Annotated in this window: 53 protein-coding genes (1 of these 53 cut by a window edge); 28 read left to right on the top strand and 25 right to left on the bottom strand. The window is 52.7% G+C overall.

What is annotated here, in order from left to right; all coding sequences use genetic code 11:
• Positions 1-463, bottom strand: the beginning of a protein-coding gene (locus ACR0NE_RS15160) for a ShlB/FhaC/HecB family hemolysin secretion/activation protein (RefSeq protein WP_170597177.1). It extends 1,082 nt beyond the left edge of the window; only the first 463 of its 1,545 coding nucleotides appear in the window; the start codon lies at positions 461-463; its stop codon lies beyond the left edge, outside the window.
• A gap of 124 nt (positions 464-587) precedes the next feature.
• The gene (locus tag ACR0NE_RS15155; RefSeq protein WP_170424639.1) at positions 588-887 is read right to left on the bottom strand and encodes a hypothetical protein; all 300 of its coding nucleotides are present in this window, start codon (positions 885-887) and stop codon (positions 588-590) included.
• Between the two features lie 569 nt (positions 888-1,456).
• Between ACR0NE_RS15155 and ACR0NE_RS15150 the strand changes: the two genes are divergently transcribed.
• The 4 genes from ACR0NE_RS15150 to ACR0NE_RS15135 all read left to right on the top strand — a co-directional run bounded on the left by ACR0NE_RS15150 (position 1,457) and on the right by ACR0NE_RS15135 (position 7,153).
• Positions 1,457-1,972 carry a DUF805 domain-containing protein gene (locus ACR0NE_RS15150; protein WP_170395437.1) on the top strand — a complete coding sequence of 172 codons (516 nt, stop codon included), beginning with the start codon at positions 1,457-1,459 and terminating at the stop codon, positions 1,970-1,972.
• A gap of 74 nt (positions 1,973-2,046) precedes the next feature.
• Positions 2,047-2,817 (top strand): hypothetical protein, encoded by a 771-nt coding sequence (locus ACR0NE_RS15145; protein ID WP_170395439.1) that lies wholly within the window; start codon positions 2,047-2,049, stop codon positions 2,815-2,817.
• 1,311 nt (positions 2,818-4,128) lie between these two features.
• Positions 4,129-6,018 (top strand): SLC13 family permease, encoded by a 1,890-nt coding sequence (locus tag ACR0NE_RS15140; RefSeq protein ID WP_170597178.1) that lies wholly within the window; start codon positions 4,129-4,131, stop codon positions 6,016-6,018.
• A gap of 229 nt (positions 6,019-6,247) precedes the next feature.
• Entirely contained in the window at positions 6,248-7,153 is a 906-nt protein-coding gene (locus ACR0NE_RS15135; RefSeq protein ID WP_170597179.1) for a haloalkane dehalogenase, read from the top strand.
• Between the two features lie 32 nt (positions 7,154-7,185).
• On the opposite strand, the gene ACR0NE_RS15130 is transcribed toward ACR0NE_RS15135, so the two are convergent.
• On the bottom strand, positions 7,186-8,073 hold the full coding sequence (locus tag ACR0NE_RS15130) for a LysR family transcriptional regulator (protein WP_170597180.1): 888 nt from the start codon (positions 8,071-8,073) through the stop codon (positions 7,186-7,188).
• 104 nt (positions 8,074-8,177) lie between these two features.
• Between ACR0NE_RS15130 and ACR0NE_RS15125 the strand changes: the two genes are divergently transcribed.
• The 8 genes from ACR0NE_RS15125 (at position 8,178) to ACR0NE_RS15090 (ending at position 13,473) form a co-directional block, all read left to right on the top strand.
• Positions 8,178-8,468 (top strand): putative quinol monooxygenase, encoded by a 291-nt coding sequence (locus tag ACR0NE_RS15125; protein WP_170408604.1) that lies wholly within the window; start codon positions 8,178-8,180, stop codon positions 8,466-8,468.
• A 26-nt stretch (positions 8,469-8,494) separates the two neighbouring features.
• Positions 8,495-9,508, top strand: coding sequence for a zinc-binding alcohol dehydrogenase family protein (locus ACR0NE_RS15120; protein ID WP_170597181.1), 1,014 nt, complete (start codon positions 8,495-8,497; stop codon positions 9,506-9,508).
• A complete protein-coding gene (locus ACR0NE_RS15115) occupies positions 9,509-9,889 on the top strand; it encodes a VOC family protein (protein WP_170597182.1) in 381 nt (126 codons plus the stop codon).
• Positions 9,890-10,033: 144 nt separating this feature from the next.
• Entirely contained in the window at positions 10,034-10,417 is a 384-nt protein-coding gene (locus tag ACR0NE_RS15110) for a nuclear transport factor 2 family protein (protein WP_170597183.1), read from the top strand.
• Positions 10,418-10,553: 136 nt separating this feature from the next.
• The gene (locus ACR0NE_RS15105) at positions 10,554-11,057 is read left to right on the top strand and encodes an aggregation factor core (RefSeq protein ID WP_170597184.1); all 504 of its coding nucleotides are present in this window, start codon (positions 10,554-10,556) and stop codon (positions 11,055-11,057) included.
• A 25-nt stretch (positions 11,058-11,082) separates the two neighbouring features.
• A complete protein-coding gene (locus ACR0NE_RS15100; protein ID WP_480454220.1) occupies positions 11,083-11,523 on the top strand; it encodes a TspO/MBR family protein in 441 nt (146 codons plus the stop codon).
• A 65-nt stretch (positions 11,524-11,588) separates the two neighbouring features.
• Complete coding sequence (locus ACR0NE_RS15095; RefSeq protein ID WP_480459819.1) at positions 11,589-12,089, top strand: CIA30 family protein; 501 nt, start codon at positions 11,589-11,591, stop codon at positions 12,087-12,089.
• 211 nt (positions 12,090-12,300) lie between these two features.
• Positions 12,301-13,473, top strand: a complete 1,173-nt coding sequence (locus ACR0NE_RS15090; protein WP_170597186.1) for an adenylate/guanylate cyclase domain-containing protein — start codon at positions 12,301-12,303, stop codon at positions 13,471-13,473.
• Positions 13,474-13,824: 351 nt separating this feature from the next.
• On the opposite strand, the gene ACR0NE_RS15085 is transcribed toward ACR0NE_RS15090, so the two are convergent.
• Positions 13,825-15,357, bottom strand: coding sequence for a phospholipase D family protein (locus tag ACR0NE_RS15085; RefSeq protein WP_170597187.1), 1,533 nt, complete (start codon positions 15,355-15,357; stop codon positions 13,825-13,827).
• 243 nt (positions 15,358-15,600) lie between these two features.
• On the opposite strand from ACR0NE_RS15085, the gene ACR0NE_RS15080 reads away from it, so the two are divergent.
• Entirely contained in the window at positions 15,601-16,461 is an 861-nt protein-coding gene (locus ACR0NE_RS15080; RefSeq protein WP_480780089.1) for a hypothetical protein, read from the top strand.
• A gap of 37 nt (positions 16,462-16,498) precedes the next feature.
• Here the strand turns inward: ACR0NE_RS15080 and ACR0NE_RS15075 are convergent, their stop codons facing one another.
• The 5 genes from ACR0NE_RS15075 to ACR0NE_RS15055 all read right to left on the bottom strand — a co-directional run bounded on the left by ACR0NE_RS15075 (position 16,499) and on the right by ACR0NE_RS15055 (position 21,044).
• Complete coding sequence (locus tag ACR0NE_RS15075) at positions 16,499-16,948, bottom strand: MarR family transcriptional regulator (protein WP_170395468.1); 450 nt, start codon at positions 16,946-16,948, stop codon at positions 16,499-16,501.
• Positions 16,938-18,038: an Acg family FMN-binding oxidoreductase gene (locus tag ACR0NE_RS15070; protein ID WP_170597188.1), complete on the bottom strand. Its 1,101-nt coding sequence runs from the start codon at positions 18,036-18,038 to the stop codon at positions 16,938-16,940. The genes ACR0NE_RS15075 and ACR0NE_RS15070 overlap by 11 nt, the downstream gene beginning before the upstream one ends.
• A 215-nt stretch (positions 18,039-18,253) precedes the next feature.
• A complete protein-coding gene (locus tag ACR0NE_RS15065) occupies positions 18,254-18,931 on the bottom strand; it encodes a GntR family transcriptional regulator (RefSeq protein ID WP_170395106.1) in 678 nt (225 codons plus the stop codon).
• The gene (locus tag ACR0NE_RS15060; protein WP_170597189.1) at positions 18,928-19,959 is read right to left on the bottom strand and encodes a Gfo/Idh/MocA family protein; all 1,032 of its coding nucleotides are present in this window, start codon (positions 19,957-19,959) and stop codon (positions 18,928-18,930) included. The genes ACR0NE_RS15065 and ACR0NE_RS15060 overlap by 4 nt, the downstream gene beginning before the upstream one ends.
• A complete protein-coding gene (locus ACR0NE_RS15055; protein WP_170597190.1) occupies positions 19,956-21,044 on the bottom strand; it encodes an isocitrate/isopropylmalate family dehydrogenase in 1,089 nt (362 codons plus the stop codon). The genes ACR0NE_RS15060 and ACR0NE_RS15055 overlap by 4 nt, the downstream gene beginning before the upstream one ends.
• A 135-nt stretch (positions 21,045-21,179) precedes the next feature.
• Between ACR0NE_RS15055 and ACR0NE_RS15050 the strand changes: the two genes are divergently transcribed.
• The 8 genes from ACR0NE_RS15050 to ACR0NE_RS15015 all read left to right on the top strand — a co-directional run bounded on the left by ACR0NE_RS15050 (position 21,180) and on the right by ACR0NE_RS15015 (position 29,288).
• Complete coding sequence (locus tag ACR0NE_RS15050) at positions 21,180-22,187, top strand: tripartite tricarboxylate transporter substrate binding protein (protein ID WP_170597191.1); 1,008 nt, start codon at positions 21,180-21,182, stop codon at positions 22,185-22,187.
• A gap of 56 nt (positions 22,188-22,243) precedes the next feature.
• Positions 22,244-22,993: a hypothetical protein gene (locus ACR0NE_RS15045; RefSeq protein ID WP_480459823.1), complete on the top strand. Its 750-nt coding sequence runs from the start codon at positions 22,244-22,246 to the stop codon at positions 22,991-22,993.
• A gap of 4 nt (positions 22,994-22,997) precedes the next feature.
• On the top strand, positions 22,998-24,509 hold the full coding sequence (locus ACR0NE_RS15040) for a tripartite tricarboxylate transporter permease (protein ID WP_170597192.1): 1,512 nt from the start codon (positions 22,998-23,000) through the stop codon (positions 24,507-24,509).
• A complete protein-coding gene (locus ACR0NE_RS15035; RefSeq protein ID WP_170408438.1) occupies positions 24,509-24,796 on the top strand; it encodes a putative quinol monooxygenase in 288 nt (95 codons plus the stop codon). Before ACR0NE_RS15040 ends, ACR0NE_RS15035 begins: the two co-directional genes overlap by 1 nt.
• Complete coding sequence (locus tag ACR0NE_RS15030; protein ID WP_170408437.1) at positions 24,793-25,593, top strand: N-acyl homoserine lactonase family protein; 801 nt, start codon at positions 24,793-24,795, stop codon at positions 25,591-25,593. The genes ACR0NE_RS15035 and ACR0NE_RS15030 overlap by 4 nt, the downstream gene beginning before the upstream one ends.
• Positions 25,587-26,864 carry a 3-oxo-tetronate kinase gene (gene otnK / locus ACR0NE_RS15025; RefSeq protein ID WP_170597193.1) on the top strand — a complete coding sequence of 426 codons (1,278 nt, stop codon included), beginning with the start codon at positions 25,587-25,589 and terminating at the stop codon, positions 26,862-26,864. Before ACR0NE_RS15030 ends, otnK begins: the two co-directional genes overlap by 7 nt.
• Positions 26,861-27,502: a 3-oxo-tetronate 4-phosphate decarboxylase gene (gene otnC, locus ACR0NE_RS15020; RefSeq protein WP_170597194.1), complete on the top strand. Its 642-nt coding sequence runs from the start codon at positions 26,861-26,863 to the stop codon at positions 27,500-27,502. Before otnK ends, otnC begins: the two co-directional genes overlap by 4 nt.
• A gap of 754 nt (positions 27,503-28,256) precedes the next feature.
• Entirely contained in the window at positions 28,257-29,288 is a 1,032-nt protein-coding gene (locus ACR0NE_RS15015) for a GlxA family transcriptional regulator (protein WP_170597195.1), read from the top strand.
• On the opposite strand, the gene ACR0NE_RS15010 is transcribed toward ACR0NE_RS15015, so the two are convergent.
• Genes ACR0NE_RS15010 through ACR0NE_RS14980 form a run of 7 tightly spaced genes read right to left on the bottom strand, consistent with a single transcriptional unit; the run spans position 29,266 to position 36,743 of the window.
• Positions 29,266-30,198 carry a 3-hydroxyacyl-CoA dehydrogenase NAD-binding domain-containing protein gene (locus ACR0NE_RS15010; RefSeq protein ID WP_170597196.1) on the bottom strand — a complete coding sequence of 311 codons (933 nt, stop codon included), beginning with the start codon at positions 30,196-30,198 and terminating at the stop codon, positions 29,266-29,268. The genes ACR0NE_RS15015 and ACR0NE_RS15010 overlap by 23 nt on opposite strands.
• Positions 30,198-30,938: an SDR family oxidoreductase gene (locus ACR0NE_RS15005; RefSeq protein WP_170597197.1), complete on the bottom strand. Its 741-nt coding sequence runs from the start codon at positions 30,936-30,938 to the stop codon at positions 30,198-30,200. Before ACR0NE_RS15005 ends, ACR0NE_RS15010 begins: the two co-directional genes overlap by 1 nt.
• On the bottom strand, positions 30,938-32,356 hold the full coding sequence (locus ACR0NE_RS15000) for a gamma-aminobutyraldehyde dehydrogenase (protein ID WP_170597198.1): 1,419 nt from the start codon (positions 32,354-32,356) through the stop codon (positions 30,938-30,940). Before ACR0NE_RS15000 ends, ACR0NE_RS15005 begins: the two co-directional genes overlap by 1 nt.
• Positions 32,357-32,366: 10 nt before the next feature.
• The gene (gene kce / locus ACR0NE_RS14995; RefSeq protein ID WP_170597199.1) at positions 32,367-33,299 is read right to left on the bottom strand and encodes a 3,5-dioxohexanoate:acetyl-CoA acetone transferase; all 933 of its coding nucleotides are present in this window, start codon (positions 33,297-33,299) and stop codon (positions 32,367-32,369) included.
• The gene (locus tag ACR0NE_RS14990; RefSeq protein WP_480444236.1) at positions 33,299-34,066 is read right to left on the bottom strand and encodes an SDR family NAD(P)-dependent oxidoreductase; all 768 of its coding nucleotides are present in this window, start codon (positions 34,064-34,066) and stop codon (positions 33,299-33,301) included. The genes kce and ACR0NE_RS14990 overlap by 1 nt, the downstream gene beginning before the upstream one ends.
• A gap of 32 nt (positions 34,067-34,098) precedes the next feature.
• Entirely contained in the window at positions 34,099-35,625 is a 1,527-nt protein-coding gene (betC, locus tag ACR0NE_RS14985) for a choline-sulfatase (RefSeq protein WP_170597200.1), read from the bottom strand.
• Positions 35,622-36,743, bottom strand: a complete 1,122-nt coding sequence (locus tag ACR0NE_RS14980; RefSeq protein ID WP_170597201.1) for a ring-hydroxylating oxygenase subunit alpha — start codon at positions 36,741-36,743, stop codon at positions 35,622-35,624. Before ACR0NE_RS14980 ends, betC begins: the two co-directional genes overlap by 4 nt.
• A gap of 666 nt (positions 36,744-37,409) precedes the next feature.
• Between ACR0NE_RS14980 and ACR0NE_RS14975 the strand changes: the two genes are divergently transcribed.
• The 3 genes from ACR0NE_RS14975 (at position 37,410) to ACR0NE_RS14965 (ending at position 40,340) form a co-directional block, all read left to right on the top strand.
• Positions 37,410-37,772 (top strand): hypothetical protein, encoded by a 363-nt coding sequence (locus ACR0NE_RS14975; RefSeq protein ID WP_170597202.1) that lies wholly within the window; start codon positions 37,410-37,412, stop codon positions 37,770-37,772.
• Positions 37,773-39,076: 1,304 nt separating this feature from the next.
• The gene (locus ACR0NE_RS14970) at positions 39,077-39,289 is read left to right on the top strand and encodes a hypothetical protein (protein WP_170395513.1); all 213 of its coding nucleotides are present in this window, start codon (positions 39,077-39,079) and stop codon (positions 39,287-39,289) included.
• A gap of 241 nt (positions 39,290-39,530) precedes the next feature.
• Positions 39,531-40,340, top strand: a complete 810-nt coding sequence (locus ACR0NE_RS14965; RefSeq protein ID WP_170597203.1) for a hypothetical protein — start codon at positions 39,531-39,533, stop codon at positions 40,338-40,340.
• A 341-nt stretch (positions 40,341-40,681) separates the two neighbouring features.
• Here ACR0NE_RS14965 and ACR0NE_RS14960 read toward each other — a convergent pair whose 3' ends face one another.
• From ACR0NE_RS14960 to ACR0NE_RS14945, 4 genes are all read right to left on the bottom strand, one after another.
• The gene (locus tag ACR0NE_RS14960; RefSeq protein ID WP_480459827.1) at positions 40,682-41,629 is read right to left on the bottom strand and encodes a DMT family transporter; all 948 of its coding nucleotides are present in this window, start codon (positions 41,627-41,629) and stop codon (positions 40,682-40,684) included.
• A 427-nt stretch (positions 41,630-42,056) separates the two neighbouring features.
• Positions 42,057-43,421: an alpha/beta fold hydrolase gene (locus ACR0NE_RS14955; protein ID WP_170597204.1), complete on the bottom strand. Its 1,365-nt coding sequence runs from the start codon at positions 43,419-43,421 to the stop codon at positions 42,057-42,059.
• A 479-nt stretch (positions 43,422-43,900) separates the two neighbouring features.
• The gene (locus tag ACR0NE_RS14950; protein WP_170392859.1) at positions 43,901-44,440 is read right to left on the bottom strand and encodes a luciferase domain-containing protein; all 540 of its coding nucleotides are present in this window, start codon (positions 44,438-44,440) and stop codon (positions 43,901-43,903) included.
• A gap of 65 nt (positions 44,441-44,505) precedes the next feature.
• A complete protein-coding gene (locus tag ACR0NE_RS14945) occupies positions 44,506-45,096 on the bottom strand; it encodes a YceI family protein (protein ID WP_170597205.1) in 591 nt (196 codons plus the stop codon).
• Between the two features lie 124 nt (positions 45,097-45,220).
• On the opposite strand from ACR0NE_RS14945, the gene ACR0NE_RS14940 reads away from it, so the two are divergent.
• Positions 45,221-45,802, top strand: a complete 582-nt coding sequence (locus ACR0NE_RS14940; protein ID WP_170408611.1) for a TetR/AcrR family transcriptional regulator — start codon at positions 45,221-45,223, stop codon at positions 45,800-45,802.
• Between the two features lie 195 nt (positions 45,803-45,997).
• Here ACR0NE_RS14940 and ACR0NE_RS14935 read toward each other — a convergent pair whose 3' ends face one another.
• Entirely contained in the window at positions 45,998-46,579 is a 582-nt protein-coding gene (locus ACR0NE_RS14935; protein ID WP_480600839.1) for a TetR/AcrR family transcriptional regulator, read from the bottom strand.
• Between the two features lie 86 nt (positions 46,580-46,665).
• On the opposite strand from ACR0NE_RS14935, the gene ACR0NE_RS14930 reads away from it, so the two are divergent.
• Positions 46,666-47,139, top strand: coding sequence for a cupin domain-containing protein (locus tag ACR0NE_RS14930; RefSeq protein WP_480459832.1), 474 nt, complete (start codon positions 46,666-46,668; stop codon positions 47,137-47,139).
• A gap of 261 nt (positions 47,140-47,400) precedes the next feature.
• Here the strand turns inward: ACR0NE_RS14930 and ACR0NE_RS14925 are convergent, their stop codons facing one another.
• Complete coding sequence (locus ACR0NE_RS14925; protein WP_170597208.1) at positions 47,401-48,042, bottom strand: TetR/AcrR family transcriptional regulator; 642 nt, start codon at positions 48,040-48,042, stop codon at positions 47,401-47,403.
• Positions 48,043-48,213: 171 nt separating this feature from the next.
• Between ACR0NE_RS14925 and ACR0NE_RS14920 the strand changes: the two genes are divergently transcribed.
• Positions 48,214-49,290 (top strand): efflux RND transporter periplasmic adaptor subunit, encoded by a 1,077-nt coding sequence (locus tag ACR0NE_RS14920; protein ID WP_170597209.1) that lies wholly within the window; start codon positions 48,214-48,216, stop codon positions 49,288-49,290.
• Between the two features lie 12 nt (positions 49,291-49,302).
• On the top strand, positions 49,303-52,446 hold the full coding sequence (locus ACR0NE_RS14915; protein ID WP_170597210.1) for an efflux RND transporter permease subunit: 3,144 nt from the start codon (positions 49,303-49,305) through the stop codon (positions 52,444-52,446).
• A gap of 278 nt (positions 52,447-52,724) precedes the next feature.
• Here ACR0NE_RS14915 and ACR0NE_RS14910 read toward each other — a convergent pair whose 3' ends face one another.
• The 3 genes from ACR0NE_RS14910 to ACR0NE_RS14900 all read right to left on the bottom strand — a co-directional run bounded on the left by ACR0NE_RS14910 (position 52,725) and on the right by ACR0NE_RS14900 (position 56,726).
• On the bottom strand, positions 52,725-53,624 hold the full coding sequence (locus tag ACR0NE_RS14910; RefSeq protein WP_480459834.1) for a hypothetical protein: 900 nt from the start codon (positions 53,622-53,624) through the stop codon (positions 52,725-52,727).
• Positions 53,625-53,793: 169 nt separating this feature from the next.
• Positions 53,794-55,407, bottom strand: coding sequence for a mechanosensitive ion channel domain-containing protein (locus ACR0NE_RS14905; RefSeq protein ID WP_170597211.1), 1,614 nt, complete (start codon positions 55,405-55,407; stop codon positions 53,794-53,796).
• On the bottom strand, positions 55,404-56,726 hold the full coding sequence (locus ACR0NE_RS14900; RefSeq protein WP_170567857.1) for a mechanosensitive ion channel family protein: 1,323 nt from the start codon (positions 56,724-56,726) through the stop codon (positions 55,404-55,406). The genes ACR0NE_RS14905 and ACR0NE_RS14900 overlap by 4 nt, the downstream gene beginning before the upstream one ends.
• Positions 56,727-57,378: the final 652 nt, after the last annotated feature.

Genomic DNA, 57,378 nt, shown 5'->3' with positions numbered 1-57,378 from the left:
CGGTCGACAATTCCAAGTCAGGTATGTCCTCGGCCAGCATCACTGCCCGCTCAAATCGTTTCAGCGTTATGGGATAGGAGGTGGTGAGGGGCTGAAAAATCTTCTCTAGTGATTGGAATGTACGCGTATCTACACCTTCAATTTCGATGGTTTGAATGCGCCCTTCATTAACAATTATGCTCTGCCCATCAGGACCGGGCCAGGCCTCAGCCAAAAAATAACCGTCTTCTCGGTAGATCTGAGTGATCGTTGATGCGACGTCCACCGCTGTGATGCGCCCTGACCGATTGAAGGCCAATTGACCGGCAAAAGTTAACAGCTCATCCGTATCATACACCGTTACGCCGTTGACCGAGTGCCGTGATGCTATGTCCCAGGTTTGTGCAATGCTGTATTTTGGAACCGAAACAATGGCCACAAAAGTGCAAATGATCGCAATTACAACTGAGTTGGTTACGGGCATTTTCTACAACCTTTGCATGATTGAGAATGTTAGAGCCTAATCCTATTACGAGGTTTGAATGTCTGAGCTTGCCGTTATTCAAATTTGATCACGACTGGTGCTTTCGAGATACACAGCAAACAGACTACAATGCGCCTTCGTCGCCCAGGAACTCGATACCAGCGGTCGCGCCATCACTGTAGGCAATGCAATTCCAAGGAGCACGATCCTCGCCAACACCGACAGTGACTTGTGTTCCAGCCTCGCTAAACGCGGATGAGAGCACAACGACTTGCGAATTGTTCGTCGTCTTGGCTACATCTCGCAAACATGCTTGCTGAGCCGGTGTGAGCTCGGCGGACGCACTGGATGTACTCGTGTCGTCACAGGCCGCAAGCATTGCGAAACAAGTTGCGCCTGAAATCATCACCATCTTGTTGGTCATTTTCTTCTCCCTCTGGGTCCGTTGAAATTAGTGAAATTGGATGCGTTTATTTGAAGCTCTCGCGTCTGCGCAGCCAATAGAACTTACCTCGATCCTTTGACTATCTTTCCCAAAACTTGCCGCGTGGGGCTTGCTCGGCGGAACAACATTTCGTTGACCATCGGGGCCGCCAACAACGTGTGAAGGCCGAATGACGACACTGGCGAAAGCTAGAACAAACTCTGGAAAGAGGGGGAGTACGTTAAGCTTCAGCATCGCGTCCTCCCAATGCTTGATCTTTGTTTGAGGGCCTCCGACCGCCAGCACTCACTCCAGCAGTCGGAAGGGCCCGACAAATCGGGCGACAGCGACATCAACGGAGGTAAAATGAAAGTTATGTCGAATTCGCATGTTTGAATCTATTTTTTCATAAATCAACATTTTTTCCGCGCGTAAATTTCTCTACGCTCTCGTACGATAGGCCTCTGCATTCAAACAAAAAGGTAAGTGAGAGCATCCATACAGGCGAGTTTGTTCTTCTAGGTGGCGAAACGTTTTGAGGCCGCACAGAGATTAAGAAAGGAATGAAAATGGGATTTATTGAGGCCGTTAAAACGTGTTTTTCAAAATACTTCCAGTTCTCCGGCCGGGCTATACGTTCGGAATACTGGTGGTTCTTCTTGTTTGTGGTTCTCGTGAGTGCTGCTTTGGCTGTGCTGGATACGATCCTATTCGGGACTAACCCCGAGACAGGGCAAGGATCTCGGGTTCTGTCCTCTGTTTTTCAACTGGCTGTTCTCATACCTATGCTGGCCGCCGGTTGGCGAAGGCTGCATGATACAGGACGACCTGGCTGGTATTTGCTGCTGCCGATGGCGCTCAGCATTACAACGCTTTTTGTTATGCTGGGTGGCGTGGCGTTCTTTTCGGTATTGGAGCAAGGGACCGAGAACCCTGACGCATTACGAGGACCCGCGGCAGTCCTGGGCGTGACCGGTATTGTTGTTGTCTCAATTCTTCAATTGGTTCTGTCCATTCTGATGATCTGGTGGTTGACGCGCCCTTCGGAAGAAGGCGCAAACGAATACGGCGAACCTGTTTCCTGACCTGGTTGCCGGGGCAATTGGCCGGAATCTCAGGCTGAATGACAGTGCGAACCGTAACACCATGGAGAGAGAAAATGAGTTTCAAAACGATTTCCACTGGGACGCTAATGATGGTTATGGCGACCACTGCATCAGCGGAGTGGTCGTTCAACTCTGGGCCTATTCCCAATGCATTTATTCAAACCGGAAACATGACGCTGGAACTTCAGTGTAACCGTATTCGCTTTGCTCCGGCTGGATATGAGGACAGCCAGGACATTACGGACAAGCAGGGGCTTTCCATTCGTTTCTTGAAGAACGGAGCCACCGAAGTTGGAGCATTTCAGGTTGGCGCAGAAAACGCTGCCGTACAGATCGTTGATAACTATCCCGTCGAGGTCAGTTTCAATAGTCAAGAGGACTATGGTTTTGTACTGGGCCAGCTTGCGGCCAATGCATCGGTTAACCTGTCGATGATTGATCAAGATGTCAGCTACGGAATCTTTGACTTGAAAGGTTCCAGCGCGGCAATTCGGTCCCTTCGTTCCGCCTGCGATTCAGATCCTAGCCAGCGGTCCTCCTACGAACCCCCCGAAGGCATCGTATATTGTGGTGGCGGAGCGATAGAGCGCGTGATCGAACCCGTAATTTTGGACAACTCGGGGGAAGAGTGGGACGCGCGAGTAACAGTCAACGGCGAGTCGATCAGAGCCATGACTGCTTACAGTTACTTCGGAAATTCTGAGCCGCCAGCCGGATTTGTCGTGGCCCTGCTTGGGGAGGACAGGTCCGAGTTTCTGATTTTTAACGAAGGCTCGGCAAACTGGCTGGAATATGGGGACTACCGATATGATCAGTGCAATTGATACCTTGTGCCAACCAGCTTTCCAAATAGCGCGTCAGATGAAGTGTTTGGTCGCCGGGATTGTGCTTGCTTCGGGCCTTGTTTGGACCTCACCAGATGTCGCGGCTGATGTATCGCGCCTTACGCCCGGTTTGCAGGCGAAGGTTGATCTGGCGGCACGAGCCTGTGCGGAATTCAACGACGCTCAATTTGACTTAGATTGGGGTGCGGTTGAGAAGGTCGATCTCGACGGAGACCTACAACGCGATTGGGTTCTGAATGAGTCCGGTCTTGCGTGTTCAAGCGCCGCCTCTCTTTTTTGCGAAACGGGGAGTGCATGTCGCACTTCCTGGTAGAAGAGGAGGCTCATTCCTTGCTCAATCAAGGCTGGACTGTTGCTGATTTTGGGCGTCAACGCGTTGTCCTCGCAAACGTCCATGGATCCAATTGCGACGGAATAAATCCCACGTCATGCGTCAGCGCCAGTGCTTGGGATGGCCAAGCAAACACTTGGCGCTCGTCTGCTAGTTATTGGGAGTAAGTTGCATTTGGGCATCGCAGATAAACCTGAGAGCCTGTTTGTTCAACGAGTTCTATGTAGCATGCAAACTTATGGGCAAATCGTGCAGACTTATGCGCAAATACCGCGCAGAGTTATGGGCGAACTTCCAAGATTTTTTTAATGAAATCAATGTCGGCATTGCAGCGTTATGAGCGCACCTACAGCGGTTTGTAGGGGCGCGAATAGCTTTGCATTTCGTCTAAAGAATTGCGTATTTGGACCAAAGCCTTGGGTGCAACAGCCACCCATTGAATTTGGCATCCAAAGATAATTCTGCACAGTGCAAATTTTAGTTGGATTCATGCCATGATCATGGCTCACGTGAAGCTTGAAGTCTGCCGCTTCCAGCTCAATGCAGCCTTTCGCGGTGCGACCCGCAACAGTATTCCGCAGTAGAGAAGATCAGGATCGTGCTGGACGGCCTAAAAGGCGAGGACAGCAATGCAGAGCTGAGCCGTCGTGAGGGCATCGCGCAGAGCGTTCCCTACTTGGCAAGTATAATTGACTGGATATGAATGATAACGATACGGAAAATCCATTTGTGTGTATTTTAGAAAGTGTGAAAGTTCATTTCGCATTGTGATGCTTAGTTAGGCTTATGAATTTGTCATCTACCTCTCTTTGGGTTGGCAGAATCCAGGTTTCAGCAGATACCGCGCCCGAAAAAGCGAGCCGCGTAAGCAAGCCCAATGTCTATTGGCCTTATCTGCCGCGCAGAGTTGGTCCTTCGTATTTGCTGGTAGTCAGGTAACGTTGGTTTGGGAGTAAGATATGGAATTACCAACACTAACGTACGAAATGATAGCCGTGCTGAGTCTATTGTCTTTTACGGTCTTACTTTTTGTTACCGAAATCATACGGATTGATGTCGCAGCGATTCTCGTAATGGTGCTGCTTGGTGCGCTGAGCTATCTCCCTGGGCTAGGTAATCTTGCAGATGTATCCAAGCTCTTTGAAGGTTTTTCTTCGAACGCTGTGATGTCCATCATCGCAGTTATGGTAATTGGGGCTGGGCTTGATAAGACCGGACTTATGTCAAAGGTTGCGGCCTTGATCCTCAAGAATGGTGGCACGACTGAGGCCCGGATTATCCCAATTATATCAACAACGGTTGGTGTCATCAGCTCTTTCATGCAGAACGTCGGAGCTGCTGCGCTTTTCCTTCCTGTTGTCAGCCGCATCTCAGCACGTACAGAAATCCCGATGAGTAGATTGCTGATGCCTATGGGGTTTTGCGCGATACTCGGTGGTACGATTACATTGGTCGGGTCATCGCCCCTGATCCTGTTGAATGACCTGATTGTTTCAGCAAACTCATCCCTTCCGGCTGACCAACAAATGGAGACATTTGGGTTGTTTTCCGTCACGCCTATCGGTGTGATGCTCGTGCTGACAGGGGTGCTTTACTTTGTACTATTTGGTCGTTGGGTCCTCCCAGCGCAGCGGGAGCGTGGGGAAGACGCAAGCTCAGCCCGGTCCATGCAGACCTATGTCGAAAACACCTATGGGCTTAGGGCCGATATGTTCGAGATACGTGTTCCTGAAGGTTCGATCATCATCGGGCAAACGCTCGCAGATCTAATGGTCGCCCATAACATGTACATTCTTGGCACATCTTATCGCGGCCACAAGGTCATCGCGCCGATGGCTGATACCAAGATCGAAGCCCCGGCGCGGCTTGCAGTACTTGGCCTGCGTCGGGTGGTTGAGCAACAGTTCGCTGAGCCTTACGGATTAGAGATCCTACCCCAACTAGATGTCTTTGCGGATGATTTCGCCGCGACGCAGTCTGGGGTGGCCGAGGTTGTTATTCCGCCCGGTTCTTCAGTGATCGGCCAAACTCCGATTGATCTGCGCCTCCGTCAGACACATGGTTTGTCTCTGCTGGCCATTCAGCGCGGCGAAGAAACACTGAGCCATGTAGAAACCGAAGATCATTCAGCAACGCATATCGGACAAGTCCCTTTGCAGGCCGGTGATACGTGTGTGGTGCACGTGCAGTGGGATCGTCTGACACGACTGAAGTCAGACAGGGATTTCGTCGTTGTCACCTCGGACTTTCCCCAGGAAGAGTTGCGGCCGCACAAGGTCGGCTGGGCGCTTGCCTTCTTCCTAATAGCGTTGAGCCTAATTCTGTTTTCAGATCTGCGCTTGTCGTTGTGCCTATTAATTGGCGCTGTTGGCATGGTGTTGAGCAGGGTGCTCTCGATTGACGAAGCCTACGAGTCGATTAGTTGGAGTACAGTTTTTCTACTCGCTTCACTGATCCCGTTGGGCCAGGCAGTCCAGAGCACCGGCACTGCGGATTGGATTGCCGCGCATGTGTTGGCCCTCCTGAAGGGTTGGCCGATCTGGTCGTTGCAAGCAGGTATAGCCGTTTTGGCAACGGCATTCACCCTGGTCATGTCCAACGTAGGTGCGACCGTCCTGCTGGTGCCGTTGGCGGTTTCTATTGCGGTATCGGCGGGTGGTAACCCGGCTGTATTCGCCCTCACAGTAGCAATTTCAACGTCCAACTCATTTTTGATCCCAACACACCAGGTGAACGCGTTGATCATGGGCCCAGCAGGCTACCGGGTGGTGGATTTCGTTCGCTCCGGTGGAATTATGACTCTCCTTTTCTTGGTTGTCTCAATGACCGGGCTTGCGATTTTCTTCTGAGCCGCCTCTCGGCGATCCGTACAGAAGAACTCGCAATATAAGGTTTTTGAGACCAAATTTTTGGGCGCGGATTCAAAACGTCTGCAAAAAGGGCCTCCTCCGCGAGGGACCGAAGTAATGTGTCCAACTCAACCAAACCTGAAGTCGGTATACGCTGGAACTGGACCGTTCTTGTTTTATCGATCACTGTTATTGGACCAAGACCGTCGGCATTTTTGGAGAGTTCACGATGAAGTTCCTTCGTACACCGGACCATCGGTTTGACGGGCTGCCAGATTTCAACTTTGGCCCGAACTATCTTGATGTGGATGACACCGAGGGAAGTCTTCTCCGACTGCATTATTTGGACGAGGGACCGGCTCATGCATCACCAGTATTGTTGATGCATGGAGAGCCAACCTGGTGCTTCCTTTACCGGCGCATGATTCCGTTATTCAAGGACGCTGGCCATCGAGTTCTGGCTCCTGATTTGATTGGGTTTGGAAGGTCGGATAAACCAACAGAGCGATCCGACTACACCTACCAACGCCATGTAGACTGGATGTCCGAGTGGTTGCGGAAGGTTGACCTGACGGGCATCACGTTGGTTTGCCAGGACTGGGGTGGTCTAATAGGCTTGCGGTTGGTTGCGAGTATGCCCGAGCGGTTCTCGCGCGTAGTTGTGGCAAACACGGCCTTGCCCACCGGTGACGCACCCTTGGGTGATGCATTTCTTTCATGGCGGGAATACTCACAATCCGTACCCGCATTTAATTCGGGACGCATCGTATTCGGCGGCACGACATCTAAAATTTCAGAAGAAGAGGTCGCAGCCTACAACGCACCATTCCCGGATGCGCGCTATCTGGCAGGCGCTCGCGAGTTTCCAGTGTTGGTGCCCGACACACCTGATAATCCAGCTTCTGAAGCCAACCGAGCCGCATGGGAAACCCTCAAGACCCTCAACACCCCGTTTCTGACTGTTTTTGGAGAAGACGACAGGGTTATGGCGGGCGTAGACAAACTGTTCCAAAAGTCGGTCCCTGGGGCAGTTGGTCAAAATCATATCCTTGTGCCTAGAGCGGGGCATTTCATCCAAGAAGATGCTGGCACTGAGCTAGCACATGCAACTTTGAAATTCATTGAGCAGACATAGCAGCTATCAGATTAGTGTCTTCCCCTGCGGCCTCAACTCACACCAAATTTGCGACGCAAATGCTCAGCTAAGGCTGTTATGCGACGTGGTTGGGCCCGGCTCGGTGGAAACATCATTTGCAAAGGTTTCGGCGGTGGGAGGAAGTCGCGCAAGACAGAAACAAGTCTGCCAGATCGAACATCGTCGCCCACATCCAGCTCGGACTTCAATACGACCCCATGGCCTGCAATCGCCCAATCGCGGATGAGTGAACCATCATTGACTATTCGATTTCCCTTTACCGAAACGCGCTGGGCATTTGGTCCTGATCCAAACTCCCAAACGTTGTCGATCATGTCGCCAAACCTCATGATCAAGCAGTTGTGGTTTAATAGATCTTCTGGTTTTTCAGGCGTTCCAAATGAGGCCAGGTAACTTGGGGACGCACAAACGAAACGTTGGTAGCTTCCCAGATTTCGCAACCTGAGCGAGCTGTCTGTGATGTTGCCGAAGCGAACGGCGAGGTCAAAACCCTGGCCTACGAGGTCGACATAACCGTCCGAGAGGGACAGTTCGATTGAGACGGCAGGGTTCTTTTCGGTGAATTCGGCAATAACCTCGGAAACAAAGCTCCGTCCCAAGTCAATGGGCGCGCTTATGCGAATTGGACCAGACAGAGTTTCGGCGCCGTGCCGAACAAGTGTGTCCAGGTCCGCAACCTCACTGAGAACGTTTCTTGCTCCATTAGCGAGTGTCCGGCCTTCTTCGGTCAGGCTAATGGAACGGGTGGTGCGGTTGAACAAAACCACGCCGTAATGTGCCTCCAGAGCCGCGAGCCGTTCGGACACTGTCGTACTCGACAACCCTGTCTCGCGCGCCGCGGCCACCAGACTGCCTTTCTCGGCTATGGTCAGAAACAAGCGAAGATTGTCTAAAAGCATTAAACGGAATTTCCGGATTATATGTTCGATCTTGCCCTGTTTATCCCGAAGGAGCTGCGGCGTAAATCTTGCGCATCGCTCAATAACACAAGGGATCTATTCCAATGGCCAAGCTGACAATCGTCGCCAACATCAAAGCCAACCCTGACAAAATTGACCTCGTAAAGGCCGAGCTGATCAAGCTCATCGACATAACCCGAGCCGAAGAGGGTTGCATCAACTATGACCTGCACCAGGACAACGACAACCCGGCTCATTTCGTGTTCTACGAAAATTGGGAAAGCCGAGAGCTTTGGCAAACCCACATGGGTGCTCAGCACCTTGCGGCTTACCTGGAAGCAACAGAAGGCGCCGTTGCAGAATTCGCCCTAAATGAGATGACAGTCATCGGTTGATAAAGAACCGGACAAAGGAGCACGTTATGAAAGCCGTGGGATACCTTAAGACAGGGTCGATTGATCGGGCGGACGCCTTAATCGACTTCGAGGCCGATAAACCGACGCCGAAAGGGCACGACTTGTTGGTGAAGGTGCAGGCCGTGTCAGTGAACCCAGTCGATACGAAAATTCGTCAAAAACGTGCTCCTGTAGGTCCAGCACCAGATATTCTGGGGTGGGACGCAGTAGGGATCGTCGAAGCAGTTGGCGAAGCGGTTGAGACTTTCAGTCTGGGAGATACAGTTTGGTACGCCGGGGCAATAAACCGGTCGGGAACCAATGCCGAGTTTCATCTGGTGGATGAACGTATCGTCGGGTCAGCGCCAAAGTCCATACCTGCAAAAGCAGCTGCGGCGATGCCGCTAACGACGCTTACTGCTTTTGAGATGCTGTTCGACCGCTTGCGGGTCCAAGATGCCGTTTCCGGCGGAACCAATACGTTGCTGGTTATTGGTGGCGCAGGCGGTGTAGGGTCAATCACCATTCAATTAGCACGGGCCCTCACTGACATGACATTGATAGCGACGGCGTCCCGACCCGAGACACAAGACTGGGTTCGAGAGTTAGGTGCACACCAAGTCATCAACCACGCGGAACCTTTTGGCTCACAACTCAAGGCTCTCGGTATCGACAGCGTGGATTTCATCTATTCAACAAACCAGTCCCAGCTGTATGCTTCCCAAGCTGGAGAGGTGATGACACCTCAAGGTCGCTTTGGGTTGATCGATGATCCTGAAACCTTCGACATCGCGCCGTTCAAACCCAAATCGATCTCATTGCATTGGGAGTTCATGTACACTCGGTCGCTTTTTGGGACTGAAGATATGAACCGTCAAAGCGAAATCCTGAATCAGGTCGGCGGTTTGATAGACAATGGAAAGATCAGATCCACAGCAACCGATACACTTGGTAGGATCAATGCTGCAAACTTAAAGAAAGCGCATGCTATCCTTGAAAGCGGTAAGGCCAAAGGAAAACTCGTGCTTGAGGGTTTTTAGATGAGAATTGAGCGGCTGGATCATGTGAATATTGTGACGACTAGGTTGCCTGAGATGGTTACTTGGTATGAAAATGTCCTGGGTTTGAAACCCGGGGCCCGCCCCGTTTTTCCGTTTCCCGGAGCATGGTTGTATACGGGTGATGACGCCGTGGTTCATCTTGTGGGTCACGAAGGAACACCTAACGTTGGCTCCGAAGTGAAGCTCAAGCTCGAGCATTTTGCGCTCTCAGCCACGGGGTTGAGCGCATTCGAAGAAAAACTGATCTCGAGTCAGATCCAGTATCGCAAAACTGAAGTCCCTGGGACTCGGATGGTCCAAATCCACGTGGCCGATCCTGATGGGAATCATATTCATATTGACTTCGATGACACCGAGTAATTGGCCAACTCTCGAAATAGTCGGAGCACAAAATCAAGCTCGCAACTTCTTGTCGATTAGTAATTGAGATTCTTGCCGGGTTGCTCCCCGGAATTGCGTAGGCCAACATTTTTGGGTGGTACAAACGTCGATTTGGAGATCAGCATGCCGGACCTCGAAACAAACAAGAAAAACGTCATCGCTTTCTACGAAATGATGTTCAACGAGCGTCGACCTGCCGAGGCCATAGATATCTTTGTTGGGGAAACCTATACGCAGCACAACCCGCATGTTGGCGACGGCAAGCATGCTTTTATCGAATATTTCGAGCGCATGGCCGCCGAATACCCGGGAAAGCGTGTGGACATCAAACGTGCGTTTGCTGAAGGCGATCACGTTATTCTGCATTGCCATCAAATCTGGCCTGATGGTCTCGAGTACGCAGGGATCGATATTTTTCGCCTGGATGTCGATGGGAAGGTTGTCGAGCACTGGGACGTTCTTCAGGAGGTTCCGGCAAACAGCGAGAATGAAAACGGCATGTTTTGACTTAGTCGTTCTGAATGCGGTGCATTGAGCTGCGAAAAGTCCTGTCGGCTGAACCACGGTAGTCAAAAGGCATAAGTCTGATCCAAGAAACCCGCCAAAGCGTATCTTCCAAGAACCCTTTAGCAAGGAGATAAATATGCTCCCGACCAGCATTCTTGCGGCGACCCTTGGATTATTCGTAGCCACTTCGCTTCAAGCCGGAGTTCAAATTCGCTTCATAGAAGGCGCACCCAAAGACCGTTTTGTTCTGACAAATGTCGGATCGTGCGAATTAGAAACCTCGACCGTCAAAATTGACTTGTCGCAATCTGCCGGACGTTTGATTTTCGATGTTACCGAAAAAGGTGCGGGCGTGGAGGTCTTCCAACCTCTTGAGTTCGTTGAGGGTGCGGATGCTCTACGGCAAATTCCAGCGGTCGTGGATGGGCAAAATACAATTGAACTTGAGATCGCCTCCCTCGCGGCCGGGGACAGGTTAGCTTTTACCATCGATGTAGACGACACCATTGGGCAACGCGAAATCACTGTAACGGGGTCGGAGATCGAAGGTGCCACGGTGTCATATACCGATGCCGATGAGATCAGTACTGCGACCTTCTCTTCCGAAGCGCTTGTCAACGTGACGACCAAGGACTGCTGAAAGCTATCCCACAATGTCGAATTGGATGGTCCGCATAGCATTTCTTGCGCTCGTGTTGGGAGGCGGCATCCTGATTGGGATATTGACCGCGCCCGGGGATTGGTATGCGCAGCTTTCTAAACCTGCTTTCAATCCACCAAATTGGATTTTTGGGCCGGTTTGGACGGTGCTTTATGTCTTGATCGCCATGGCGGGTTGGCGTCAGTTTGAAACAGACCGAAGCTCGACTGCCATGAAGCTGTGGTGGGCACAGATGGGTCTAAACTTTTCGTGGTCCCCAATCTTTTTCATACTGCAACTACCGTGGTTTGCGTTTGTGGTAATTGCCGCGTTGCTGGCTGTCATCGTCATGTTCATTGCTCAGGTTAGGAACTCAGATCGGATCTCCGTACTGGGCTTCCTTGCGTACTTTGCGTGGGTTGCATTTGCCGCTGCGTTGAACCTTTCCATTGCGATACTGAACTGAGCAGGAACAATATGCGTGCCAACTTTGTTGGACTTGTTTCAAGTCTTGTAATCATCGGATGCACAATGGCACAGGCTGATGAAAATCTTGCAGAAGACTTCTCCAAGTCTCCGGAGACGAGTTGGGACTACGTTGCCGACACCGTCATGGGAGGAGTTTCTTCAGGACAGGTGCAGTTTCGTTCGGAACGTGATGTTGCGTTCGCCCGGTTGACCGGAACCGTCAGCACAAAAAACAACGGCGGCTTTATTCAGTTCCGACGCAAGTTGTCTGATCGACCAGATGAGGGTGTATCGGGCGTCAGGCTGTTGGTACGGGGGAATGGAGAGCAATACTTCGTCCACCTCAGGACACGTGGCACGGTGCTTCCATGGCAATACTATCAGGCCGCGTTCGCAACTTCTGACAACTGGACCGAAGTCTCTTTACCTCTCTCAGGCTTCAAGGCTTCAGGTGCCATGTTGCGCGCTATTCCCGTTGCTGACGAAATCACCTCAGTTGGAGTTGTAGCCTACGGTAGAGATCACGAGGCCCGCGTAGATGTCAACGAGATTGGTTTCTATTGAAGGTTTCCCAAGAGAGGACTGCAATCTTCAAATTGGTCTGTTTGGAACCGCGCGGAATCTAAATTTACCAAACCATCTTCCCGATGAAATACATTCCGTAGATGCCCAAGCATCAACTTGGACAGGTCTGATTAGCCTGCTCAACAACAGCAACCGACATTGCCAATCCAATTGTCTTTGCTCATCGTTTCCAAGCGACTAAATTGGGTCCATGGAAGAAGTCACTCGACTGACCGAATGGATGATTACAGAAGGTCGTCGCTCCGGTGATCCTGTAAAGGTGGTGTCACAGTTTTGTTCCTCCTTGATCGAAGCCGGAGTGCCGCTATGGCGGGCAAACATTGGCCAGCGCTTTGCCAACCCATTGCTTATTGCCTGGGGGGTAGTTTGGACGCCTGAAGGCACCGACAGCTACGACGTCACGCATGAGACGATGTTGACAGATGGTTATGTCGGGAGTTCATTCGAGTATATTCTTGCGAACAGAAAGCCACTTCACAAAAGTCTCCGGCGACTGGACTCGGAAACAGAGCATTCATCCTATCTTGAATTTGCAGAGCAGGGTGGCACTGACTACTACGCTACTTTGCTCTATTACGGCGATGGATCGCTGCATGGATGTACGTTCGTTACTCAGGCAAAGGATGGATTCTCGCCCGAACATCTTAGGCTGATTGAAGCGGCCTTACCGGCCCTTTCTTCCGCCTTGGAACCTGTCACGATGCGAAAATCGTCTAAAGGTCTGCTTCGAACTTATTTAGGAGATGGACCTTCCGAGGCCGTCTGGAGCGGCAATATAAAGCGCGGAGAGCGAACAACTTTGGATGCCGTGGTTATGTTCTCTGATCTGCGAGGCTTTACGGCACTTTCCGAGACCTCTCCGGAAGAAGATATTTTCGACACGCTTAGCGACTATTTTGATCTGGTGGTTAAAGCCGTAGAGGACAACGGTGGAGACGTCCTCAAGTTCATGGGCGATGGCATTCTGTCGATCTTTACTATTGAAGCGCAAAAAGACCATGCCGACCGCTGCAGAATGGCGGCTCTTGCTGCGCAGAGTGTGTTGAGTGGTTTGAACGCTCTCAACACCAGACGAGACGGGTTTCAAAAACCGCCTTTGGATGTTGGTATTGGAATCAACGTTGGGCAGGTCAGCTATGGTAATATCGGCAGCCCCGGCAGGCTTGATTTCACAGTTCTGGGCGGGGCGGTGAACGTTGCAAGCCGAATTGAAGGTTTAACAAAAGCAATTGGTCGGAGGGTGTTGGCTACGTCAGCCGTTGCAAGTGCTGCTCCGAGCATGTTCGTTAGCTGTGGGGATCACGAAATACGTGGCCTTGCGCAGCCCATTGAATTGTTCTTTCTCACTGAAGATGCACAATAATCAGCTATAGTTATTCAAAACAATCTACCTTCGGCATCTTACGAGATTAGACGATCGCTAGAAATGAAACACAAAGCGCAAAAATCCACTAAGGCGCGGCACGCTGAACGTAACTGTTTGCGTAACCGGAAAACGGGACTTGCCCGTTGTCGTTCAGCTTCCCTGGAATGATGAACATGGCCATTGACTTTGGTAGCAGGCATTTTCCCGCCAGCATTTGATGAAATGAATATCTAGTCTGTATTAAGAATTGGATATTGGGAAATATCTGCGACTGATGTCCTATTTCTTTTTTGCTGCCATCTTCGCAGGCGCCGGTGACGGCCAAGCGATCAAGTAGTTTGCAGAAACCTAAAGCTGGGACCCAATTGGTAAAATACTTAATAGCCCGGCAACTATGTGATCCCAGGCCGATCCTGTCGGCTCGAATTGGTACTCAAGAATGGTTCCATCATTGGCTCTTGTCGTCCATTTAAGCTGGCCAGCTTGCTCGAGCGTCACGTTATATGTGTATGCAGGTAGTGCGTCGTCCAAGGCTCCCATCGTCTGCGCAGTCAACGCTGGAGAGTCAATCAGAATTCCCATCTCGGTGTTGATGTTGACAGATCGCGGATCCCAGTTGAATGAACCCACGAACAAGTACTGGTCATCAATTGCAAATGCCTTGGAGTGCAGGCCTGACCTGGACTGAGCCCAGTTAATACCGCGGCGTTGGACTTGATAAGCGTCGGGTCGCAGCTCGTAGAGTTCTACTCCTCCGCGTAGTAGTGCTCGGCGTTTCTTGGCGTAGTGTGCGTAAACGGGTGCGACGTCGTTAGATGCAAGTGAGTTGGTTACAACCTTTACGTCGACCCCGCGGTTCTCGAGTTCGGTCAGCCATTTCACACCGTTGTTGCGCGGCACGAAGTAGGCGGACACGATGTTCACTTCACTGCTGGCATTCTCAAAGTACGGAAGCAATTGAGATGCAAGAACGGGACCTGAGTTCTCGAGGCCCGCGGCCTTTGAAGGCGGATCAGCATAAAGTTTCGCTGGCAGCCAATCCAGTAACAGGGCACCATCCGCGAAGTTCTCTTTTGCCGACTTTCTGAGCGCTGCGCCGTACTGCGTTTGCCTCGCTTCCTCGACGAGTTCATTCAACCTGCTGCGCGCATCGCTCAGGTCAAATTCATCGGGTTCTCCGACAACCACGCGAGCCGGAACAGCGAATTCGCTGTTCCAGTAAGCGTCAAAGCTACGTGACACTTCGCGTACAACTGGGCCTGCGGCCAGCACATCCAGATCGGCATAGTTCATTTCTTCCCGCGCCAAAAAATACTCGGCACCGATGTTTCTCCCACCCACAATCGTGAACACGTTGTCTGCTGTCATGGACTTGTTGTGCATTCTGCGATTGATGCGTTTGAAATCAGTCAGACCCGCGATCAAAAGGCTCTGATCTCGCCAGAACGGGTTGAATAGCCTTATTTCAATGTTTTTGTGATTGTCCAACGCAGCGGTCATCGCGTCGTAGCCGGACGTATCCATATCATCCAACAACAGCCTGACACGAACACCTCGATCCGCCGCTTGCAAGAGACTGGCAGCGAACAGGTGACCAGTTGGGTCGTCGTGCAGAAGATAGTATTGCGCGTCTATCGTTCGCTCGGCCGCAGTGGCCAACAACAGCCGTGATACGAGCGCTTCTTCTCCATCACTGATCAGCTTGATGCCTGACCGACCGTCTTTAGGATCCCCAAGGCGATTGGCCGCCTGACCCAGAGCCGTGCTGGAATTTGCCGGTAGCGCAGCTGATACCGTCTTTTCATACGTGCGGGTTTTCGGAGCGCAAGCGACAAGAAACAGCGCGCAATAAACACTAATCACGAACTTCCACAGCGCCATTGGCTTTCTCCAACCCTATGCCCTAGGTGACTACGCCCGAGCACGCGATTGCAAGTTTGTTCTATGAAGCCTGAGGTTGTTTCGTTCGCTAGTGTTGATTTCGTAACTCTCGCAAGCGCCATGTTGTTGGTTTGCGATTTCGACACACCCCTAGATCCCACGGACTATGGCAGAACCCAGATGCGTCGAACCACACCGCTCGTAACCAGTTTCCGTGTTATAAGTCTCTGATCAGGTAAAATGATGCTCTCTGATTTTGGAAGTTTAGGTGCTCTTAGCATTGACGTGTTACGATTCCGCCCCAAAGTTTTGACGCAGATTTTCGGAGCATGCAGAGTGTTTGTGAGGACCACCGCCTTATTGATTTTTGCTGTGTCGACCCCGGCCACGGCATTGCAGCTTCGCGAAACAGGGCGTTATGAACTTAATCAGCCCGCAAGTCTTGACTACGATCCGACCTTTTGTGGGTTGTGGATTGCGAACGAGGGGCCCGAGGCAATTCTCGTTACATTGCAAGGTGATGAATTGCGCCGTATATCCAGCGATCTCTTTCGGATCAAAGCAATTGCTGTTGAAGGGGATCACTTGTTGCTGGGCGATGGTCTCGGCAGTCTTCAACGTGTCACCAAGGACGGATCACGCCTGGGAGCACCCTTCGAATTGGAAGGTGGTTTCGCGGATACGGAAGGAATTGCGATCAACGCCAAGGGACAGATCGTGACCGTAGAGGATGACCCCGAACGGTTGTCGTGGTTCACCTCAGAGGGTGCTTTGACGGCGAGGTTGGATACCATGAAGTTCTCTCCTCCCTTGAGTGAGGCGCAGGGCATCGCGATTGATCCGCGTACCGGCCACATGTTGATTGTTGATGACTGGGAAGGGTCAAACAGCCTGTATGAGTTCACGGCAGATGGCCAACTGCTCGCCCAGCAAAGTTTGTTGGAATTCGGAACCGATCCAGAAGGCATCGCCATTAGGCCGGGATCCAACCAACTGTTCGTGGCATTCGACGGTGGCGCGAAGATTGTGACATTTGACTACACACCCACTTTGCCTGAAGGATCGCCGCCGCTCCCGCCGGGCGCGGATTGCATGATGTTCTGAAAATTTGGTTGCTTGCTTCGGCTGGCGCAGGTTTCGGCTAGTCGCGCTCGCTGTCCAAAGTTTCGCGTATGAGCGTCAGATTAGGCAATGATTCCTGGAACGGTTCAGGCCCGAGTTCGGACAAAACTGGAGCCAGGGATTCCGACATCCGCTCCATACAAGCTTTCAAAAACTCAGCGCCTTGCGGTGTAGGCCGAGCAATTTTCGAACGTTTGTCATTGGGGTTGGCTTCAAGAGTAACCAGGTCATGATTTTCAAGACTGGAGAGTATGTGCGTCATCGAAGTTTTAGGCACTTGAAACGCGTTCGAAAGTTGCTGTGGAGTTTCACCCTCGGGACGCCGTACCAGATGGCCCAAAATTCCGAATTGAGTCGCCGTCATTCTACCAGGCAAGAACGCTTCCAGCTTGGTCGAGATCAACTGATTGATGATCCCGACCTCGGTGAAGAACCGGTAAACTTCGTTGGTCTCATCTTCAGGCTTCATTCAGAATTCGTGTCTCCAGCGGCCAGCGTGGTGTGGGAATTGGTTCAGGTCCATACCCCAAACGCAGCAACATTTGCACCGTGTGGCCCGGTGACGCAAGAAGCTCATGCGCCAGAGCGTACTCATCGGCCATCTCAGGATACTCTTGAAGTGCCTGGCTGACCGGATGAACGCCTAGGCCCATTTCGGTTGTCTTCAGGTAGAAACGCATCAACTGACGTCCTGCATCGATTTGATCGCTTCGCGTATTTTTAGCTGTCGTGAGAACTGCGTACTGCGGTGTCGCGTCTAGCATAGCGAAATAGTCTTGCATGTGCGCCTGAGTGCCTGGGTGATCAACGTTCATCAGGGTCTCATTGTCCAATAGGCCGGTAAGTCGCAGCGTTTCCAGAAACGGATCGCGTAACTCAATCCCGTCCGGGTTGGCGTTGATTTCTGCTTTCCCGATCCGCATGAGGTCCACGGATTCTTTCAAGGTCTGCGGTGTTCGCATTTCGATTTCAAAAGCGCGTTTCGTGAGGTCTCGAATACGGACCACCAAATCTTCATCGGTAATCAAAGTTGCATAGTTGCCAAGCGTAGACACTTGATCGGCAGAGAGGCGCTGTTCTGTGTACGGTTCTTTGTTGGAATGCCGTTTGAGGATTTGATCTGAGAGTGGATCGGATGCCCCGCCAGATACAAACATCGCTTCTGCGATAGGTCCGTCATTCCCATCTGGCAGTAACTCGACCTCAGTATCAAACCCGTGTGCACCTGCTGCCAGAACCATCGTTTCAACAAATGCACCGAGGCCAATATAGAGCTGGCGGTGGTAAGGATCGGTTTGCGGAAGCTCGCGATCTGTATCACGGTGGATCCGCAACTTGTCTTGCCCAACCAACTCGATCAGCCAAGGTTGCAAATTGTGCGGATTGGGGGCGAGAATTGCGTAGGACAAAGCAGCCTTGCGTGGGTCATCATACGGTTTTGGCGTCCACGGAGCTAAAGCTTCATGGGGCGTACGTGTCGTGAGAAACCCAGCCGCGCCCGTTGCCGCCAATATTGTGCCTCCGCCTAGAATCTTGAGAAAACGTCTTCGGTTTGGCATCTTGACTCTCCAATAGTACGATATCGAACTAAATTAATACGAAATCGTACTATTTCAACCCCAATCGATGCAGTGATTGTTTGAGCGACTAGAAAAAAGAAAATCAGAGCAGCCGGAGGCAACTGCGGGTTGCCGTTATCGACAAGTATTCGGAGCGCCTTTAGTACCGGAAATAAGCAGTTACTTTAGTTGACTAACGACCGGATACGAGAAGATCAGAGGCTGTTGAGCCGATGCTTTTCGAGTATCTCGCAAAGCATAGCCTTGGCTTGCAGCCTGTGTTCTCGATGACGTTCACGGGCGACATCCGGACGACCTTCACTAATCGCTTGGAAAACAACCCGATGATCTTCATTGGATTTGACGGGCAGGGGTCTGATGAACAAGGTCGTTGCGCGCGCGCGGCGCACCTGGTCGCTCATCATGGCGACAATCGCTTCGACCCGTTTGTTGCCGCCCAACCGAACGAGCTCTTGATGAAATAACTCATCGGCCTCGGCCCAGGCTTCAAGATCTTCGGCTTCGATGGCTCGGTCCATCTTCGCAATTGATCCAGCAAGTACCGAAAGTTCATCTTCTGAATAACCCGCTTCGGCAGCGCGTTGTGCAGCGAGGCTCTCGAGCTCCGTCAGGATGTCGTAGATTTCACGCATATCGTCTGATGAAACCGGCAGTATCCGCACGCCTTTGCGGGGCCGCATTTCCAGCAACCCCTTGCTTTCCAACATCAGCGCAGCTTCCCGTATCGGGGTGCGGGACATACCAAGGGTTTCGGCGAGTTCCGACTCCAGGTGGTCAGTTCCGGCTGCAAGTTCGCCGGACAGGATCATCTGCCGCAAATCCCTAACGGCGCGTTGCGTATTGGAAAGAGTTTTTGCGTCTTGACCCTTCACGGCGTCTCCAGGTTGATCTTTCGTCCCTCCGCAGCCGAGAGATAGATGCTCTCTTCGATGCGGATCACGTCCAAATAGTCTCGAGCCGTGTTTTCCAGCGGCGTGCCCTTTACAAGGCCTGAAACGACGTGACTTTGCAAGGCGTGGACGCAATCGCCGCCAAATCCATTATGATCGCTTGGACGTAGAATTTGCTGCTGCGCCTGCTTTCCAAAAGCGCGGAGTTCAACTGAACCATCGCCGTTAAGAACCAATGATCCTGTTGTTCCTTCAATGAGGGCTTCACCCATAGTTTGACGCAGGTTTTTGGCGCTGTGGTCAAGACACCTGTTCCCATCGAACAGAGCTTTCAAACCGTTGGGATGATCAAACAGGATATAGCCGGCATCCTCACCCGCGATAATGGGGTTCACTTGGCGCAAGTCCGCATAAACTGCGCTGGGCGCATCGAACAAGAATCGGAATGTGTCTACCCAGTGAACTGCTGTTTCATGAACCAGGAAACGCGGCATGTCCTGAAAATACGGCTGCCGGTCAAGATAGGCGCGTGGTCCTTGTCCGTCGCCAGGCCGAAGCCGGAAAGTAGCTTGTAGAGGTGTACCAATTCGACCCTCGGTCATCGCCTCTTTGATCGCGCGATACCAAGGTTGAAAGCGAAAGTTCTCGTGTACAACAATAGTTGCTCCTACCGCTTCGGCCTCTGAAACAATTTTCTCAGCTTCATGCAGCGACATGCAGAAAGGTTTTTGGCAGATCAACCACTTTATTCCAGAGCGCAACGCCGTTCGGATGGCATCGGCCTGCGCCAAAGGTGGAAGGATGATGTCCACGAGATCTGGTTTTTCCGCCTCCAGCATTTTTGACAGATCATCGTAAGCGGCCAATCCTGTTTCTTTCGCCTTTTTGATGTCACGGTTGCAGGATGCAATCGGAACCGCTCCGGGCATTCGAGACCAGCTTTCGTAGTGGAACTTGCTGAAATACCCCGCACCTACGCACGCGACCGTGATGGCTTGTTGAGTATTCATGCCAGCAATGCTTCCAATACCGATGAGGCTGCTTCCTGCGTTCCTGCTGTGCCACCTAGGTCACGCGTCAGGTTTTGACCGCTCTCAGTCACCTTTTCCACGGCTTCCCGTAAACGTTCGCCATCTTTGGACAGTTCTGGATGATTATGGGTCAACCCTAACCATTCAAGCATCATTGCTGCAGACAGGATCATCGCGAAAGGATTGGCAATGTCTTGTCCCGCAATGTCCGGAGCAGAGCCGTGACAGGGTTGGAACACGGCGTGGTTCAACCCGATATCTGCTGAAGGAGCCAATCCAAGACCGCCCATAAGGCCGGCGCCAAGGTCAGAAAGGATGTCGCCGAACATGTTTTCAGTCACCAAAACATCGAATTCCCAAGGCTTCTGCACCATCCAAAGCGCAGTGGCATCAACATAAGCATGGTCTGCCCGCAATTTGGGATGGCGAGCGGCTTCAGCGTCAAACATCGATCTGAAGAATGCAAAGGCGCGGAACACATTGGCCTTGTCGACACAGGTAACCCGCCCCTTGCCACGCCCTGAAGCCTTTCGGTTTTTGGCAAGTTCAAACGCGAACCGGAATAGCTTTTCAGATATCTCGCGCGTGATCAAAAGGGTTTCACGTGCCTCGTCTTCGGTGACTTCCCCCGCGCCTTGAGTGAAGAACAACCCTTCAGTGCTTTCACGAATCAAGACAAAGTCGATCTCTTTTCCGGGAGGCAGCGCCAAGGGGGTCATTTGTCCGCTGCTAACCTTTACCGGACGCACGCCGGCAAAAAGGCCGAGCTGCTTCCGCAGGTCGATCTGTGGTGAAATCTCGGTTCCGTCAGGGTAGCGAACATCCGGCAAACCCATTGCAGATAGCAGAATCGCATCAGCCTTGTGTGCAGTTTCAAGTGAACCAGTCGGAAACGATTCTCCAGTTTTGGCGTAGTGGGCTGCGCCCGCCGGAGCGTCTGTAAACACCAGTTCGTAGGAAGGACTGCCGCGCGAGAGCTGACGCAGAATTTCAAGCGTAGGGGCCATAATTTCCGGGCCGATTCCGTCCCCGTGGAACACTGCCACATCATAACTTTTCTTCATCTTAGCCCGCTTCCTTCCCGTTTCGCATTCATAGCGCGATAGCAGCTTTCACTACAGTCCGTTGACAACGCATTCTTTAATGTATACGCAAATAAATGCAATAATAAACGCAAAGATGTTTGGGAGGACTTGGAAATGAAACTGAAGCTAGGGCAGTTGGCGGCCGCAGCCGTGATTGCAACCGGAATTTCAGGGGCTGCTGCCGCGCAGGATTACCCTTACCGTGATATCACCACAGCTGTGGTCTGGGGGGCCGGTGGCGGCACGGACACGATCAACCGAATGATCATGGCCGAAATGGAAAAACACCTTCCAGTCTCGATCAATGTGATCAACCAAACCGGTGGGGTCGCAGGCTCCAACGGCATGGTCTACGTCATGAACCAACCAGACGATGGCTACACATTGGTTGGTCTGTCTGAATCAAACGTCACCGCTGCTGTGCAGGGTGGTTGGGATAAGAAATTTGACTTTTGGTATCCGTTTATTGTTGGCGGATCACCCGATCTGATCTCGGTTCCAGCGGACAGCCCTTACAATACTCTGGAAGAACTGGTCGACGCTGCCAAAGCCGCTCCTGGCACTATTCCCGCTGCCGCGTCCGGCGCGGGTTCGATCCACCACTTGAATCTTCTCGCCATCGAGAAAGGGTCCGGTGCAGAGTTCAAGTTTGTTCCATACAAAGGCTCAGCGCCCGGGCAGGAAGCGGCGATAGCAGGTGAGGTTGCGTTGGTTGTGACTTCGCTGGCTGAACAAGCTCCTTTGATCGAAGGCGGACAGTTGAAGCCACTTGCGATGTTGACACCGGAAGATGCGCAGATTGCCGGAGCTACAGTGCCATCTGCCTTTAGCATCTATGACGGTCTCGACAAGTATCTGCCGCTAAAACAAGCCATCGGATTTGCCGTTCATAGCTCGGCTGGAGATGATGTGAAGGCGGCCCTCGGCGAAGCGTTCGAGCAGGCGATTGCATCCGATACCGTCGCTGAATGGGCTGAGGCAAACAATTATGATGTCGGTGGTCAACACGGCGAAGAAGCTCAAGAATTGTTTTCGAACCTTGAGGCTACTTTTGCCTATACCTTGCAAGATTTGGGCGCTGCCACGGTCGATCCAGCCTCGCTGGGTATTGAGAAGCCCTAATCCGATCAATTTTGGAAGGGCGCGTTTGATCGCGCCCTTTCCTCTAGGAGGCAGGCATGGACAAAATCGACGAAACACTGGTCATGCGGACCCGCGATTTCTGGGCTGCTATTGTTCTAATAACAGTGTCCGTCTTTTTCCTTTGGAAGACGTTGGACATCCCACTTTGGGGTGAAAACCGCGCAGGTGTAAGTGGGTCGGACTGGTACAACTCGGCTGCAATTGTACCGTTGTTCATCTTCGGTGGATTGCTTGTGTTGTCCTTCGTCTTGTTGGCTACTTCGATCCGCTCAGGTGGAGCCCAGAACGCGCTCACGGCTTTGGGGATCGGATGGGATAAGTCGGAAGCCTATCGAGCATCAACAATAGGCCTGATCCTTCTTGCATACGTCGTCGGACTGGTTCCCAGAGTGGACTTCATATTGTGCTCGGGGTTACTGATTACAGCTTTGACTTACGGCTACTACGGCGGTCACGCGCGGCGTGCTTTGGTAGCTTGTATCGCAGTTGTCTCTGCCGGGCTTTTTGCGTTCGCCGTATTTCCCGCGCAGGCGGAATGGAATGCACACAGTGATGATTGGTTTACACTGGCCCTATGGGTCTCGCTATCACTTGTGGTGTTGACCAAAGCGGCTTCCGAACGCGTTTTGCGGTTTGTGCCAGTCGTCGCAATACTGGCCCCGCTGATCCTCGTTTGCGCGATGGCCTTTATTTTCCGACAGAACGTGCCCGCGCGCGGGGGGCTGATCTTCAAGCAAATCGAATACCACTACTACGTGACGCTTCGTCCGTTATGGAAAGACTGACCGGATGGACTTTATCCTTTCGCAACTGGCTGGGTTTGGGACCGCATTCGTTGGTCTGGCAGTGGACCCGCTGACCTATCTGTATTTGATTGCATCCGTGTTCCTGGGCATCACGTTCGGCGCATTGCCCGGCCTTACGGCAACCCTGGCCGTGACGATCCTGACGGGCTTCTTCGGCAACAAAATCCCGCTCGACTATTCGCTCATCGCTTTGCTCGGGGCCTATGTCGGCGCGATTTACGGCGGCTCTTACCCGTCTATTTTGCTGAACATTCCGGGCACGGCAGCCAGCGCGGCGACGGCCATGGATGGCTACCCCTTGGCCAAGGCGGGTCGAGGTGGCGAAGCATTAGGACTGACCACGACGGCCAGCTTCATAGGCACTGTTATCGGGACCATCACGCTTTTGATATTTGTCTGGGCGCTGCTTTTGGTTTCAAAGAACATCGCAAGCCCGGAGAAAGCATTGCTGGCCCTTTTCGGCATTCTGCTTTCTGGCACTTTGATGAGCGAAGACCTGGTGATCAAGGGATGGATCGCCGGTCTGATCGGGCTTGCGATGTCCATGGTGGGGCTTGACCCTCTGTTGTCTGAACCGCGCTATACCTTCGGCTGGTCTTACTTGATGAGCGGGTTTCAGGTCGTACCAGTTTTGATGGGGGCCTTTGCGATCCCCCAAATCATTGATGGTTTGAGGCACGTTGAGGCCGGGAAAGTTCTGGCCCTGAAAGGCCGCATTCTTCCGAACCTTCGCTCCATCCGACGCTACCTGCCCACCATTGGCCGGTCAGGAGTGATTGGAACTGGGGTAGGAGCGCTTCCTGGCGTCGGCGAAGATGTCGCCGGTTGGGTTAGCTACGGTGTCGGTAAGACCGTATCTACCGAGGGCGACAAGTTTGGAAAAGGATCATTGGAAGGTCTGCTGTGCTCTGAGACTGCAAACAACGCCTGTATTGGTGGTGCGCTAATCCCGCTTTTAGTGTTGGGCATTCCCGGTTCGCCACCCGCCGCGGCTTTGATGGGGGCCTTCAAGATCAACAACGTGATCCCAGGTCCGACGATAGACCCCGAGATTATTCTGCGTGTGGTTGCAATCTTGGTGCTGGCCTCCCTGACAATGTTCTTGATGGGGCTTTTCACCGCTCGGGTCTTTATCAAGATACTCGCGATCCCTCAGACCATCTTCTTGCCGGTTGTAATGGTTCTGACAACAATCGGGTCTTTCAGTGTCGGTGGTGGCATCAATGATCTCTACCTGATGCTTGGTGTCGGCGCCGTCGCCTATTTTATGAACCTGATGAAGTACCCAATCGCTCCATTGGTCATTGGGGTTATACTGGGAAGCCTGTTTGACGAAACTTTCCGCCGATCGCTGTTCTTGTCGGACGGGGATCTTTCTGTCTTCTTTTCGCGACCCGGTGCGGCCATTCTACTTGTGCTCAACGTTGGTCTGATCCTCAGCCAACTGCCCATGGCAAAGCGCGCTTTCTTACGTTTGAAAGGACTTTCCGTCTGATGTTTGTGGTTACCGTCACCTTCACTCTCAAGCCCGGTACGAGAGAAACCTTTTTGCCGCTAATGGTCGAAAACGCTTCAACCTCTTTGCGTGAAGAACCCGGATGCCAGCAGTTTGACGTTTGCCTCGGCGACGATCCCGAGACAGTTTTTCTCTATGAGGTTTATGATGACAGCGTGGCGTTCTCCGCCCACCTAGAAAGCGCGCATTTCCAGTCCTTCGATACGGCTGTGGCTGATATGATCGCCACCAAGACTGTTCAACAGTATTCCGAGGTCATCCGATGAACGATTGGGAAATTCACGCCGTGAAATACGCGGATCGCAATGCCCGCACTCGACGCGACAGCTTCATATTGGATGACAATCACGATGCACCTCACGCGATGGACTATTTCGTTTGGGTGCTCAAGCGTGGCAACAAAGTTATACTGGTCGATACCGGATACGACAGCGACGAGGCAGCCGCCCGTGGACGTCCCATTGTGATGGACCCACGCGAGGCTTTGCGCCCATTGGACATCATGCCCGAAGCGGTGACCGAGGTTATCGTGACCCATCTCCATTATGACCACGCTGGGGGGCTGCATATGTTCCCAAATGCGAAGTTGCACATGCAATCGGCGGAAATGGCCTTCGCTACAGGTCCCTGCATGTGCCACGACCACTTACGCGCGCCTTTCTCGGCGGGCCATATCTGCGAGGTCGTAAAGCGCCTCTATTCAGGCAAGGTCGTGTTCTACGACGGAGAGGCCGAGATAGCAGATGGGGTGACCGTACACTGTATCGGCGGGCATTCGCGGGGGTTGCAATGTGTTCGTGTAAGAACAGCAGCCGGGTGGATGGTTCTGGCCTCGGATGCCTCGCATTACTACGAGAATTTCATGGCGCGAAAAGCTTTTCCCATCGTCGTCGACCTGCAGGACATGATGGATGGTTTCGAGACACTCGAGAAGTTAGTCTCGCATCCTCGACTTATCGTGCCCGGCCATGATCCACTTGTGCGCGAGATTTTTCCCATCGGAGCAGCACCGCACATCCATAGGCTGGATCCTGGGCCGACGAAGGACATTAGAATATGCTAATCGGCGTCATAGCGGACGATTTCACTGGTGCGAGCGACATTGCGAACACCTTGGCAAAGGGCGTCGAGCCGGAAGGTGGATTAAGAACCGCGCAGTTTCCAGGTATTCCGGATACCCCGGCCGACAAAGAGATCGAAGCGGGTGTCGTCTCACTCAAGAGCCGCACTGCACCTGTCGAAGAAGCTGTTGCGGACAGCCTGCGAGCCCTGCGATGGCTTAAAGATCAAGGATGCCGCCAGTTCATCTTCAAGTATTGCTCGACTTTTGATTCCACTAGGCAGGGAAATATCGGCCCGGTTGCGGAAGCGTTGGCCAACGAACTGGGCGCGCAAAAGGTGGTTTTCTGTCCAGCCTTTCCGACAACGGGGCGCACCATCTATCACGGCCATCTATTTGTGTTCGGCAAGCTGTTGAACGAGTCCGGGATGGAAAATCACCCTCTTACTCCGATGACGGATGCCGACATCAAGCGTTGGTTGCAATATCAGACCCAAGAAGCGGTTGGGTTGGTTTCAATTGACGCCGTGACGCAAGGACCAGAGGCGATTGCTACTGCTTTGCGGAACGTCGACGAACGCTTTGTGATCGGTGATGCGATTTCGGACGAGGATTTGCTGGCCTGGGGCGAGGCTCTGAAGGATGCCCAGCTCATTACTGGGGGATCTGGGATAGCGCTGGGGCTACCCAAGAACTTCGTCAGAAAAGCTTCGTCCAAAAGAGGTGGCAGTGTATTCACAGGTATCGCTGGGCCCGCCGCTATCCTTGCAGGGTCTTGCTCAGGTGCGACCCGTGGTCAGATCGATGTTCATGCGAAATCCCATCCGACCTTCGCCATTGACGTTCCGGGTGTTATGTCCGGGGATGTGACTATGCAAACGCTTCTGGATTTCTTTGAAACGCATTTAGGTCAGGCACCGCTAGCGTATTCATCGGGAAGCCCGGAGGATGTGCGGGCGATCCAAGACCAATTCGGTCGGGAAGCGGTTGCAGAAAAACTGGATAGTCTCTTTGCAGTTACCGCCCGAGAACTTGTCCAAAAGGGCTACAAGCGATTGGTGGTGGCAGGGGGGGAGACGTCGGGAGCTGTCGCAAAGGCTGTTTCTGAGGCACTGGGATCACCGGCCATGTCACTAGGGCCAGAGATCGACCCGGGCGTACCAGTCTTGAGCGTTGGAAAAACTGAACCCATTGCGCTGGCTCTAAAGTCTGGAAACTTCGGCGCTCCGGACTTTTTCGCTAGGGCGCTCAAAATGATGGAGGCAGGCAAATGAGTTCTGAAGAACAGGTACTGCGACAACAGATGTCCGAGCTGTGCGCCTCGCTGTTTGCGCGTGGATTCTCCGTCGGCACTGCTGGAAACGTCTCTGCACGTCTGCACGACGGCATCCTCATGACACCAACCAATTCCACCTTGGGCGATATCGACCCCAAGCGCATCGCTAAGATTGATTTGGATGGCAACCACGTCTCCGGTGACAAGCCGACCAAGGAGGTCTTTCTGCACCAAGCCTTCTATGAGACGCGGCCAGAAGCTGGCGCCGTGGTCCATCTGCATTCGACCTGGGCCACTGCACTGTCGTGTCTGGAAGACACCGATCCAGACGACTGTATTCCACCGCTTACGCCATATGTGGTTATGCGTGTCGGCACGGTCAAAATGGTTCCATACGTCAAGCCGGGCGACCCGACGTCCGGTGATTTGATCCGTGAACTGGACGGCAATTATAGTGCTGTTCTGCTGGCCAATCACGGACCCGTCGTATCGGGAAAGGACCTCTTCTCAGCGATCTGTGCGGCAGAAGAGTTAGAAGAAACAGCCAAGCTGCTCGTGACACTGCGCGGCCTGCCAACCCGCCTACTGGATGCAGAACAAGTCGCAGAACTCAAAGAGACTTTCGGAAGGATTTGATCTGGCACCAAAATGGTGCGTGTGCAAACTATCGGGCAAATCGTGCAAAGTTATCCGGTGACTTACCTCAGCAGATCTCAAGCGATACAACCCAGCAAACGATTGGCGGAGAACGAGTTTTTTATAAGGCCACGTTCACCACTATAGACGGTACTGATAACTATGTCCTCTACCCTTTAGAGGTATCGACGACAGCGGGTGACTATTATGGCGGGGCAAGTAGCTGGTTCTTTTCGACGACCGGGCCTTGCTAGAAGGCGTTCCGCTTGCATTAGCCAGCATAAGCACAAACAATCCGAAAAAGATGAATTACGTATGCTTTGTCGATGGAACGCAATCGAAACAGCCACAAGTAGCGCAATTGTTGAAGGCCTCTCAGGCGGTGATGAGATGATCCAGGCGGATGGGAGACCAGTTAAGATTTGATGGGTTGGCGCTCATCATGTGAGCCTTGCAGAATGCCTTGCAAATCAGAAGCTTTGGCCTGTGAAAGATTGATATGAATGCGCTTGGACGCGGAATCCCGAATTGTGATCTCTTTGTCTCGCAACAACACTAAGTTTCTAGCGGCCAAAACGGACTTTCGCCGCGGTAGAACGAATGTCGGTTTTTGGATTTCAGAAACTTAATGAGCGCTGATCTCCCCCGGTATTTTCCCCTTGTTTATGCTGTGTTTGCCTTAGTAATTGGACTTGTTTGAACCAGTGATAAGTTCATTATTGACAATTTTGGACGCCATTTTGCAGAATCGGCCATGATCCATCCAATTGATCGCACGCTAGATATCGTTGTCCTGGTGAGTCCGCATTTCAATGTTTCGGCGACTACGTCTTTCGTGGATCCTTTCAGAATAGCCAATTACCTGACAGGTTCGGCTCGATTTTCTTGGACCTATGTCTCGGACCTCGGTGGACCAGTCGAGTCTAGCAGCGGCCTAGTCGTTGATACTGCCCCATTGGCGGCCGTGACGGGGCGCAAGCCCTGGTTGGTTCTGGTGAGTACAAGTTGGTCACCTGAACGTCACGGAACATCTCAGTTTAAGGTGGCCCTTCAGAAGTGGGAGGCGTGCGGAGCAATCGTTGGCGGCTTGGATACTGGTGCGATTGTTCTTGCGGCTGCTGGACTGCTTAAAGGCAAGACAGCGACGGTTCACTATGAACACATCGATGCCTTTGCTGAAATGGCCCATGATACCACAGTGTCAGAGAACATGATTGTTATGGATGGAAAGATGTTCACTTGTTGCGGGGGTTCCGCAGCGACCGATCTGGGTTTGCGGTTTGTGCACTCTGTCGATGGTGAGAGTATCGCCAATGCATCTGCGCGATATCTTTTTCATCACAATGTACGCGGTGAGGGCCAATCACAGAACCCCAAAGACGTGGAGCCACTGGGGTATGTCACCTCTGGGGTGGTAAGGGACGCGATCGACTTGATGGAGGCACATTTGGAAGCCACTTTGTCGATCCCTGAAATATCAGCGAGGTTGAAGATTTCGCAACGACAACTTAGCAGATTGTTTCGGCAATATGTCCAGAAGTCGCCGATCGAGTACTACCGTGACATACGCCTTGATCGCGCGCGTGGACTAGTAACCCAAACAGAGTTGAAATTCAGCGAGATTGCAGAAGCATCAGGATTTAACGGGCAAGTTCATTTCAGCCGGGCATATCGAAGCCGTTTTGGCCTCACACCAACTGCAGACCGTATTGAAGGCCGTACTCCATTCGAGTTCCGCGCGTGGCCAATGTTCAAGCCTGATATTAAGTCCGAAGGTGTTGGGTAGCTTTTTGCATCGCCGTAAGCATCTTGTCGCGTTGCGCTGATAACTCTTCGGTACTTTGCCCCTGAGTTTGATCGTTAATGCCATCGACCAGTTTATTGATGACATCTTCATCAAGACGAGGGTTGCCCAGGTCGTCCCACCAGCCATTGAATGTATCCTTGAAATGGTCACAGAAGGCCCGCAGACCGCCGTCGCCTGCACCCAGGTGGAAAAGCGTCGTCGGACCCATCGCCGCCCACCGCAACCCCGGACCGGCCCACATCGCTTTGTCAATGTCTTCGACACTGGCAACGCCTTCAATCGCCATATGGACGGCCTCGCGCCATACTGCAGCTTGTAAGCGGTTTGCGACGTGTCCAGGCATGCCCTTCTTGATCCGGATCGTGACTTTGCCCAGGTCTTCGTAGAACGTCTCCGTTCGGTTCAGAACATCTGAACCGGTGGCGTCGTTCGCCGTCAACTCGACCAGCGGAATGAGATGTGGCGGGTTGAACGGATGACCTAAGATGAGCTTACTCGGATCGCGCCATCCCTGTTGGAGAGCATCGAGTGTTAGGCCGGATGTTGAGCTTGAAACTATTGCATCAGCGCTTAACTCTGGCTCAACTTCCGCATAGATGGAATGTTTGATCGGCAACCGCTCGGGCACATTCTCCTGAATGAACTGCGCGTTTCGCACGGCCTCAGCTGCGGTCGGTGCAAAGGTGATCGCATCTCGGGTGGCGTGGCCAACTTGGCCCAATTCTTCCAACGCAGGCCACGCCTTTTCAATGTATTTACGGACGGATGCTTCAGCGTTCGGATCGGGATCAAATACGGTCACACTGCGACCCGACGCGAGGAACAGCGCTGCCCAGCTTGCCCCGATGACACCGGCTCCGAGAATGGCGGTTCTTTCGATTTCCGACATCAGAACAGTCCCGGATTCAGGGGGGATGCCGCAGTCATACCACCGTCTACAGTGAACACTTGGCCAGTCGCAAAAGACGACTCGTCAGAAGCTAGCCAAACAGCCATCGCAGCAATGTCTGCGGGCTTACCAAAGCGTTTGACCGCATGGCGTGCCAGCGCGTCTGATCTAGCCTTTTCCGGGTCATGGGCGAGTTCGAATGCTGCGTCCAGCATGCCCGTCTCAATCCATCCCGGGCAGATTGCATTGCAGCGCACCGCAGGTCCATGGTCCACTGCGATAGAGCGTGTAAGTCCATGCACAAACGCTTTTGAAGCATTGTAGAGCGCCATCGATGGGTCAGCGGCATTGCCCGAGATCGAACCAATGTTGATGATCGAACCACCCTGAGACATTTTCGGGATAAAGGCGCGGCAACAGTTAAAAACGCCTCGTGCGTTTACTCCCATCACCAAATCCCAATCCGCGTCTGTGCTTTCGGTCACCGTTTTTTCGACCTGAACGCCGGCGTTGTTTACCAGGATATCTACCAGGCCGATTGTTCGGGCAGTACGTGCAACCGCTTCGGGATTGGATACATCCAGCGTATACCATGCTACGTGATCCGGTAGATCATCTGGTTGCGGGCCGCGCCCGCAGGTGGCGACAGCCGCACCTTCGGCTGCGAAGGCCTCAGCGATGCCGCGACCAATGCCCTGTTTGCCGCCTGTAACAAAGGCGCGTTTCCCAGCTAACCGCATCAGTGTGCCACCATAACGTGACGGACTGCGGTGTAAGCATCCAGCGCATAGACCGACATATCACTGCCCGTTCCTGAGCCCTTCATCGCGGCCCATGGCATCTCGGGGGTCGCAACCCCATGCGTGTTTACCCAGGTGAATCCATAGCGCAACTTGGACGTCATTTGCATTGCCCTCCCAACATCTCGTGTCCAAACCGATGAGGCCAACCCGTAAGGTCCGTTGTTGGCGGTCTTCAACGCATCTTCTGCCTCAGAAAACCGAGAGACAGTTACAACGGGTCCAAAAACCTCATTGCAGGCAATCTCTGCTGTATTGTCGACATTGGCGATGACTGTCGGCTGGTAGAAAAAGCCGTCTTCTTCGCCAGACGCCCCACCGGAAACGATTTCAGAGCTGCTGCGTGCGCGATCAACAAAACCCGCTACACGATCCCGCTGAGTCGCAGAGACAAGCGGACCCATTTCCGTTCCTTGAGCTTTCGGTGCACCGATCTGGATCTGGCCAACCTGATCGGCAATCGCGGCCACAAGTTTGTCGTAAACTCTGTCTGCAACCATCACGCGGCAAGGCTGTGCGCAGTCCTGACCGGCATTGAAGTAGCTGCCATATCGGATCGTCTCGGCCACAGCATCGAGATCAGCATCATCAAAGACAATGACTGGCGCCTTGCCGCCCAATTCCAGATGAACGTGTTTAATTTTCTGGGAAGCAGCCCGCATTGCAGCCATGCCTGTCGCCGGAGAACCCGTAACACTGATCCCTTCCATCTGTGGGCTGTTCATCAGGGCATTCCCCACGCAGGGCCCGCGACCATGGATCACATTTAGCACGCCTTTTGGCAGAACATCTTGTAACAGTTCTGCGAGTCGCAGAGTAGATAGCGGCGTGATCTCGGACGGTTTCAACACCACCGAACATCCTGCCGCAATTGGTGCAGCAATCTTCCAGGACGCCATCATCAGCGGGTAGTTCCAAGGGGCGATGGCGGCGACAGGGCCAATGGGGTCGCGCCGGATCATCGACGTATGACCCGCGACATACTCTCCAGAGGCAGACCCCATCATGGTGCGCGCAGCCCCGGCGAAAAAGCGAAAGACATCAATCGTAAGCGGCATTTCATCATCATGAGCCGATGGCCAGGGTTTTCCCACATCTAGGCTCTCAAGTTCTGCCAACTCATGGCTGTTCGCCTCGATAACATCAGCTATCTGAAGCAAGATTGCAGCGCGTTCTGCAGGGGGCGTAACCGAAAAGGTTTCAAATGCCTCTGCTGAGCCGCGCACCGCCGCCTCGACCTGTGCATCGCTGGCTTCTTTTACAGCACCGACTACCTCGCCTGTTGCAGGGTTCAGGACGTCCAAGGCCTCTCCGATCCCTTCGACCATTTCACCGTTGATCAACATGTTCGTCTGCATATGCATCTCCTTAGAAGCCAACCTGATCGCCGCCTTTTAGTGCGAGCCGCATGCGGGCTTCTGCTGGCGACGCGACCGTAAGGCCAAGGTTTTCAACGATTGATCGGATGCGCGTGACCTGTTCCGCGTTAGATTTTGCCAACTCACCCTTGCCGATGAACAGGCTGTCTTCGAGGCCGACACGCAGGTTACCGCCCCGCATGGCGCTTTGGGTCGCAAATGGCATTTGGTGACGACCAGCGGCAAGGACCGACCATTCGTAATTCTCTGCTCCGAACAGCTTATCGGCTGTGTTGTGCATGTGAGTCAGATGGTCCGCATCTGCGCCAACGCCACCCAAGATGCCAAATACCATCTGAATGAAAAATGGCGGTTTGATCAGGCCCTGATCCACGAACCATTTGACGTTGTAGAGATGTCCAAGATCATAGCATTCGAACTCGAACTTGGTGCCGTGATCTCCACCAAGTTTTTCGATGGCGTAACGAATTGTTTTGAAAGTGTTGGGAAAGATAAAGTCTTCCGTCATCTCCAAAAATGGCCGTTCCCAGTCGTGCTGAAACTCGGTGTATTTCTGCAGCATCGGAAAGATACCAAAGTTCATGGATCCCATGTTGAGCGATGCCATCTCTGGGCTGGTAGATGTCGCCGCCAGCAGCCGCTCATCCATCGACATCCCCAAGCCGCCGCCGGTCGAGACATTCATCACAACATCGGTGGACTGCTTGATTACGGGTAGAAACTGCTTGAACAGCTCAGGTCGGGGATCGGGTTTTCCTGTCTCCGGGTGCCGTGCGTGCAGGTGAATGATTGATGCCCCTGCCTGGGCCGCCTCAATACTGGCCGTCGCAATCTCGGCCGGTGTAATCGGCAGATGCGGTGACATTGACGGCGTATGGATGCCTCCGGTCGGCGCGCAAGTGATAATGACTGGCTTTGGCATCAGAGTTTCATCTGCTGCACTTGTGCAGACAGCCCCCCGTCCAGAACCCACAACTGGCCAGAGGCATAGCGCGCCTCGTCCGAGGCAAGCCAGTTGACCAAATTTGCAATATCCTCGGGCGTGCCGTAGGTGCGCATCGGATGAACATCACGCACGGCCTTTTGCAGCGTTTCAATGTTGCCACCTCCTCCGCCGGATCCATCGCCGTTGAAGAAGCTCTGCAGCATTGGAGTGTCGATATAGCCAGGGCAGATGGCATTCACCCGGATACCTTCTGGGCCATGATCGCAAGCCATTGCGCGGGTCAAAGCGTGAACTGCACCCTTGGTCGCGCAATAGGCCGCAAGCCCTGGATCTGCGATGAACCCGTCGTAGGAGCCAAAATTGATAAGGCTTGCGCTATTCCCTGTCTTCGCCGCTTCGCGCATCAATGGGATGGCGTATTTCGAGGTCAGGAACGTGCCCGTGGAATTAACCGCAAAGCTTTGATTCCATTCCTCCAACGTGGTCTCTTCAACCGTTTTTTCGATCTCGATCCCCGCCGCGTTCACTAGGATGTCCAACTTTCCGTGTGCGGCGCGCACATGATCCATCGCCGCAACCGAGTCTGCTTCTTGAGTCACATCCAGCTTAACAAAATGACTGCCATCATCGTCGTGCTGATCTAACGACCCTTCCGGTGTGAGGTCAGCGGCAAATACCGTTGCGCCTTCTCTTAGAAACCGAGCGACAATCGCGCGCCCGATTCCACCGCGGGCACCAGTCACGAGAGCAACTTTTCCGTTCAGCATCATTGGTTTCAATCCTTCAATGGCGGATAGCGGTAGCGGCGTGCAGCCACTGTCCAATCCATATTGTTGCGTACATACTGCTGACTTGCATCGGACGGCGGGTTGTAGTCCCAAGGCTCGCTGGCACCGGCCTCCATCGCGGCATGTAATGCACGGCGCGATTTTTGTGTGGCGATTATCTTCTTTCGCAAAGCACTGCCGTCCCAACGCTCGACGACTTCAGCTGCAAAACGAGTTTTCGCGTCGGAGTAGCTTGGGTCCGAAGCTAAATTCTTCGTTTCCATCGGGTCAGCACTCAGGTCATAGAGCTGCGGTGGGTCGCTATCACAATGAATATATTTCAAGGGCCCGCGCCGGATCATGATCACAGGATAGCCCGTCATCTCGGCACAGTATTCTCCGATCGCCTCATCAACTGGATCATCTTCACCCCGAGCCAGAGGCATAAGGCTACGACCGTCGATCGGCTCTCCGATCATCGTCTCATCACCGCCACCGATGTCGATAAATGTCGGCAATAGATCAACCAGTGACACTGTATTTTGAGCGGCCCCAACAGCGATGCCTGGTCCGGCCATGACCAATGGAATTCGTGCTGAGTGCTCGAAGAAGTTCATTTTGTACCACAGCCCACGTTCACCCAGCATGTCGCCATGGTCGGCTGTGACAATCACAATGGTGCTGTCCAACTCGCCCGTTTCTTCGAGGGTTTGAACCAGCACTCCGATTTTGCTGTCGAAGTAACTGACGTTTGCCAAGTAGGCATGGCGCGCGCGCAGGATTTCTTCCTCGGTCAGTGGCACATAAGACGCTTCGATCCCATCCAATAAACGTCGTGAAAAGGGGTCTTGATCCTCCAACGCGGGCACAAAGGCGGGCAAGTCAATTTCATCATCTGTATACAGGTTCCACCATTCTGGTCGGGCTACATATGGATCGTGCGGGTGAATGAAGCTTGCAACCATCGCAAAAGGCGCGTCATTGCCAAGCGCTTTGTCTCGGGCCGCATCGAACAGCCAGCGTTTGGCAGCAAAACCGACCTCGTCGTCATAGTCGATCTGGAAAGTCGCGTGGGCAACGCCGCTTTCCTTCACCGTTTGCATGTTGTGATACCACTTGTCGATCCGCTCGTCCGGGGCCTCCCAATCCGGGGTCCACGCGAAATCAGCAGGATAGATGTCGGTTGTCACACGATCCTCAAATCCATGCATCTGATCCGGTCCGACAAAATGCATCTTGCCTGCCAAACATGTACGATAGCCCAGCGATTTCAGATAATGCGCAAATGTCGGCACCGAAGCCTTGAACTCGGATGCATTGTCGTAAGCTGCGATGCGACTGATGTGCTGACCCGACATAAAGGAAAACCGTGAAGGCGCACAGAGAGGGGAATTGCAGTAAGCTGCATCAAAGCGCATGCCGCGCGCGGCCAACGCGTCAAGATGTGGCGTCTTGGCGACCTTATGCCCGTACGCCCCTGTGAAATGCGGAGCCAATTGGTCCGCCATGACCACAAGGATGTTTGGCCGCGTCACGTGACACCTTTTGCGTAAGCGTCCAAGACTAAGCCATGGAAGTGATGAACGGCGTGCTCGGACTTGCCGGACCCGTCCGGGTCATTGACGATCCGACCTTGGGTGAACGCAGGTGTATTCATCCCGCGCTGCACACTTTCGACGAGGCTGATATCTTCGACCTGAAGTACCTCGTCCAGATAGCGAATTGCATCCAGCTCCATCGCGTCAGGTTCCGGCGTCTCAAGGAAGAAGTCATAGGTCTCAAGCGTCCGATCTGGCCCAACAGGGATAATGTTCAACACGATCATGCTGGACCGTCCCGGATATCGCATCAGGCAAGTGGTAGGATAGAGCCACCAAACCGCGTGGGTTTTTACCGTGGCGTTTGAGACGTCATAGGCGGTATTTGGACTGTTGCCTGCGTCAGCCATATGGCTGGAGTAAATGCCGTAGGTTGTAACCTTGTAGGTATCCATATCCACGAGGTCACAAAAATCCTTATGGGCCGTAGGGCAATGATAGCACTCAAGGAAATTGTCCACGACGTTCTTCCAATTCGACTTGATGTCGTAGGTCAGACGGTGGCCAAAAGTGAGTTGATCCACATCTGGTGCCCAATGGCGCACCTCGGTTTCCAGGTTTCCGGATTGCTCTGACAAAGAGGCAGCCGTCGGATCCAAATTGACAAAAACAAAGCCGCAAAACTCTTCGACCTGCACTTCGTCGAGGCAAATCTCATCCTTGTTGAAGTCTTCGAGGTTTTCAGTATGTGGCGCACGCGCCAATTGCCCGTCAAGCTTATAGACCCAGGCATGATAGGGGCACATAATCCGTGTGGTATTGCCTTCGCCTGATAGCAGTTCATGAGCACGGTGTTTGCATACGTTGTAAAAGGCGCGGAGCTTACCCTCTTTGTCGCGCACAACCGCAATAGGTTGACCGGCAATATCCACTGTTACATATGATCCCGGCTCTTGTGTTTTCTCGACATGACACACCCATTGCCAAGTTTTGGAGAGGATGGAGCGAAGGTCTGCGTCAAACCACTTGCGCTCGGTGTAGGCAGCAGCCTGCAATGAGCTGGAGCGCGATGGGTCAGCATGATAGCCAAAGAAAATTGCACCTGAATCAGTCATGATAGCGTCTCCGATGTTAGGTTAAATCTATTGCGCGTGGGATTCGAAGCTATGTTTAATCAGCCGCTAGTTTGATTATTTTCGCTAAGCATTTGGCTTTCGGGGACACCGTACTAACCCATCAAGCACTGCGTTTAGCTGCCAAGCGAATGCTGGGCCCTTGACTGCATCTGTTATGCGGTCATTCGTGCACACTGCAGGAATCGGTAAAATGGGCTCAAACCGAACATTCTCTGCACTGCGGTTGTGGGAATCTGGCGGAGTGTCTGGATTGCGGGACAAAGTCGCCTTTTGTTGACGCCGCTTTTGCTCACGCAGCATTTCCTCGCATCTGCGGCAGCGTCCTCTCGTTGGTGCAGCAAATTTCACGAGACCGGACATTGAAGCCCATTCGGTTAGTCGGCTTTCAATCCGACCTTTCGCCGCGACCAACCTCAATCACCAAGGGGCGGACGAAGCCAACATTCATTCGTTGAACGTTTTCGACGGGTCGTCCAGTGTAAAAGGGCGTGAATCGCACATAGCTGTACGTGGAGTAGTATTGACCCTTTGGAAAAGGCTTAGAGAACGTTCAAGCGACCGGAATTCGCTGGGCCTGATCACAGGAGCAGGGAAGCATTTATACGCAGCTTTTGTCAGGACTACAAAGCCTGGAATGATCATTGCATGGCGATAAGCACCGCAACCGAGTGTCTCAAACGTCCAGAAATGATATCAGAGTTATCGAAGGCTTACTCTGATTTCGTTGGCAAATACGCCACTCCCGACATCGAGCTACAATTGATATCTTTCGGAACGGATGCATCCTTCGACCCAAGCAGGCTGACGTGCGGAACTGCGGGAATAGAAGGCTCTCGTCTGAAGCAACCGTTTTTAATCAAAAGCGTGCACGGGGATTGGTCTGATGAGTACATAGCACATAACAAGGAAAGCGTGGACGGCTCGTTTCGGCTCGAACAGATTTACTTTATAGATCCATTTCCTGAGGATAATAAGGAGAACGAAGCCGCTTTTCTTCCTATTTTGTGAACGTCAAAGTTGGGCTTTCCTGGCACCTTCGTCGCAAGATCCATGAACGATCGCTCCAGGATGGAGCTCCCTTTGCTGTGCGTCGTATGAATGGGCAAGATGCAGGACAAATCTGCCGTTCAACTTTTCTGTGGTGGTGTCTGCTTATCTAATAGTCGTATTATCCGTTCAGTTAGTTATGCTTGAACCAGAACAGGTAATTTGATCCTGCAATTTGGTGTTGTTGACCTTCAAACCTGACAAATTTGGATTTTCTATCAGGTCGCTGCTCAGACTCCCACATCGCTCGACGAACACCCACCTTGGCGTTAAGTTGCCCGAACAGGTTGGCGAAAATGATCAACCACGAAGGCACGGATTGGGCGGAGGCAACAAAGCATTATGCCCGAGAAAAATTAATGACATCGAGATTAACGCATTTCTTCCAAAAAGCACTTGGTCGTAAGCGCAATAGTCACAGGTTATCGAATGAGGACGAAAATTTCGTCGGCAGCGCAGCCTCGGGAATGTTGGCACAAATTCAGCACGAAACGAATATGCGCGCCGCGCGTGGGAACGAGCCGATCTCCGTTCGTCTTGTCCCCCAAGTGCCAATACGGGATGCGGATGCCGCGGCGGGTTGGATCGGAGGAGGGGCTTGTCGGTTACTTTGCCCTCTGGCGCCATAGCGCGTGTAGAAGCGATTTCGACCTGAATGTCGAGAGCTTCGCGCCAGGCGAGGACAGAAATCAGCACCAGGTTCTCGCCAATTGGACTGCCCGTGTAAGCGGCGGTCATTGGGGGCATCTACATAGGCAAACGGTTTCTTATCGCGGCTTGCTGGATGTTTCGCGGCATGGCGACCTTTGGATGCTTGATGACCTGACGATTATCAGCGCCAAAACAGGAGGGTAATTCAGTGGCTGAAACGCGGCCTCAAAACCAGTCATTTGAGCACTTATCGGAAATTGGACTCACAATGCGAGCAGGGAGCTGACATTTCAGTGTTTCGGCATTCACTTGAATTGCCACCAATCGCCAATGTCTCGAAAGGCACCAAAAGTACGGCAGTGCGTTGGCAGTTCATTTTGAGGCCGAAACGTCTTAGGCTGTGAAATGGGCCGTAAACGGAGGAACCAATCGTAATACGAACAATCGCACTCGCGCTTGTGGCAAGCGTCATTGCAAACCCTTCTTTTGCAACGTTTCTTGTTTCCTGCGAAGCGCCTGATGAGTCAGGCGTTGCGGTAGCATTTGGCTTTGGATCTGTACCCGGCCTTGCGATTATCAGCGCGACGATCCACGCGGATGGACAGGACTGGAGCATGACAGAGACAGAAGGTGCGCTGCCCATTGTTTTGGCGCAGGGGGCCTCGGAGAACACACACACATTGCTGGATTTCGCCGATCCTGAGTTTGATCGCATTGTTGCATCCGTGCGGCTGATTACGGCTGATGAAGGCGATGACCAAATCACCGTTGGCACGCTTAAGATCCCAGAGGTCGGGGTCTTTCCGCTGGTCTGCGAAGGACCATGACCCATATCTGTGCCAGAAACGTGTGGGCGGGGCAGAGAGAGAATTCCGATGCCCATGACCTGGTGAAAGAACATCCAGTTATAGCTTCATTCTCCGTTTTTTGGCGATCTCGGCCCGCCCTGACCTATAGATATGAGGTCAACACCCCGGACAAATTCAGACGTGGCATTTTCTAGCTGGATTCCACACCACGCCTACCCGGCAACCTTCTAACGGCCACGCCACCTCAGGAGACAGTCGCATGATCCAAGAAATACAACAACCTGGAGATCCAGTAGCCGACATTCTCTTCAATTGGCTTCCATTTCTTGGGATGATTGCGCTCGGCGTAGTAGGATTGATCATCACCGCGCGGGGCTATCGGCACTATCTCAATTCGACGTATCTAAAGCGAGCCGGCCGACCTGGGCAGGCGCGCGTGACCGACAAGTGGGTCAAGAAGGGCCACGTTGGTCGCGACGAACGGCATCGTACGAAACCTTCGAAACGTTACTTTCTGCGCTTCCAACTTTTGGATGACCCGCGCGTATTTTCCCTAAAAGAAGTCGCTCTGGTAGACCTTTGGAACGCGGTCGAGGTCGGCGACGCGGTCGACGTGCTCTATCACCCGAGGCGGCGCTTGATGCGCCTTGCTGCCTGGACGAAGTACAGCGGGACAAACGCAGGTGCGGCCCAGATGGCGATTGGTGCGATCATGCTGTCAGCAGCCATCGCTTCGGTTGCAGAAGGCGCAGTCTCCGCTTTGCGAAGTCCTGAGCAGCGCATTGCTGGCGAAAGATGGGTTCGCAGCAAGGCAGAGGTTTTGAACATGGGCAAGCCTGCGGATCCGTATCTGCGTATGTTTGCCCCAGGGTCTCGGATGATCCGTGTCGTGTTCGGAGAGACCCATGGCGGCGCATTCTTAGGGAATGAGCGCTTTATCCGTGTGACCCCAGCAGAAATTGAAACTTACGCCATCGACGACGAAGCGATCCTGGTTGCCTGGATGGACCCGGAGAATGAATTCAATGCCGTTCTGGACCTTGAGAGGCGTGACACAGATTTGCGCTGATTGTTTTGACTAAAAGTAAGGCGACAAATACACTCAGATGGCGAGTTGGCCCGAATTACGTGACTGATCTTGGTTGCAAAGAAAGTGCACTTTTGATTCTGGAAAAGTCGAAGTGCTGAATAACCAGATTGGCAATGCAAGCATCAACATTGCTTTATGTCTGCCGCATGTGAACACGTGCTGCGACAGCGCTCTCTGAAATTCAAAAATCTAGAAGGTCCGCGAGTCGCACGTTGATTATTGGTCTGATGCTGCGTTGTTGATGAATGTTCGGTTCGAAGGGCCTCGCCGCAGCAACTTGACCAGGATGTGTAGGTCGGCTTTAGGCCGGGCATGTAGCCTTAGATTGGAGGTACGGCGCGTTCGGTGACCAACTGTCTGGCCGCCACCCTTTCGCGATGTATCATGTACAGCCCTGCACTGATGATGATCGCAATGCCAATCAGGCTAAGCGTATTCGGGAAGTCATTGAAGATAAGATAGCCGAACAAGGTCGCGACCGGCAGCTCAAAATACTGCAGCGGTGCCAGCGTGACGGAAGGCGCAAAAGACAGCGCATAAGTCATCATCATGTGGCTCACCGTCGCGAAGAAGCCAGCGCCCAAAAGCCACAACAGAGCGGTGTCTGTTGGCCAAACGGGATCAAACAAATCAGAGCCGGAACCTTGCGCAACAATTAGAGATGGAATGCAAAACAGGCTGGCGATCAGACCGGTGTGGAATTGCAGGGTCACGGGGTGCACCCGACGCGACAATCCCCGGGTCACAAGAATGTAGAAAGCGAAGGCAACTGCCGTTCCTACCGGAATAATAGCGACCGCGCCGAAAGCTGCGAAACTGGGCTGGATGACGAACAACACCCCGACAAACCCCACAAGCGCCGCGCCAACGCGACGCGGGCCGACGTCTTCACCAAGATAGAACTTGCCGACCAACAAGACGATGAAAGGGGCAACGAACACGATTGCCAGCGCATCGGCAAGGGGCATCACCCGGATCGCGGCAATGAAGCAAAATGTTGCGAACACCAACAGCAATGAGCGGAAAACCAGCACCATCACCTGACCTTTCGCCACGCGCAACGACAGTCCCATTATCCAGATGAAAGGCGCCATCAACGCGCATTGTACCACAAACCGAGCAGCCGTAATCTGCCCAACCGGCACACTGGTTGACGCGAGTTTCGCAGACACATCCAGCAAAGGAGCGGTTAGGCAAAACCCCAGCATCAGCGCAACGCCAACAAGTGTGCGATCCGGAGATTGAGGTATGCGTTCAGCTGAGGTCATCACTTTATTTAGAGATGTCGCCAAATGCGTGTCTGTTCTCAATACGACGACAGGCAAAAATCCCGCTATCCAAGAGTTCGAGTTGAATTGGATATAGCGCTCGCGGCGAATGTCTCCTCTGACGGTCCGCACAATCGCATCAGATGGCCGGGCCAAATGGCAGCTTTGTCCGCAGAGCGGTTATTCGGGGTGAGTCGATCAGTGTCTGCTGTGCGGACAAAGTTGCCATAGGCTCAATGGTTGTTGAGGACCGGTCTCAGCCCAAACCGGACATTCGTAACAAGACTTTGCAGTTTCCGAGATCAGGACAAAGCGGTCGATGACGAGAAGCTTAGAGTTTTCAAATTCCAGTATCGAAAATCAAAGGGCGCACGGCATCTTCTTACCTTCGAACAATAAAGTTTTGGCGATGAACAACGTACACTGATCAAATTGAGTTCAAAAAACGCTCTATTTCCACTAGGGCTTTAGGCCAGGCAGGATCATACTCTGGCATCGTATTGTTTGCTGTCTCAAGGCCAACAAAGCGCGCATTCTGGATGCCGGAGGCGAATATCCTACCTTGTTCAACACTGTGCATCCTGTCTCGACTAGCGTGCATGACAAGAGCCGGACAGGTGATCCGCGGAAGTAGATCGGTTACGTCGACCCCTGCGACCAGTGGTCCAATCTTGAGCCAATCCTGATGGTCCATTGCCACTTTCATAAACTCTGCATAAGTGCGCTGGTCATGCGGACTTGCGGTTGGAGCAAAAGACTGGGCCATCAAGTCTCTTGCAGAAGGGTATTCATCGTTCCAGCCTTCAAGACTCATATCCATCATTGCTTGCCCAAGAGCGGCAATTCCAGGCTGTGAACGCACCGCGAGTCCTTGTGCAAATCCACCGAGTAGAACCAACCCCGAAACACGGTCAGGATTATGTGCGGCAAAAGCCGCCGCAATGGTTGCACCAAAAGATATACCAAACAATGGAACTTTTTTGATCCCGGCTGCGTCCAGCACGGCCTCAACATCTTCGACGATTCGATTCAAAGACACATCCTGCACGCCGCGCTGGGACAAGCCATTGTTTCTACCATCAAACCGATAAAGGCAGTGATTTTCAGAAAGCAGCGGCAACCACCCGGCGATGGTGTTCATCGTCCAATCGTATTCCAGATGCCTGAGCCAGTTTGGTGTGACCAGTAACTTTCTACCGCTTCCAGTGGATGTCCAGGCAAGCGTTGTACCGTCTTTTGATTTTGCAAAGCGGACGTCTTGAGAGTTAGCCAGCAGCTTGTTCTTTGCGTGTCTTTTGTCATCATCTAAATCAATAGAGTAGGCTTCCACTGGATTTGGAATTCCCTTCAACCGTATCGAGCTTTCTGGTCGCAAAGCAACCGCCAGCGAAGTTCCTGCAACTTCAGCAGCTGTCTTGCTGACGAGACAACTTCCAATATGCGCGCTGGACTGAAGGCGCGACGCAACATTCACGGCCTCTCCGAACAAGTCTGCGCCATTTGGCATTACGTCGCCAACGTGGAGACCTCCTCGAAGTGTTACGTCTTCATCTCTCATCTGATTGAAAATCTGGCTGGCAGCATTAATTGCGTCAGTGGCTGCAACAAACTCAACCAAAGCACCATCTCCCATCAGCTTGAATATTCGTCCATTGTTTTCATGGACCAACGGTCTGATCACATCGTCCAAAATGCGTTGTAGAGTGTTCAGCGTGGTCTCAGCATCCTCTGACATGCGCTTGGTATATTCGACGACATCGAGGCTTAGGATCGCAGCAATTTTCCGCTTCATCAGTCGATGTGATCCTTTTAGCTAAACCAATTCCGCTGAACCAAAATTAACAGACGAATAGATTTTTGTGGCTAAAACTTGTGCCTGGGTATTTTGCTAAGCCTGCAAGTTCCAAAACTTGCGTTGAAACACACAGCCGAGCAAAATGTCTTTTTGGCTGGCGAAACCTAGAATTAAGGTGAAGTAGTTAGCGCGTTTCGCGTTACTAACAAAGGTTCACTTTGCAATATCCATTCTGAAAGTGTAAGCCCGTTGCTCTCTTCATCTGTGACCGATGGCAGCCCGAAGCGGAACTTCGACTCTGAGCTTTGCAAAATCTAACAAGCGGACGGCAGCTACCATTAGTGTGAATGGCTTGAAGGTATCGAGCGCTTCGCCACGGCGACAATTTAAGAAAAAATGACTGTGAGAAACAAGGCGGCTGAAACTGCGCTCTGACAGGAAACAGGTGTCCCCGCACACTTTCGCACAATTCGAGCTTAGCCCAAGGTGTTGCCGGTGATGAAGGTGTACGAGCTTTCTACCAGATCGATGACGACATCCAACTCTTCTGGTGTGGTCGGTGTATATATCAAGACAAAGCCGCTCCACCCAGGACGTTGCTTGGCCCAAGGGTGAGCTACGGCCCAGCCAGCCTCAATTGCCCGCCGCGCCATTGCCGGATGCAGCGAAGCGTGCAAGCTGCCATCAGGATGCATATGCGCAAATTCAAACCCACCGACGATAGAGCTCGGTTGAGACAAAAACATGTCGGGATCAAGCTGAAAACCAATTGCGCCAGGTAGTGATATGCGTGTGGGGCCAAGTGTAACCCCTGGGAATTGAGCAACTCGCTCCAGCAATAGCTGGGCCAATTCGGCATCAATTTTGACACCAATCTGAGTATGCGGTACGCCGCTTGTCGTTTCAGGACGGTGCGAGGTGCGCTCCGGCAAGGAGCGCTCTTGCGCGGACGCCATCGAGCACATCAATGCCACTACCGTGATAGCAACCGCCAATGTTCTCAGGTGCACATTCATTTTGTTGTCAGCCCGTCAAAAGTAAAGATTGAGTGCTCAGCGCGGTTTCGGTGCCCCTGCACGCATCATTCAGCTTTTAACGCCTCGATATTGATCAAGAGATCTATTTCGTCGCTCACGGCTGGTGCAAAGGCCCCAAGTCCGAATTCAGACCGCACGATAGTCGCCGTTGCTGCCAGCCCCAAGGTCGGTCTGCCCTCCTTTTCGCCAAAAGGGTATGGCGCTGACTTGTTAAGCGTTGTTTCCAGAACAACAGGTTTGGTGATGCCATTCATGGTCAGGTCGCCAGAAATATTCGCGGAATTGTCCCCGGTGACTTCGATGCTGGTTGAGGCGAATGTGACCACGTCACCGTAAGTCGCGCCAAAAAAATCATCGGACATGAAGTGTTGCAAACGGGCATCCCAGCCCGTGATCATAGATTTTACAGGCATAGACACTGTGACAGATGATGCAGACGGATCATCTTCGTTGAACTTTATCTCACCGCTAAAACCTGAGAACATTCCAAATGTTTCTGAGAACCCGATGTGGTCGTAGCTGAACAATACCTGGCTGTGTCCAGGATCCAGCTCGTAGGTGCCACTCTCGGACAAAGCGGTTGTCGCGCCCATCGATAAGAGTACCGCCAGCGGGGTTGCTGCCACTTTGAACATTGATACGCTCCCATTTTGACAAGACGTGTTTGTGGAATTGAGTTTTGCGATTTAGGTATTGGCTGACCATACTTTTAGGGCAAAATGTTCTACAGCGCAACAAAATGTTCTATAGGAGGGGCGATTGAAGGAAGATCCCAGGCTGATCGCCACACGACAGGCCGCACTTGATGCGGCGCAAAGGATACTGATGGATGAGGGCGTGCTGCACGTAACTCATGGCGCGGTTTCAAAGGCAACGGGCATTTCGCGCAGCACACTTTACAGGCACTGGCCAGATGCGCGCGGTCTGCGTGATGCAGCATTCAGGCGCATCGCAACACCGCCTAACATACCACCCAAAACAGATGGCCCGCTGCGATCTGACCTGCGCTGGTTACTCGGAGTACTGATGGGAGCCTTGAATGACACACCATGGGGCCAAATTGCGCCTCAAGTTGTCGCTGCTGCGTCCACCGATGCAGAAGCGCGCTTGGTGATCACTGAATTCATGAAAGACAGGTTCGCAAGTGTTGAAGCCGTGCTTTCAGCCGCAATAGATCGGGGTGAGATCGCCGCCGACGTTCCGGTTGACCAATTCATAGAACTGGCAGTCGCTGCACCTTATTTCCGCAAGCTCATTCGTCACGAGGCGCTGAACGAAGAATGGTTGGACAAACATGTCGATCTGCTTTGCAGTATCGCGAAAACCAATTCAGGACAGTGACCATCGCCTGACTTTGCAATCACAGCGACCTTCAACTGGCGCGAAATTTCGACAGAACAGCAAGTTGTGATCAATAGCCTGTCCAGCCAGTTCCTCATAACTGCTGCTCCAAAAGGTCTCGGCAAACGTTCGCTATGATCGTTCGTTGAGGATTGCAAAGTCTGCTTTCTGCGCATTTCTGTAATTCGGCCATCCTCAGTTTTTTGGCAAATATCGATCCAACAGAGCGTCGACCAACCCATCCTGAAGTTGGTAACCAGTTGCTTCGTCCACACGCAAAATGTCTTCAAGAATGACAAGTTGTTCCATGCCGGTCGTCATGGACAATCGCTTCGCCAAGTCGTCAATTTCCTTCGGCTCCATCAATGGGTGAACTGGCGCAAGTGCTTCCGAAAAAGCCGCCACTCTTCTGGCGCCACGCATTTTGACAGTTCCATCCTCAAGAGATGCCTTGAGTGATTCAGCTAAAAACTGCCGGAAGTGCGCCTCATGAACCCGAGAAAAATCCAGATAGTAACGCGCAACGACATGTACACGGCTGCTAACGTCATCCAGCCCCTCGAGAAGTTCTGACGTTGGAGTGACTTCAAGATCGAGCGTAGCATCCAAAGCCAAGACACTTGGGTCAGAAAAGTAACGATAGACCGTCGCACGGCTGGTTTTGGCGCGTTCAGCGACTTTTGCCAGCGTGACTTCCTTGCCTTCCGACATCAGGTCACGTGCTGCCGAAAGAAGTGCTTCTCGCGTCCGGTTGATTTGATTTGTACGAGGCGCCAATCTCAATCCCTTTGTGATACACTTGTCTCATAAGTAGATCTGTGTATCATAAGCGCAGTGTTATTCAAGTAAAGGGAGTCGCAGCAATGACAGAACCTCGCCCGCGAATTTATCATCTTCTTGGGAACCTGCTGACCTTTCACGCCTTTCCCAGTGAGACCGGAGATCGTTGTACTATCATTGAGATAAAGACGGCGCCTGGTGCCGGTGCACCGCCTAATCATCACGCTGGCGAAGATGAGAGCTTTTATGTGCTCGATGGTGAATTCGAGTTCTTTTTGAATGGCGAGACAGTCAACGTCAAATGTGGTGACTTCGTTAAGGTTCCGGACGGCGCAGTGCACGCCTTTACATGCACCGGAGAGCGGCCTGGCCGGCTACTTTGCATTAACGCCCCCGGCGCGATGCATGACACTTTTTTTACCGAAGCCGGTGAAGCAATGCCTGACGGCACGACTGATATTCCGGCGCCAGATGGACCACCAGACATTCCGGCGATCATGGCTGTGGCAGGTCGAGTGGGAATGACGATCCTGGCGCCTGCGGACGTTCCCAGCTAACGAACGCGCGTGCATAACTCCGGGTTGCGAAACGGAGGCTTTGGAACAAAGCTTCTGCCGTACACCCTAACTTGTAATACTGGCTCAACCCGAAGCCGACATTCACGACGAGACCTTGCGATTCTGGATAGCCGACATTGGCGGCGCTTTCCAAAAAATGTCTTCTATGTGAACCAGAGCAATCGTTTAGGCGCAGGCGTGACAGCGGCTTAGATCGTCTGCTATGAGTGCTTGGTTGAATTCGTTTTAGTGTGAGAACGCTCAACTCAGCATTCTTTCCGAAACGTCCTCAAGAAGGGTATGAAGATCGAATTCTTCACCTTTCTCTGCAAGCCCTTTGTCATGCAAAATGAAGGACAGCCCGTGCACGAAACTCCACAACAAAAAACCACGGCGGCGAACTTCGTCTGTGATTCCCGGTTCACCGAGACATTTTGCTACTTCAGTCAAAAGAATCCCGAAACTTTGCTGGCCGCCTTCCTCCAGCCGGGGATCCGCGATGCGGTCTGTGAAGCCGCCAAATTTCAGTCTGAAGATCCCGGGCTCATTTAACGCAAAGGCAATATACTCCATCCCTATGGCAGTAATGCGCTCGGGAGATCCTTCAGGAACGCCTTCCAGCGCAGTAAGCATTTTGTCTCGGTGCCGATCCATCCCCTCAAGGACAGTGGCCACCAACATTTCTGTCTTGTCTTTGAAGTGCTTGTAAGGTGCCGCAGTTGATACGCCCGCGCGTCTACACGCCTCGGATACGGAAAAACTGTCCGGACCTTTTTCTTCTACCAACTGTCGGGTTGCTTCGATCAGTGCAGCGCGGAGATCACCGTGATGATAGGCTTTCTTGCTGACGGAAGGACCAGCCGTTTGTCTGCTAGTCGAATGATTTTTTTCGATGCTGCTCATGATCCAACATGTGCCAGATCACGTATCTCTTGTCAAAGTGAGAACTTCTAACATATGTTAGAGACGCTAACTTGATGAGGTCCCCAAATGCCGAATCCTGCTAATTCATCTACTGAAGCGACCAAACCGTGCCTATTTGCACGTGTGTTACGCGGCACTGTGCGTTTGGGAGTGACCGTCAGTTTTATAGCCGTTGCAGCGGCCGCCGTTCACTTTGGCGCATCCGAGCTCACCCGTAGAGCGGAGGCGGTGCCCGCACCTGATGCCGCCGCTGTGACCCCAGTATCCGTAACGCCGATAACGTCCGAGAGCGCTTACACAGTCGACCGTGTGTTCATCGGGCAGGTCGAACCTCAGCGTTCGGCAGATATCTCTTTCGAGCTGAACGGGACGCTCGATCAAATTCTGGTGAATGAGGGTGACAAGGTTGCCAAGGGTCAACTTCTTGCGACACTGGACATTGCACTGCTGGAGGTCGAACGCGACCGTCTGACAGCATCACGCGATGCCATTGCAGCCCAGCTTGCATTTGCAAGAAAGACGGTCGAGCGAAACGCGAAACTCATTGAACAAGGCTTTACCAGTCAAGCCCGTTTGGACGAAGCCGTTTCTCAGCAAGATGAATTGTTATCCAGAATTGGCGAGTTGGATGCGGCCTTGCGCGATGTTACCGTTCGGATTGAGAAATCCAGCATCGAGGCCCCATTTGCCGGTCAAATAACCGCGCGACACGTGGACGGCGGCGAAACTCTGCGCTCGGGCGAGCTGGTTCTGGGAATGGTCGAGGTCGTGTCGCCGCAGGTTCGGATCGGTGTTCCTCTCGATGTTGATCCGGCGCTTCTGACTGATGTTGAGATCGAAATATCAGCTAAAAGCTACCGGGCTGAGCTTGCAACCTTGCGGCCCGATATTGACCCGGTGACCCGAACCCGCACTGCGCTGTTCGATCTGAAAAACGCTCCCGACGTTGCTTTCGGACAAACCGCACGTGTGCATGTACTCGATCCTGTCCAAAGTGCGGGAACCTGGGTGCCCACAACATCGCTGAAGGAAGGAACGCGCGGGCAATGGACACTGCTGGTTGCCGACGCGCAAAAGACTGTGCGCCTGGCGACGGTCGAAGTGCTGCATGCCGAAGACGACCGCGTCTTTGTGCGTGGCGCGTTTCCGGAAGGCACCGTCCTGATCGATCAGGGTCCGCAGCGGGTGAGCGTTGGTCAGCGCGTCGCCTTCGACACTGGCGAGTAACGGAGCGATCTGATGGAAACCCTTACCTTTCGCCATCCCCGGCTGGTTGCCCTCATCATTTTGGTGCTTGTGTCTGCAGGGCTGTCTTCGTTCCTATCGCTTGGGCGACAGGAAGACCCCACGATCACCAACCTCTTCGCAACTGTAACCACGCAGTTTCCTGGCGCAGACCCCGAACGGGTTGAAGCACTGGTTACCGCAGAAATCGAAGAAGAACTGCGAAAGATCGCCGAGGTGGATGAGATCAGTTCTGTCTCCCGCTCGGGCGTGTCGGTCGTTTCTGTTGAATTGCTGGAAACACTAGACGAAGCCACCATTGAGCAGGTTTGGGCCGAGGCTCGGGACGCCGTGGAAGATGCAAGCCAGAACTTCCCGGCAGGAGTATTGCCACCGGAATTCGATGCCGAGGGTATTGCTGCCTATTCCGCTGTCATTGCAGTTACGGCCGAGGACCCCGACTTCCCGATAACTTTGCTGTCTCGTCATGCCGAAGCATTGGGTGACAGATTGCGCGCGATTCCTGCGACACGAGCCGTCGACTATTTCGGTCAGCCAGAGGAAGAGGTGCTCGTAAGTGTCGATATGGACAAGGCCGCTGCGCTTGGGCTTGGCGCTGCCGAGATTTCCCAGCGGATCGCCGAAGCAGATGGGAAGGTTCAGTCTGGGCGGCTGCAATCCGATGTCGACCTGACCATTGGCGTCAGCGGAGAAATTGAGAGTCTGGATCGCATTCGGAGCATCGTCCTGCGTGAAAACGCGGACGGTGCAGTGGTGCAGCTCGGCGATATTGCCAGCGTAGACCGGGGCGCACGCGAACCGCAGTCCTCAATCGCTTTTGCCAACGGGATGCCCTCCGTTTTGGTCGGAATTCTGGCGCAGGACGGCGTGCAGATCGACCGCTGGACAGGCTTTCTACGGGATGAGCTTGAGGCCGGCGCCGCAGCGGTACCTTTGGGCATGCAGGAAATACTGCTGTTTGATCAAAGCCAGTACACGACGGATCGTTTGTCAGAGGTTGGGGTCAACATGGCCATTGGCGTGGCTCTGGTTGTGGCAGTTTTGTTTGTTACGTTAGGTGTTCGGGCAGCCGCGATTGTGGCTTTGGTTTTGCCGGTTGTCTCATTGGCGACCCTGGCGACGATGAACATGATCGGTTTGCCCATTCACCAGATGTCCGTGACGGGTCTGATCGTTGCCCTCGGTCTGCTTGTTGACGCGGCCATCGTGATGACCGATGAAATTCGGCGTCGTCTGCAGGATGGGATGGAGCGACTTTCAGCCGTGCGAGATGCTGTTCGCCGGTTGGCCGCGCCTTTGCTGGCGTCGACCGTCACCACGGCGCTTGCCTTCACGCCGATGATCTTGCTGCCGGGACCCGCCGGCGACTTTGTCGGTGCCATCGCTATCTCCGTGGTGCTGATGCTTGTTTGGTCCCTGGTTGTGGCCTTGACTGTGACTCCAGCGATTGCGGGCTGGCTACTGTCCGATCGCCCAGACGCAGGAATGCTGAGCCGCGGTATCAGCATCCCGCCACTTTCCCGTATGTTCGAGGCCTCAATTCGATTGTCAGTCACCAATCCGGTGCGATCTATCGCGTTGGCATTGATCTTGCCGGTGCTTGGCTTTGCGGCCTTTCCAACGCTGACCGCGCAATTCTTCCCGGGCGTCGACCGCAACCAATTCTATATCGAAGTCGACATGCCGGGTGGAACGTCAATTGCCACCACCGAAGCAACCGCCCGCCAAATCGATGAAATGCTGCTGGCTGACGACGGCGTCAAAAGTGTCTACTGGACCGTCGGAGAGTCCGGCCCGGCATTCTACTACAACATCGTTGGAAACCGCTCACAAGAGCCTGGGTTTGCACAAGCTATGATCACGACCGGCACGGCCGAAGACGCCGCCCGCCTTGTTGGAACGTTGCAGAGTCGTCTGGATACCGACTTTCCTGACGCGCAGATCATCGTTCGCAGTCTTGTTCAGGGCCCTCCGGTCGCCGCACCGGTTGAAGTCAAAATTCAGGGGCAGGACATCACGGTTTTGCGTGATCTGGGCGACGAGGTGCGTTCAGTCATGGCCAATCTCGATCTGGTAACCCAGGCGCGCGCCAGCGTGAACGGCGGCAACCCTCAAATCCGGTTCGAGATTGATGAGGTCAAGGCGCGTCTGCTGGGACTGGATGTGGCGGATATAGCTGGTCAGCTGGACACGGCGCTTGTTGGCATTACCGGTGGATCACTGATCGAAGGGACCGAACAGTTGCCGGTGCGTGTTCGACTGGGTGACGAGGTGCGATCAGACCTAAGCGCCATTGTCAGTATGCCCATCCTGCTGCCCAATGCTGCCGCCGTATCCGCCACAAGTGTTTTCCCTGCTGTGCCGTTGTCGGAACTAGCCAGGCCGGTGATCGAACCAGCGGAAAGCGTCATAACCCGAACGGATGGCGTGCGCGAAAACACTATCCAAGCGTTTATCGTCCCCGGTGTTTTACCCGAAGAGGCGTTGCAAGACGTACTAGAAGCGCTTAATGCGTCCGGGTTTGAGTTACCGCAAGGCTATTCGATGTCCTTAGGTGGCGACAGTGATGCCCGATCCAACACCGTGGGCAATCTGCTTGCCTCTGTTGGATTGATTGTCACACTCTCCATTGCGACCATCGTTCTCACCTTTAACTCGTTCCGGCTGACGCTCGTGACCTTGGTCGTGTGCGTGTTGTCTGCAGGCCTTTCAATGCTGTCGCTGGCCGTTATGCAATTCCCGTTCGGAATAACGGCGATTATCGGTGTCATCGGCTCGATCGGGGTTTCGATCAACGCGGCGATAATAATTTTAACCGGGTTGCAACAAGACGTTGACGCAAGCCAAGGCGACCGGGTGGCGATGGCGCGTGTTGTGACTGGTTCAAGTCGGCATATCATCTCGACAACGGTCACAACCTTTGGTGGTTTCCTACCCCTGATCATAGCTGGAGGAGCATTTTGGCCGCCATTCGCCGTTGCAATCGCTGGGGGCGTACTGTTGTCGACTGTCGTATCGTTTTATTTCACTCCGCCAATGTTCGCCTTGGTGCATCGTGGAAAGCTTGACCAACCGCTTGAGGAAAACAACCAGCATTCCCAGCCTCAAGAAGCTATTGTTGCGCTTGTGGCAGAGTGAGGATCGAGACTACTTCTCCTTGCAAATTGGTATGTTTCAAAGCCGTCGTTGTTCGAAGCGGGGTTCACTTTCTGCTATGGGTCGCACGCCGGACTTTGCAAAGTCTGGTTTCTGCGCATTGCTGTAATTGGGGCATCGCGCAGCATCGGTCAAAGTGGGCTCGGTGCAGACCTTCGCTGCGTTCCAGCTAACAGACCTCTTTGCGGACAAAGCGGACGTTCGAACTCAGACGCAATAATAACTCCGCGCACATTTGGCAAACAGGCTCAATGCTGTGATCAGAACCTGACCCTAAACGCCAGCCCAACCAATGGCGCTGTTTCATAGGTCTGACGACTAATTTCCGCTCCATTCGCATCATCTAGCGTCAGGCGGCCGTCAAATTCTGCGCCTGCAAATACGCTCAATGAAACTCCAGGATTTGGGTTGTATCCAACGGAAAGTACGACGGGGACACTCTTGTCTTCGCCCACCCCGTCCTGCGCGAGACCTTCCCCATCCAACCTGAATCGAATTCTCTCCGATCGTGCGGTTAAGGAAAGATCTATGGTCTCAGTCAACGTGTAGCTCAGGGTCAACCCGGGGCCTTGTGTCGCTCCAATCCCTGAGCCAGTGTTCAAGTTCCAGCGATCATTTAGGTCCCAATCGATCAGCAGGGCCGGAAAAAAATCTGTACCACCATCGTCAAATTGAGAGAACGCGCCAAAGGCCGGTCCTATCGTCAGGCGCTCGTTAAGTTGCCAAGCAATACCCGCGAAAACACCGTAGGTCCTACCATCAGATGCGGAAGCTCCAATTTGATAATCCCACCTGATCTGTGGTGACACAAAAACTGTTGCTGTATCGCTCGCACGAAATCGCATGGGAACAGCAACGCGCAAGTCACGGATGTTCTCCCATGGCTGATTGTTCGATTGACTAAAGCTATAATCCAGCTTGCCAAAGCTGGTTGAAAGCCCAATGGAGTTTCCTCCTTCCAGATTGTAAAGTGCGGTAGCGCGTAGAAATGCTCGGCTTGCAGAAAATTCGCCACCGTCACTCAAATCCGCGTCCCCTTGAAACGCAGCAAGCCCATCAACCTGATACGCCCAACCTAGCCGAGGCTGCGCGGCTGAAGGTAATGCTGCAAATCCTAGAGAAATAGCTCCAAAGCAGCACGTTAGAAAAAGGTTTTTCATATGGCATTTCCCACGTGACGCTGATTCCTTTTGGGTTGCCATTCCTGAACGAGCGTTTCAAGCCCCTAATGGTCCGCTCTGTGGAATACGTAGACATGGCTACTCAATGACATATTCATACCATACGAAGCTTAAGCACTGACACTGATAACCTATAGCTGAATGCAGTTTATTCAGCGTGATGAGCAAGCTTGCCGTCCCATTCTTCTGTCGAAACTTTGGGTTCCGGCGGGTCCGCAATGTACGACGGTGTCATTATCTGTGTTCCGTTTTCATTAAACACATCGACAATGTTTTCGCGCAAATCGGACAAAATCTTAGGCAAGCTCGATCCGCGCGAAGTGTATGCGTTGATCTCATAATTGATTGCGTAGTCAGCCAGCTGCGTCCAAAGCACAAAAGGTTCAGGGTTCTTTCTTAACCCTTGAGTACGATGAGCTGCCTCTATCAGCATCGCTTTGATTTTCTTTGGTGGCTCCTCGTATCCGATCCCTACTGTCGTGTGAACCAACAGCCCTCGACCATCCACTTTGCGCGAATAGTTTACGACTTCGGAGTTGAGCAGCTGTGCATTTGGAATGCTAATCATCTCGTTCTTTATCGACTTAATGAGTGTTTCCATCAGTTTGATCTCGGTTACATCCCCAATCTTGTCGCCAACCTGAATTCGATCACCGACATTGGTACTGCGTCTATAGATGACAAACAGACCGGCCATCATATTCGAGACGACCGTGTTCGACCCTAACGATACCATGATGCCGGCAAGGATAGTCAGGCCTTGGAAGGCTCGAGAGTCAGATCCGGGAATATAAGGGTAGGCAAACACCAGCGCGATAACAATCAGCAAAGCCCTGCACAGCATTTTTGTTGGCGCAATCCAATGATCTTCAAAATCTTTCAGTTGGAAAGCACCGCTCTCGACGTTGTCGAAAAAAAGATCGAGGCCTCGAATTCCCAACCGTGTCACAGCTGCGATGATTGCGAGCATGATCAAGTTGGGGATATATTCAACAATTGCCAAAACGACGGTTACGAGCGGCTCGCTGACATACTTCAAGAGGATCTGGGCTATGCCCTGGGTTTCGGCAAAGGAGAGCAGCACCAATGAAAGGTAGTAGTAGAAAAAGAACAGAAACAGGACCCACATCAATATGTGTATTGAATAGACGATAATCGACGCGATTGCCCTGCTTCTCAAGAGCGATTTCGTGGCTTCCTCAACACCTTCAGCTCTCTTTTCCAAGATGTTTCTAAAGTAGTCTAATAATATTCGCCGTTTCGCAAAAAACGCATAAGAAGTGAGGGCAAAGACTGCTGTCCAAGCAAAGGCAGCCATCGCACTATCTACTCTGCCCTCATTGGACCGAGCATCTCGGTATTGAAGGACTGCAGCCTCAATCGCTTCGGACTGAAGCCCAGCTAGAACTTCAATAGCCATTTGTTCGTGCTCGGCATCAGCTTGGGTGGTTATCGTAACCATCTGCCCGTCAACGCGTATCATTTTCCCAAATTCGGCGTCCGAAATCTCAAGCTGAACTGAAGCTTTCGCAGATGCATCGGCGACTTGAGCGATCCGCTCCTCAATTTTTCTCGCTCGTTCGGTTGCGGGCAGCGCACTTGAACCGCGAACCACGAACAATTCTTCGCCATCCACAATCACCGGCGCAATAAACTCGGGATCCTCTCTCTCTTCAGCCGGTGCGAGGATTTCTTCAGACTGAGCAAGCGCAACAGTGCAGGAAAATAGAAGAGGCAGTAACCATAGCGTAAGAGCCCTCATGATTTTGCTCCTTCTGCGGGAATAATATGCACATCGCGTTGCGGGAACGGTATAGATATGCCTTCTTTATCAAACCGCTCTTTTGCTTGACCGGTCAGGTCCCAATAAACGGTCCAATAGTCATCAGACTTGGACCATGGACGGCAGAAGATGTTGACGGAGTTGTCTCCCAACTCACCCACGAAAATTTCTGGTTCTGGTGCCTTCAGACAAAGCTGGTGATGCGCAACCAAGTCTTTGAGCACTTCAATTGCTTGGGCAGCGTTGTCCGAATAGGCGATGCCAAAGACCAGATCGACCCGACGTTCTTCGGATGCACTTACATTGGTAATGACATCCCCCCAAATCTTGCTGTTGGGAACTATAATAATCTGGTTGTCGAATGTTCTGATCTTGGTTGAAACCACCGACATCTCATCCACAAACCCAGATGAACCGCCCACTTGGATATAGTCGCCAGTGTCGAATGGCTTGAGGACCATGATCATCAGACCGCTTGCGAGGTTTCCCAGCGTTTCCTGCAATGCGAAACCTAGGATGAACGACAAACCACCGAGCACGGCAAAAAGCGGTGTGACGTTAACTCCGAACAAAGCTAAAACGACGAGTATACCAAGGACGAAAACGGCCCAGTATACGGCGGTGGCAATGAAGCGTTTCAGCATTCTGGAGATAGTTGGAATTTTGTTCAGACCCCGTTCAGTGACCCGGCGCACCATCCGAGCAATGAACATCATGGCCCAAACTGCCAACAAAACACCCAGACCGGCCATCAGCAGGCCTACGCCCCCATCCCACGAGAACAACCAGGCCCAAGCGTTCTGAAAAAGCGTTTGAAGGTCGGTAGTTTTTAGGGCTCCCGTTTTCAACGCGAGAATATAGTCAGAATGCGGTTCTAGATCTTCCGCCTTCGCGCCTTTCAGGGCCCATGCTTCGAGTACCAGACGATAGTTGTTGAGAGTTTCTGATCCAGAGTCGTTCAAAGAGGACAACTGAGAGCGCAAGTTGTCTTCCCGAGCTCCGCTCGCCGACCGAAGTTGCAAGTTTACTTGCGCGACTTCTTCGAGCCGAGAGCGCACATAACTCTGCCAAGTACCAGCGACTTGGGAAAGCTCTTCCGCGGTTAGGGGAACAAGTAGGATCTCGAGATCATCAGCCGCAATCATCTCATCAACGACTGCATTTTTTAGATCGTCATTCTCGACTTCCACAGCCTCTTGGTCGGCCTCAGTCTCTTGCGCGCCTGCAGGAAAAGCACTCGCTAATGCCGTGAACCAAATGAATGACCAAATCTTCAACGTTCTCAGTGCTCGTCTCATCTGTCTGTCCCTTACTTCTTTAACGGTCGAAGAGAGCACACACAGATGCAACAAATCCAGACTTATGTTTATGTTTGAATATTTCCTTGTGACGAACCCCACGGATTTTTGGGTCGCCGTAGATATAGAGAACCTCTCAAATTCGCGGAACCATAGATCTGCGAATGAAACAGAAATTTCCCAAAGGGGTCATAGACTTGCCGTGCACGTAGAATTGGGAGCCTTTTCCATTAGGCCCATTAAACCGAGAATAACGGCCTACTGGCGACACCACTCACTTGCGTCTCCAGGAGGCAACCAGACAAGTCTGGCGAATGCGCGAGCAACAGAGGTATTACAAATTCGCCACGCATTCGAATACTTGAATCTAAAATACAACAAATCAAGTAATTTTACGCGCGCCAAAAAGTTTGCTCTCGCGTGCATGAGAAATTCTTGTTTATTCCAGCTTACACGTCCGCTTCAGAAAACGTGGCGGCGCTGTGCAGATGGCGGGTGACGAACTTTGACTGTAGCGAACAGAATTTGCGCTCATGCCAACTTGGTTGACTAACAGCGGCCAACCACACATTCGACTTAGTCTGGCCAGTCCCATGGTCAGACTAAATCCCCGCGTTGCCCATCATCCCAGATAGAGGTGACGCGGGGAACT

It is taken from the genome of Ruegeria sp. C9 (assembly GCF_056537585.1).
Note: the sequence above shows the minus strand (reverse complement) of the source record. Positions and strands in the feature narration are given on the sequence as shown.

What these genes read in the sequence shown, in the direction of transcription:
- ACR0NE_RS15145 (WP_170395439.1), top strand. Translation starts at nt 2,047, where the DNA reads ATGAGTTTCAAAACGATTTCCACTGGGACGCTAATGATGGTTATGGCG.
- ACR0NE_RS14960 (WP_480459827.1), bottom strand. Translation starts at nt 41,629, where the DNA reads ATGACCTCAGCTGAACGCATACCTCAATCTCCGGATCGCACACTTGTT.
- ACR0NE_RS14925 (WP_170597208.1), bottom strand. Translation starts at nt 48,042, where the DNA reads ATGAGCAGCATCGAAAAAAATCATTCGACTAGCAGACAAACGGCTGGT.
- ACR0NE_RS14915 (WP_170597210.1), top strand. Translation starts at nt 49,303, where the DNA reads ATGGAAACCCTTACCTTTCGCCATCCCCGGCTGGTTGCCCTCATCATT.
- ACR0NE_RS15085 (WP_170597187.1), bottom strand. Translation starts at nt 15,357, where the DNA reads ATGGCGCTGTGGAAGTTCGTGATTAGTGTTTATTGCGCGCTGTTTCTT.
- ACR0NE_RS15100 (WP_480454220.1), top strand. Translation starts at nt 11,083, where the DNA reads ATGGTCCGCATAGCATTTCTTGCGCTCGTGTTGGGAGGCGGCATCCTG.
- ACR0NE_RS15070 (WP_170597188.1), bottom strand. Translation starts at nt 18,038, where the DNA reads ATGCCAAACCGAAGACGTTTTCTCAAGATTCTAGGCGGAGGCACAATA.
- ACR0NE_RS15115 (WP_170597182.1), top strand. Translation starts at nt 9,509, where the DNA reads ATGAGAATTGAGCGGCTGGATCATGTGAATATTGTGACGACTAGGTTG.
- ACR0NE_RS15005 (WP_170597197.1), bottom strand. Translation starts at nt 30,938, where the DNA reads ATGCGGTTAGCTGGGAAACGCGCCTTTGTTACAGGCGGCAAACAGGGC.
- ACR0NE_RS15000 (WP_170597198.1), bottom strand. Translation starts at nt 32,356, where the DNA reads ATGCAGACGAACATGTTGATCAACGGTGAAATGGTCGAAGGGATCGGA.
- ACR0NE_RS14950 (WP_170392859.1), bottom strand. Translation starts at nt 44,440, where the DNA reads ATGAATGTGCACCTGAGAACATTGGCGGTTGCTATCACGGTAGTGGCA.
- ACR0NE_RS14965 (WP_170597203.1), top strand. Translation starts at nt 39,531, where the DNA reads ATGATCCAAGAAATACAACAACCTGGAGATCCAGTAGCCGACATTCTC.
- ACR0NE_RS15135 (WP_170597179.1), top strand. Translation starts at nt 6,248, where the DNA reads ATGAAGTTCCTTCGTACACCGGACCATCGGTTTGACGGGCTGCCAGAT.
- ACR0NE_RS15155 (WP_170424639.1), bottom strand. Translation starts at nt 887, where the DNA reads ATGACCAACAAGATGGTGATGATTTCAGGCGCAACTTGTTTCGCAATG.
- ACR0NE_RS14970 (WP_170395513.1), top strand. Translation starts at nt 39,077, where the DNA reads ATGACAGAGACAGAAGGTGCGCTGCCCATTGTTTTGGCGCAGGGGGCC.
- ACR0NE_RS14930 (WP_480459832.1), top strand. Translation starts at nt 46,666, where the DNA reads ATGACAGAACCTCGCCCGCGAATTTATCATCTTCTTGGGAACCTGCTG.
- otnK (WP_170597193.1), top strand. Translation starts at nt 25,587, where the DNA reads ATGCTAATCGGCGTCATAGCGGACGATTTCACTGGTGCGAGCGACATT.
- ACR0NE_RS15130 (WP_170597180.1), bottom strand. Translation starts at nt 8,073, where the DNA reads ATGCTTTTAGACAATCTTCGCTTGTTTCTGACCATAGCCGAGAAAGGC.
- ACR0NE_RS15140 (WP_170597178.1), top strand. Translation starts at nt 4,129, where the DNA reads ATGGAATTACCAACACTAACGTACGAAATGATAGCCGTGCTGAGTCTA.
- ACR0NE_RS15010 (WP_170597196.1), bottom strand. Translation starts at nt 30,198, where the DNA reads ATGTCGGAAATCGAAAGAACCGCCATTCTCGGAGCCGGTGTCATCGGG.
- ACR0NE_RS15095 (WP_480459819.1), top strand. Translation starts at nt 11,589, where the DNA reads ATGGCACAGGCTGATGAAAATCTTGCAGAAGACTTCTCCAAGTCTCCG.
- ACR0NE_RS14900 (WP_170567857.1), bottom strand. Translation starts at nt 56,726, where the DNA reads ATGAGACGAGCACTGAGAACGTTGAAGATTTGGTCATTCATTTGGTTC.
- ACR0NE_RS15120 (WP_170597181.1), top strand. Translation starts at nt 8,495, where the DNA reads ATGAAAGCCGTGGGATACCTTAAGACAGGGTCGATTGATCGGGCGGAC.
- ACR0NE_RS14905 (WP_170597211.1), bottom strand. Translation starts at nt 55,407, where the DNA reads ATGAGGGCTCTTACGCTATGGTTACTGCCTCTTCTATTTTCCTGCACT.
- ACR0NE_RS15035 (WP_170408438.1), top strand. Translation starts at nt 24,509, where the DNA reads ATGTTTGTGGTTACCGTCACCTTCACTCTCAAGCCCGGTACGAGAGAA.
- ACR0NE_RS15045 (WP_480459823.1), top strand. Translation starts at nt 22,244, where the DNA reads ATGGACAAAATCGACGAAACACTGGTCATGCGGACCCGCGATTTCTGG.
- ACR0NE_RS15055 (WP_170597190.1), bottom strand. Translation starts at nt 21,044, where the DNA reads ATGAAGAAAAGTTATGATGTGGCAGTGTTCCACGGGGACGGAATCGGC.
- ACR0NE_RS15015 (WP_170597195.1), top strand. Translation starts at nt 28,257, where the DNA reads ATGATCCATCCAATTGATCGCACGCTAGATATCGTTGTCCTGGTGAGT.
- ACR0NE_RS15080 (WP_480780089.1), top strand. Translation starts at nt 15,601, where the DNA reads ATGCTCTCTGATTTTGGAAGTTTAGGTGCTCTTAGCATTGACGTGTTA.
- ACR0NE_RS15125 (WP_170408604.1), top strand. Translation starts at nt 8,178, where the DNA reads ATGGCCAAGCTGACAATCGTCGCCAACATCAAAGCCAACCCTGACAAA.
- kce (WP_170597199.1), bottom strand. Translation starts at nt 33,299, where the DNA reads ATGCCAAAGCCAGTCATTATCACTTGCGCGCCGACCGGAGGCATCCAT.
- ACR0NE_RS14945 (WP_170597205.1), bottom strand. Translation starts at nt 45,096, where the DNA reads ATGTTCAAAGTGGCAGCAACCCCGCTGGCGGTACTCTTATCGATGGGC.
- ACR0NE_RS15060 (WP_170597189.1), bottom strand. Translation starts at nt 19,959, where the DNA reads ATGAATACTCAACAAGCCATCACGGTCGCGTGCGTAGGTGCGGGGTAT.
- ACR0NE_RS14980 (WP_170597201.1), bottom strand. Translation starts at nt 36,743, where the DNA reads ATGACTGATTCAGGTGCAATTTTCTTTGGCTATCATGCTGACCCATCG.
- otnC (WP_170597194.1), top strand. Translation starts at nt 26,861, where the DNA reads ATGAGTTCTGAAGAACAGGTACTGCGACAACAGATGTCCGAGCTGTGC.
- ACR0NE_RS14955 (WP_170597204.1), bottom strand. Translation starts at nt 43,421, where the DNA reads ATGAAGCGGAAAATTGCTGCGATCCTAAGCCTCGATGTCGTCGAATAT.
- ACR0NE_RS15040 (WP_170597192.1), top strand. Translation starts at nt 22,998, where the DNA reads ATGGACTTTATCCTTTCGCAACTGGCTGGGTTTGGGACCGCATTCGTT.
- ACR0NE_RS15030 (WP_170408437.1), top strand. Translation starts at nt 24,793, where the DNA reads ATGAACGATTGGGAAATTCACGCCGTGAAATACGCGGATCGCAATGCC.
- ACR0NE_RS15150 (WP_170395437.1), top strand. Translation starts at nt 1,457, where the DNA reads ATGGGATTTATTGAGGCCGTTAAAACGTGTTTTTCAAAATACTTCCAG.
- ACR0NE_RS15075 (WP_170395468.1), bottom strand. Translation starts at nt 16,948, where the DNA reads ATGAAGCCTGAAGATGAGACCAACGAAGTTTACCGGTTCTTCACCGAG.
- ACR0NE_RS15110 (WP_170597183.1), top strand. Translation starts at nt 10,034, where the DNA reads ATGCCGGACCTCGAAACAAACAAGAAAAACGTCATCGCTTTCTACGAA.
- ACR0NE_RS15050 (WP_170597191.1), top strand. Translation starts at nt 21,180, where the DNA reads ATGAAACTGAAGCTAGGGCAGTTGGCGGCCGCAGCCGTGATTGCAACC.
- ACR0NE_RS15105 (WP_170597184.1), top strand. Translation starts at nt 10,554, where the DNA reads ATGCTCCCGACCAGCATTCTTGCGGCGACCCTTGGATTATTCGTAGCC.
- ACR0NE_RS14975 (WP_170597202.1), top strand. Translation starts at nt 37,410, where the DNA reads ATGGCGATAAGCACCGCAACCGAGTGTCTCAAACGTCCAGAAATGATA.
- ACR0NE_RS14910 (WP_480459834.1), bottom strand. Translation starts at nt 53,624, where the DNA reads ATGAAAAACCTTTTTCTAACGTGCTGCTTTGGAGCTATTTCTCTAGGA.
- ACR0NE_RS15090 (WP_170597186.1), top strand. Translation starts at nt 12,301, where the DNA reads ATGGAAGAAGTCACTCGACTGACCGAATGGATGATTACAGAAGGTCGT.